Origin of the sequence: Clostridium sp. SHJSY1 (assembly GCF_031626875.1) — a bacterium.
Lineage (GTDB): Bacteria > Bacillota > Clostridia > Clostridiales > Clostridiaceae > Clostridium.
The window spans coordinates 1-57,671 of record NZ_JANDMF010000002.1; the positions used below are offsets into that span (position 1 = coordinate 1).

Annotated in this window: 58 protein-coding genes (1 of these 58 running past the window's edge); 6 read left to right on the forward strand and 52 right to left on the reverse strand. The window is 29.4% G+C overall.

Annotated features, from left to right (window positions below):
- Window positions 1-100 precede the first annotated feature (100 nt).
- The 7 genes from NNC19_RS01170 to lexA all read right to left on the reverse strand — a co-directional run bounded on the left by NNC19_RS01170 (window position 101) and on the right by lexA (window position 7,286).
- Window positions 101-778, reverse strand: coding sequence for a Crp/Fnr family transcriptional regulator (locus NNC19_RS01170; protein ID WP_310936760.1), 678 nt, complete (start codon window positions 776-778; stop codon window positions 101-103).
- A gap of 39 nt (window positions 779-817) precedes the next feature.
- Window positions 818-1,945 (reverse strand): ABC transporter permease, encoded by a 1,128-nt coding sequence (locus NNC19_RS01175; protein WP_310936761.1) that lies wholly within the window; start codon window positions 1,943-1,945, stop codon window positions 818-820.
- Window positions 1,938-3,074: an ABC transporter permease gene (locus NNC19_RS01180; RefSeq protein ID WP_310936762.1), complete on the reverse strand. Its 1,137-nt coding sequence runs from the start codon at window positions 3,072-3,074 to the stop codon at window positions 1,938-1,940. Before NNC19_RS01180 ends, NNC19_RS01175 begins: the two co-directional genes overlap by 8 nt.
- A 22-nt stretch (window positions 3,075-3,096) precedes the next feature.
- A complete protein-coding gene (locus NNC19_RS01185) occupies window positions 3,097-4,026 on the reverse strand; it encodes an ABC transporter ATP-binding protein (RefSeq protein ID WP_310936763.1) in 930 nt (309 codons plus the stop codon).
- Between the two features lie 100 nt (window positions 4,027-4,126).
- On the reverse strand, window positions 4,127-4,747 hold the full coding sequence (locus tag NNC19_RS01190) for a response regulator transcription factor (protein ID WP_310936764.1): 621 nt from the start codon (window positions 4,745-4,747) through the stop codon (window positions 4,127-4,129).
- A 1-nt stretch (window position 4,748) separates the two neighbouring features.
- Entirely contained in the window at window positions 4,749-5,852 is a 1,104-nt protein-coding gene (locus NNC19_RS01195; RefSeq protein ID WP_310936765.1) for a histidine kinase, read from the reverse strand.
- 12 nt (window positions 5,853-5,864) lie between these two features.
- Window positions 5,865-7,286, reverse strand: coding sequence for a transcriptional repressor LexA (lexA, locus tag NNC19_RS01200; RefSeq protein ID WP_310936766.1), 1,422 nt, complete (start codon window positions 7,284-7,286; stop codon window positions 5,865-5,867).
- A 195-nt stretch (window positions 7,287-7,481) separates the two neighbouring features.
- Between lexA and cax the strand changes: the two genes are divergently transcribed.
- On the forward strand, window positions 7,482-8,534 hold the full coding sequence (gene cax, locus NNC19_RS01205) for a calcium/proton exchanger (protein WP_310936767.1): 1,053 nt from the start codon (window positions 7,482-7,484) through the stop codon (window positions 8,532-8,534).
- Between the two features lie 214 nt (window positions 8,535-8,748).
- On the opposite strand, the gene NNC19_RS01210 is transcribed toward cax, so the two are convergent.
- Both NNC19_RS01210 and NNC19_RS01215 read right to left on the reverse strand, forming a co-directional pair.
- The gene (locus tag NNC19_RS01210; protein ID WP_310936768.1) at window positions 8,749-9,960 is read right to left on the reverse strand and encodes a macrolide family glycosyltransferase; all 1,212 of its coding nucleotides are present in this window, start codon (window positions 9,958-9,960) and stop codon (window positions 8,749-8,751) included.
- An 82-nt stretch (window positions 9,961-10,042) separates the two neighbouring features.
- Window positions 10,043-11,317, reverse strand: coding sequence for an alkyl/aryl-sulfatase (locus NNC19_RS01215; protein ID WP_310936769.1), 1,275 nt, complete (start codon window positions 11,315-11,317; stop codon window positions 10,043-10,045).
- Window positions 11,318-11,778: 461 nt separating this feature from the next.
- Between NNC19_RS01215 and NNC19_RS01220 the strand changes: the two genes are divergently transcribed.
- Window positions 11,779-12,066, forward strand: a complete 288-nt coding sequence (locus NNC19_RS01220; protein WP_310936770.1) for a putative quinol monooxygenase — start codon at window positions 11,779-11,781, stop codon at window positions 12,064-12,066.
- Between the two features lie 120 nt (window positions 12,067-12,186).
- Here NNC19_RS01220 and NNC19_RS01225 read toward each other — a convergent pair whose 3' ends face one another.
- The 6 genes from NNC19_RS01225 to NNC19_RS01250 form a co-directional block, all read right to left on the reverse strand.
- Window positions 12,187-12,519, reverse strand: a complete 333-nt coding sequence (locus tag NNC19_RS01225; RefSeq protein ID WP_310936771.1) for a helix-turn-helix domain-containing protein — start codon at window positions 12,517-12,519, stop codon at window positions 12,187-12,189.
- Window positions 12,520-12,656: 137 nt separating this feature from the next.
- Window positions 12,657-13,535 carry a radical SAM protein gene (locus NNC19_RS01230; RefSeq protein WP_310936772.1) on the reverse strand — a complete coding sequence of 293 codons (879 nt, stop codon included), beginning with the start codon at window positions 13,533-13,535 and terminating at the stop codon, window positions 12,657-12,659.
- Window positions 13,536-13,769: 234 nt separating this feature from the next.
- Window positions 13,770-13,991, reverse strand: coding sequence for a NifU family protein (locus NNC19_RS01235; protein ID WP_310936773.1), 222 nt, complete (start codon window positions 13,989-13,991; stop codon window positions 13,770-13,772).
- 124 nt (window positions 13,992-14,115) lie between these two features.
- Entirely contained in the window at window positions 14,116-14,550 is a 435-nt protein-coding gene (locus NNC19_RS01240; protein WP_310936774.1) for a MarR family winged helix-turn-helix transcriptional regulator, read from the reverse strand.
- A gap of 132 nt (window positions 14,551-14,682) precedes the next feature.
- Window positions 14,683-14,835 (reverse strand): hypothetical protein, encoded by a 153-nt coding sequence (locus tag NNC19_RS01245; protein WP_310936775.1) that lies wholly within the window; start codon window positions 14,833-14,835, stop codon window positions 14,683-14,685.
- A gap of 156 nt (window positions 14,836-14,991) precedes the next feature.
- Window positions 14,992-16,908 (reverse strand): FAD-dependent oxidoreductase, encoded by a 1,917-nt coding sequence (locus tag NNC19_RS01250; protein ID WP_310936776.1) that lies wholly within the window; start codon window positions 16,906-16,908, stop codon window positions 14,992-14,994.
- Between the two features lie 246 nt (window positions 16,909-17,154).
- Here NNC19_RS01250 and NNC19_RS01255 point away from each other — a divergent pair, with 246 nt between their 5' ends.
- Window positions 17,155-17,739 carry a TetR/AcrR family transcriptional regulator gene (locus NNC19_RS01255; protein WP_310936777.1) on the forward strand — a complete coding sequence of 195 codons (585 nt, stop codon included), beginning with the start codon at window positions 17,155-17,157 and terminating at the stop codon, window positions 17,737-17,739.
- Window positions 17,740-17,895: 156 nt separating this feature from the next.
- On the opposite strand, the gene NNC19_RS01260 is transcribed toward NNC19_RS01255, so the two are convergent.
- Window positions 17,896-18,660, reverse strand: a complete 765-nt coding sequence (locus tag NNC19_RS01260; protein ID WP_310936778.1) for a ChbG/HpnK family deacetylase — start codon at window positions 18,658-18,660, stop codon at window positions 17,896-17,898.
- A 142-nt stretch (window positions 18,661-18,802) separates the two neighbouring features.
- Window positions 18,803-20,704 carry a beta-glucoside-specific PTS transporter subunit IIABC gene (locus NNC19_RS01265; protein WP_310936779.1) on the reverse strand — a complete coding sequence of 634 codons (1,902 nt, stop codon included), beginning with the start codon at window positions 20,702-20,704 and terminating at the stop codon, window positions 18,803-18,805.
- Between the two features lie 460 nt (window positions 20,705-21,164).
- Between NNC19_RS01265 and NNC19_RS01270 the strand changes: the two genes are divergently transcribed.
- A complete protein-coding gene (locus NNC19_RS01270; RefSeq protein WP_310936780.1) occupies window positions 21,165-22,169 on the forward strand; it encodes an AraC family transcriptional regulator in 1,005 nt (334 codons plus the stop codon).
- 235 nt (window positions 22,170-22,404) lie between these two features.
- On the opposite strand, the gene NNC19_RS01275 is transcribed toward NNC19_RS01270, so the two are convergent.
- Window positions 22,405-23,934: a carboxylesterase family protein gene (locus NNC19_RS01275; RefSeq protein ID WP_310936781.1), complete on the reverse strand. Its 1,530-nt coding sequence runs from the start codon at window positions 23,932-23,934 to the stop codon at window positions 22,405-22,407.
- A 384-nt stretch (window positions 23,935-24,318) separates the two neighbouring features.
- Here NNC19_RS01275 and NNC19_RS01280 point away from each other — a divergent pair, with 384 nt between their 5' ends.
- Window positions 24,319-25,485, forward strand: a complete 1,167-nt coding sequence (locus NNC19_RS01280; protein WP_310936782.1) for an iron-containing alcohol dehydrogenase — start codon at window positions 24,319-24,321, stop codon at window positions 25,483-25,485.
- A 63-nt stretch (window positions 25,486-25,548) separates the two neighbouring features.
- Here the strand turns inward: NNC19_RS01280 and NNC19_RS01285 are convergent, their stop codons facing one another.
- The 28 genes from NNC19_RS01285 to acgA all read right to left on the reverse strand — a co-directional run bounded on the left by NNC19_RS01285 (window position 25,549) and on the right by acgA (window position 50,670).
- Window positions 25,549-25,914, reverse strand: a complete 366-nt coding sequence (locus NNC19_RS01285) for a helix-turn-helix domain-containing protein (RefSeq protein WP_310936783.1) — start codon at window positions 25,912-25,914, stop codon at window positions 25,549-25,551.
- A 259-nt stretch (window positions 25,915-26,173) separates the two neighbouring features.
- The gene (locus tag NNC19_RS01290; protein ID WP_310936784.1) at window positions 26,174-28,408 is read right to left on the reverse strand and encodes a glycoside hydrolase family 3 N-terminal domain-containing protein; all 2,235 of its coding nucleotides are present in this window, start codon (window positions 28,406-28,408) and stop codon (window positions 26,174-26,176) included.
- Window positions 28,409-28,414: 6 nt separating this feature from the next.
- Complete coding sequence (locus NNC19_RS01295; protein ID WP_310936785.1) at window positions 28,415-29,308, reverse strand: alpha/beta hydrolase; 894 nt, start codon at window positions 29,306-29,308, stop codon at window positions 28,415-28,417.
- A gap of 251 nt (window positions 29,309-29,559) precedes the next feature.
- Window positions 29,560-30,279 carry a hypothetical protein gene (locus NNC19_RS01300; protein ID WP_310936786.1) on the reverse strand — a complete coding sequence of 240 codons (720 nt, stop codon included), beginning with the start codon at window positions 30,277-30,279 and terminating at the stop codon, window positions 29,560-29,562.
- A gap of 218 nt (window positions 30,280-30,497) precedes the next feature.
- Window positions 30,498-31,379, reverse strand: a complete 882-nt coding sequence (locus tag NNC19_RS01305) for an AraC family transcriptional regulator (protein WP_310936787.1) — start codon at window positions 31,377-31,379, stop codon at window positions 30,498-30,500.
- Window positions 31,380-31,838: 459 nt separating this feature from the next.
- Window positions 31,839-32,003: a hypothetical protein gene (locus tag NNC19_RS01310; RefSeq protein WP_310936788.1), complete on the reverse strand. Its 165-nt coding sequence runs from the start codon at window positions 32,001-32,003 to the stop codon at window positions 31,839-31,841.
- A 17-nt stretch (window positions 32,004-32,020) separates the two neighbouring features.
- Window positions 32,021-32,455: a DNA-binding protein gene (locus tag NNC19_RS01315; RefSeq protein ID WP_310936789.1), complete on the reverse strand. Its 435-nt coding sequence runs from the start codon at window positions 32,453-32,455 to the stop codon at window positions 32,021-32,023.
- Window positions 32,456-32,907: 452 nt separating this feature from the next.
- Entirely contained in the window at window positions 32,908-34,284 is a 1,377-nt protein-coding gene (locus NNC19_RS01320) for a hypothetical protein (RefSeq protein WP_310936790.1), read from the reverse strand.
- A 148-nt stretch (window positions 34,285-34,432) separates the two neighbouring features.
- On the reverse strand, window positions 34,433-34,849 hold the full coding sequence (locus NNC19_RS01325; RefSeq protein WP_310936791.1) for a DNA-binding protein: 417 nt from the start codon (window positions 34,847-34,849) through the stop codon (window positions 34,433-34,435).
- A 260-nt stretch (window positions 34,850-35,109) separates the two neighbouring features.
- On the reverse strand, window positions 35,110-35,421 hold the full coding sequence (locus NNC19_RS01330) for a metalloregulator ArsR/SmtB family transcription factor (RefSeq protein ID WP_310936792.1): 312 nt from the start codon (window positions 35,419-35,421) through the stop codon (window positions 35,110-35,112).
- Between the two features lie 204 nt (window positions 35,422-35,625).
- Complete coding sequence (locus tag NNC19_RS01335; protein WP_310936793.1) at window positions 35,626-36,507, reverse strand: radical SAM protein; 882 nt, start codon at window positions 36,505-36,507, stop codon at window positions 35,626-35,628.
- A 187-nt stretch (window positions 36,508-36,694) separates the two neighbouring features.
- A complete protein-coding gene (locus NNC19_RS01340; protein WP_310936794.1) occupies window positions 36,695-37,618 on the reverse strand; it encodes an AEC family transporter in 924 nt (307 codons plus the stop codon).
- A gap of 164 nt (window positions 37,619-37,782) precedes the next feature.
- Window positions 37,783-38,412 (reverse strand): flavodoxin family protein, encoded by a 630-nt coding sequence (locus NNC19_RS01345; RefSeq protein WP_310936795.1) that lies wholly within the window; start codon window positions 38,410-38,412, stop codon window positions 37,783-37,785.
- Between the two features lie 95 nt (window positions 38,413-38,507).
- A complete protein-coding gene (locus tag NNC19_RS01350) occupies window positions 38,508-39,134 on the reverse strand; it encodes a flavodoxin family protein (protein WP_310936796.1) in 627 nt (208 codons plus the stop codon).
- Window positions 39,135-39,200: 66 nt separating this feature from the next.
- A complete protein-coding gene (gene folP, locus NNC19_RS01355) occupies window positions 39,201-40,007 on the reverse strand; it encodes a dihydropteroate synthase (protein WP_310936797.1) in 807 nt (268 codons plus the stop codon).
- A 64-nt stretch (window positions 40,008-40,071) separates the two neighbouring features.
- Entirely contained in the window at window positions 40,072-40,545 is a 474-nt protein-coding gene (locus NNC19_RS01360; protein ID WP_310936798.1) for a hypothetical protein, read from the reverse strand.
- A 385-nt stretch (window positions 40,546-40,930) separates the two neighbouring features.
- On the reverse strand, window positions 40,931-41,740 hold the full coding sequence (locus tag NNC19_RS01365; protein ID WP_310936799.1) for a protein-ADP-ribose hydrolase: 810 nt from the start codon (window positions 41,738-41,740) through the stop codon (window positions 40,931-40,933).
- Window positions 41,741-41,772: 32 nt separating this feature from the next.
- On the reverse strand, window positions 41,773-42,699 hold the full coding sequence (locus NNC19_RS01370) for a DUF1848 domain-containing protein (RefSeq protein ID WP_310936800.1): 927 nt from the start codon (window positions 42,697-42,699) through the stop codon (window positions 41,773-41,775).
- Between the two features lie 76 nt (window positions 42,700-42,775).
- Window positions 42,776-43,741 carry a zinc-binding alcohol dehydrogenase family protein gene (locus NNC19_RS01375; RefSeq protein WP_310936801.1) on the reverse strand — a complete coding sequence of 322 codons (966 nt, stop codon included), beginning with the start codon at window positions 43,739-43,741 and terminating at the stop codon, window positions 42,776-42,778.
- Window positions 43,738-44,370: an ABC transporter permease gene (locus NNC19_RS01380; protein ID WP_310936802.1), complete on the reverse strand. Its 633-nt coding sequence runs from the start codon at window positions 44,368-44,370 to the stop codon at window positions 43,738-43,740. Before NNC19_RS01380 ends, NNC19_RS01375 begins: the two co-directional genes overlap by 4 nt.
- Window positions 44,367-45,137 carry an ABC transporter ATP-binding protein gene (locus tag NNC19_RS01385; protein WP_310936803.1) on the reverse strand — a complete coding sequence of 257 codons (771 nt, stop codon included), beginning with the start codon at window positions 45,135-45,137 and terminating at the stop codon, window positions 44,367-44,369. The genes NNC19_RS01380 and NNC19_RS01385 overlap by 4 nt, the downstream gene beginning before the upstream one ends.
- A gap of 21 nt (window positions 45,138-45,158) precedes the next feature.
- On the reverse strand, window positions 45,159-46,064 hold the full coding sequence (locus NNC19_RS01390; protein ID WP_310936804.1) for a glycine betaine ABC transporter substrate-binding protein: 906 nt from the start codon (window positions 46,062-46,064) through the stop codon (window positions 45,159-45,161).
- Between the two features lie 8 nt (window positions 46,065-46,072).
- Complete coding sequence (locus tag NNC19_RS01395; RefSeq protein WP_310936805.1) at window positions 46,073-46,729, reverse strand: ABC transporter permease; 657 nt, start codon at window positions 46,727-46,729, stop codon at window positions 46,073-46,075.
- Window positions 46,730-46,814: 85 nt separating this feature from the next.
- Window positions 46,815-47,657: a Sir2 silent information regulator family NAD-dependent deacetylase gene (locus tag NNC19_RS01400; protein WP_310936806.1), complete on the reverse strand. Its 843-nt coding sequence runs from the start codon at window positions 47,655-47,657 to the stop codon at window positions 46,815-46,817.
- A 9-nt stretch (window positions 47,658-47,666) separates the two neighbouring features.
- Window positions 47,667-48,269, reverse strand: a complete 603-nt coding sequence (locus NNC19_RS01405) for a nitroreductase family protein (RefSeq protein WP_310936807.1) — start codon at window positions 48,267-48,269, stop codon at window positions 47,667-47,669.
- A gap of 14 nt (window positions 48,270-48,283) precedes the next feature.
- Window positions 48,284-49,252, reverse strand: coding sequence for a zinc-binding dehydrogenase (locus NNC19_RS01410; RefSeq protein ID WP_310936808.1), 969 nt, complete (start codon window positions 49,250-49,252; stop codon window positions 48,284-48,286).
- 31 nt (window positions 49,253-49,283) lie between these two features.
- Window positions 49,284-50,309, reverse strand: a complete 1,026-nt coding sequence (gene acgM / locus NNC19_RS01415; RefSeq protein WP_310936809.1) for a radical SAM/SPASM domain protein, ACGX system — start codon at window positions 50,307-50,309, stop codon at window positions 49,284-49,286.
- A 157-nt stretch (window positions 50,310-50,466) separates the two neighbouring features.
- A complete protein-coding gene (gene acgA, locus NNC19_RS01420) occupies window positions 50,467-50,670 on the reverse strand; it encodes an ACGX-repeat peptide (RefSeq protein ID WP_310936810.1) in 204 nt (67 codons plus the stop codon).
- A gap of 173 nt (window positions 50,671-50,843) precedes the next feature.
- Between acgA and NNC19_RS01425 the strand changes: the two genes are divergently transcribed.
- Entirely contained in the window at window positions 50,844-51,188 is a 345-nt protein-coding gene (locus NNC19_RS01425) for a helix-turn-helix domain-containing protein (protein WP_310936811.1), read from the forward strand.
- 78 nt (window positions 51,189-51,266) lie between these two features.
- Here NNC19_RS01425 and NNC19_RS01430 read toward each other — a convergent pair whose 3' ends face one another.
- The 6 genes from NNC19_RS01430 to NNC19_RS01455 all read right to left on the reverse strand — a co-directional run.
- Window positions 51,267-51,560, reverse strand: a complete 294-nt coding sequence (locus NNC19_RS01430) for a hypothetical protein (RefSeq protein ID WP_310936812.1) — start codon at window positions 51,558-51,560, stop codon at window positions 51,267-51,269.
- A 61-nt stretch (window positions 51,561-51,621) separates the two neighbouring features.
- Window positions 51,622-53,880 (reverse strand): phosphatase PAP2 family protein, encoded by a 2,259-nt coding sequence (locus NNC19_RS01435; protein WP_310936813.1) that lies wholly within the window; start codon window positions 53,878-53,880, stop codon window positions 51,622-51,624.
- Window positions 53,881-54,388: 508 nt separating this feature from the next.
- Window positions 54,389-55,189, reverse strand: a complete 801-nt coding sequence (locus tag NNC19_RS01440; protein ID WP_310936814.1) for an alpha/beta hydrolase — start codon at window positions 55,187-55,189, stop codon at window positions 54,389-54,391.
- A 15-nt stretch (window positions 55,190-55,204) separates the two neighbouring features.
- Entirely contained in the window at window positions 55,205-55,570 is a 366-nt protein-coding gene (locus NNC19_RS01445) for a DUF2809 domain-containing protein (RefSeq protein WP_310936815.1), read from the reverse strand.
- A 188-nt stretch (window positions 55,571-55,758) separates the two neighbouring features.
- Window positions 55,759-56,163: a hypothetical protein gene (locus NNC19_RS01450; RefSeq protein WP_310936816.1), complete on the reverse strand. Its 405-nt coding sequence runs from the start codon at window positions 56,161-56,163 to the stop codon at window positions 55,759-55,761.
- Between the two features lie 148 nt (window positions 56,164-56,311).
- On the reverse strand, window positions 56,312-57,671 hold the 3' portion of the coding sequence (locus NNC19_RS01455) for a penicillin-binding transpeptidase domain-containing protein (protein ID WP_310936817.1). 656 nt of this gene lie beyond the right edge of the window; the window shows 1,360 of its 2,016 coding nt (coding positions 657-2,016); its start codon lies beyond the right edge, outside the window — the gene reads right to left on this strand; the stop codon is at window positions 56,312-56,314.

The window sequence follows — 57,671 nt, forward strand, 5'->3', positions numbered from 1 at the left end:
TTGGATTTAATCAAATTTATATGTTTTTATAAAGTAAAGACAAAAGAGATATTTTCAGGAATGAAAATATCTCTTTTGTCAACGGTCTGAGAGGAATTATTTATTCAAATAATTCCTCTTCTAAATCTTCTATATTAAATATGGTTATAGTATTTCTATCAAAATTTATAAGATTCTCATCTCTGAGCTTTATCAGTTCTCTTGATAAAGAAGGTCTTGGCATCGCTAAGTAGGATGCAATTGACTCTTTACTATCTTTTAATTTAATTGTTAATGACTTTTGTAGTCTACTTTGTTTAATTAAATAATTTACAACTCTTTGTTTTAGACTTTTAAATGAAATACTTTTTATTTTACCATTTAGCATAAATACTTTATCACTTAAAAGAGTCATAAAATTTTCTAAAATAATTTCTTCTTCTAGACATAACTTTAAAACTTCTTCTTTATTGATAAAGATTATATTAGTCTTTTCAACTGCTTCTATCGTAGCTGGGTAATTACTGTGAGATGAAAACACCAGTGCTTCTCCAAACACATCGCCTACTCCGAGTTTTTGTATTGTTATACTTTTACCACTTGAATATAACCTGATTATTTCAATATGTCCTTCTAATATAAGCCCCAATGATCTGCACTCTTGATCTTCATGAGCAATAACTTCACCTCTATGATATTCTCTTTCATGGTAGGGTATATTAGAAATTATTTCTTTAAGTTTTTTATTATCAATATTTTTAAAAAGTTCATTTCCTTTTAAAGCCTCTACAATTTCCATCTGTCCTCCTTAGGTTAAATAAAGTTTCTTAATCTAATATTAATTGTTATCTTTAACTAACACAACCTTATTTTTTGTAAAGAAGATACTTAATATAAATAGTAAAATTGATAACAGTAATACTCCCCCTACCATTGGCAAAATACTTGATATACCATTTCCTTTTTGTAAATTCTCTATAGCTAAGAAAATCCATCTTGGAGGTAAAATACTTCCTATCTTTTGTAAAGTAATACTCATTAAGTCATATGGCCAAAAGGAACCACTAAGCATAAACATAGGTATTGATAATGCACTAAGAGTCATTGTAAACACAGGCTTATTTTTTATTATAGAAGAAAGCATAATACTTAATGATACTGCTAATAAAGACATTAATAAAATAATTGGCAGTAATAATATTTTATGCTCAAATCCAAAATCTAAGTCAAGAAGGTTAGATATAATATAATACTCAAATGATGGTACAGCTGCAAATAGGAAGAATAGTATTCCAAGTCCTGCAAAATATTGCTTTTCTCCAATATTACCCATAAGAGCTCTTTCTTTTGTTCCTTGCCTTTCATCTTCCAATAAAAATCCACATCCAATACTTGCTGAAACAAATATTATATAGAATATTATCCCCATAGAATCTTGACTTATTTTAACTTTTGCATCTTCGTCATTCTCAATTTTGTAATCTGGTTTATCTTCATTAAAAGCTTTAATTACATTAGTAATACCGTCATTGTTTACATTTATATTATTGCAGATATTAGCTAGTGATGAGGTTTCACTTTCTAACATGTTTTTTATCACTTGAGATGTATCATTTTCTGTTAAACTTTGATACTTAATTTCTGATAAATCTCCATTTAATAATTTCTCTGTAAAATCTTCATCTATTGTAATAATCATTTCATACTTATGAAAAATCAAACTTTGTGTATAATCTCCTTGACTTAAATCTGTAATATTACTCAAATCCATATTTGATAACTTATCTTCAATAACATGGCCAAGTTCACCTTTATCATTATTAATAACTCCAATGTTTAGATTCTCAGCACTATTGTATAAAGAAGTAATTGCAAATATCAATATTATTGGTAATATAAAAGTAGTTAATACAAAGCTTTTCCTCCTCAAAAGAATTTTAGCAGTATTTTTCATTATTTTAATCATTTGCAAGACCTCCTTTAATATTTATGAAAATAAAGTAAATAAATAAGCATATAACAGATATTACAAGAGGAAGAAGCAATGCAATAGTATATGCATTTGATTGCATATTACATAGCAAACTACTAATTGCAGTATTAATCCAATATATAGGACTTAAATAAACTAACTTTTGCATAAGAGGTGATGCTATTATACTAGTTAAAGGTACATAACACCCACCAAGAAAACACACAAATATTATAAAGCCTTGTAAAATTCCAGATGTTGTTGAATCATTTTTTGAAACAAGCCCAACTAGTGCTCCAATTATTGAAGCAAAAAGTCCAAATACTAAATAAAGAGAAAAGAATTTAAATAAGTTTCCACTCCAATCTACTCCTAAAACATAAGTTGAATATACATATATCAATGTAGTTTGTAGTATAGAAATTATTACTCCCATAGTGACCTTAGACATTATTAATAAATTATCATAAGCCTTTGATAGTCTAATTCTATTTATTGTAGTAAGTTTATTTTCATTATAAACAGATTCTCCAACAATAGTTGATACATATAATATTATTAATGCTAATTCTGCAAATGTATAGTATTCTGATGAATTAATTTCCCTAGCACCATTTAGATTTTCTTTTACTACATATTCATCATATTTATTCCTCACTAAATTTTGAAATGCATTTGGATTAAATTTTTCTATTGTTTCATAAGCAGCATATTCACTTAAAGATGATTCAAAAACACTTCTTAGTATCTTCACTTTACTCTTTTCACCTTTGTTTGATGAATATAGATTAAATCCATCTTTGCTAACTTTTATATGGAAAAACGCATTATAATTATCAATATCTTCTTTAACATTCTCTAGAGAAGAGACCTCTTCAAATTTAACATTAATATTTTTTTCTACACCTTCTTTAAATTGTAAAAATCCTTCTTTGTAAGGAGAAGAATCTTCTATTGTATAATATACCTTGGATGTTTCATCCCCTTCTTTAAATATTGAACTATTTGTCATCATATCTTTTAACCCAACACTTAAAGTAGTTATTAATATTATTGGAAATATAAAAAGCATTAATAAATTTCCTTTAGATCGTAAAAACTGTATGGCTTCTTTTTTTAACATATACCAAAACATTAATATTCACCTACTCCCTTAATTTTTTTCCTGTTAGAGCTAAAAATACAGATTCAAGACTTGTTTCTTCACTTTCTATATTTTTTATATCTCCACCACTTTGAGCTACTGTTGTTACAATATTAGAAATAAGATTATTACTCTTTAATGTAGAAATTTTATATTCATTATTTAGAAAAGTAACCTTTTCTACTCCTGTTATTTCTTTTAACTTATCTTCTAATCCATTAACTTTTTTAGTAACACTTAAATTAAAGATATGTTTATCTCTTACTAAATTTTTTAGTTCATCACTTGTTCCTTCTGCAATAACATGACCTTTATCTATAATTGAAATCCTATCACAAATATCATCCACTTCTTGCATATAATGTGATGTGTAAATTACTGTTGCACCTTCATCACGAAGTTTAAGAACTGATTCTAATATATGATTTCTTGATTGAGGGTCTATTCCAACTGTAGGTTCATCCATAATTATAAGTTTTGGAGAATGTGCTATAGCACAACCTATATTAAGTCTTCTTTTCATACCACCAGAAAACTCTGAGGTTTTCTTATTTCTTACATCTAAAAGACCTACAAACTCTAATGTTTTTTTAGTTCTTTCTTTTAATTCCTTTCCCTTAAAACCATAAAGTGAGCAGAAAAAACTTATATTTTCCTCAGCTGTTAAATCCCAATAAAGAGCAAAGTCTTGAGGGACTATACCTATATTTTCTTTCCATTTTCTTATCTTGTTTGTACTTTCTTCATATATAACTTCACCAGAAGTCTTATTGATAAGCCCGCAAATCATTTTTATAAGTGTACTTTTACCAGCTCCATTAGGTCCTAGTATCCCATAAATTTGTCCTTTATTTATGCTTAAATCTATCCCATCAACAGCTACATGATTTCCATAGTCTTTATAAATCTTTTTTATTTCTATCATCTTCATTTTTTAATTCCTCCTTGTATCTTCTATAATATTAGTATATAAAAAAAGATGATATCCTAATAGTTAGGAATATCATCTTTTTTATATTACATTTGTCATATTATAAATTTCCTTTTAAATAGTTAACCGCTATAGCAGTTCTATGATTCAGCCCTGTTTTATCTAATATCCCAGTAATATAATTTCTTATAGTTCCTTCAGATATATATAACTTATTGCTTATTTCTTTATTACTTAATCCTTCACTTATAGCTTTAATAATATCTACTTCCCTATCTGTAAAATCATATTTTGATATTTTGGGTTCTGAAATTTTACCCTGTATCTTACCTAGTATATTTTCATTCATCACTATGGTATTGTTATATACAGAAATTATAGAATTAGCTATTTGTTCTGGAGAATTATTTTTTAATATATATCCTTTCGCACCATAACTAATAGCTTCATTAATATAATCCTCTTCATCAAAAGTTGTAAGAACCAAGCATTTAGTATTTGTTCTCCTCACTATTTCCTTTACAGCTTCTACACCATTTAATATAGGCATCCTTATATCAATTAAAGCTACATCTACTTCTTTAGCTTCACATATATCAATAGCTTCTTGTCCGTTAGATGCTTCCCCTACTATCTCTATATCACCTTTTAATGGTATAAGGATTTTTAAACTTTCCCTAATTAAACTATCATCATCGCATATTACAACCTTTATACTCATATTATTCCCCCAGGTTTATAATCATATTTATAATAAAACCATTATTAATATCAAATTGAATTCTTCCACCAATACTTTCAATTCTTTGTTCCATGCCCATTAATCCTAGACTTTTTTTTATTGAAGTGCAACCTTTTCCATCATCTTTAACCTCTATCCTAGCAAATTTATTAAATACTAGAATAGATACTTGCACATTTGAAGCACTAGAATATTTGGCTGCATTAGTTAAAGCTTCTTTAATATTTTGTTCAATGACAGTCCAAGCACTATATCTGATTCTATCTACATCGCCAGTAACACTTAATGAAGTTTTTATCCCTGAACTATACTGAAACTTCAAGAGTTTTTCTTTTATATCCTCTATACCCATGACTTTTTCCTTTGGCTTAATGTTTTTTAAAACCTTACGTATTTCATCCATACCTTCTCTTAGGTTTTCCATAGAACTAATTAAATACTTTCTACTAAGTTCATTATCTTTTCCAAGTGTTTCTTTTGTTACTTCAAGTTGCATAAGAGAACTGGTTATTCTATGTCCTAAATGATCATGTACTTTTTGTGTCATGTAATTTCTTTCTTTTAAGCTTGCCATTATATTGTTCTGTTCAATATATTTTTCTAGGTTTAATAACTTTTGCTCCATTAAATGACTTTCATACCTTTGACCTCTACTAAATTCCTTTAATTCTTTTTCATCTTCAGTCTTTTGGCTTAATTCATAAAGATAAAGATTAATTATAACTATATAAACTGTATAATTAAACAAATCATCTCCTATAAAAATACTTTTTAAAGCAACGGCAACTAAACAAATAACACTTATATGAAATTTGTTATGAAAAATCTCAAATATTATTAATGGAATAAAAAATTCCACTCCTATTATCTTATATAGTAGAGAGATCAATATTATAACAACAATAGAATAGTTTATAATTTTCTCATTAACTTTAAATACTGAATACAATAACTGAATAATACAAATAAAGATAATGATACATATATTTATTATAGATTGTATATATGTATTAGTTTTTAAAACATTTAAAACTACGGCAAAAATACCTACTATAATAAATAATATTGATACTTTATTCTTCATTTATACCCCTCTTTAAATCTTTTTAATAACACCTATTGCCTTTCCTAAAACGTAGAATTCTTGTTCTTTTGTAACCTTTATTGGTTCATATTTTTTGTTTTCAGGCATTAAAAGAACCTCATCTGTATCCATCTTTATTCTCTTTAAAGTAGCACTACCATCAATGTTTACTGCAACTATATCCCCATTAACAGGTGATGGATTTTGTTCTATTACAACTAAATCTTCATCATCTATATTTGCATCTATCATGGAATCACCTTTAATTTTTAAAATAAATTTTTGGTTTAGACCCTTAACCCAATATTTTGGAAGAGCAAATATATCTTCTTGTGTAGGGTTTATAAGTATAGGCTCACCAGCAGCAATATTATTAAACACTGGTACATCTTCTAATTCATTCTTATTAATTTTCTCTTTTGTTTCTCCAACAAAGCTAACTTCGTGACCATTATCCTCTAATGTGAATTCAAAGTTTCGTCTGTGTTTAAAATCTACAAATAAAAATTTATCTTCTATCTTCTCTTCTTTAAGTATTGTCAAATTTTCAAAATTCTTAGCTTGTACATCTGTTTTGAAGTTAAATATTTTCTTTTTAGCTCCAAAAACTGTCTTAGCATATACTCTGCCTTTTTTTACTAAGGATGAATATACATTTTCTCCTTTATCTATATCAACAGCTAATGTTATAGTTCCATATGTTTTTTTCTTATTAAGAGCTAATAATAAATCCAGTTCTAATTTTGAAAAACTTTCTGCATTATCTGCAAATATATGAACATATTTATTATGTCTTTTTTCTTCAATCTCTCTTATAGCATATATTACTCTATCTTCATGATCTTGAAGATTTTTCTCTTCTAAAGATTTATTATATAATTCATAGAATCTAAACATCTCTTTTCTAGCTAAAGAATTTTTTCTAAGCCTTAACGGACCTCCCATAAGTGTCATAAATTCTTCATAAGAAGAAACTCTATGATTTTTTATAAACTTAATTTCATTTATAATAGTATACATATTTTCTGCTTTAAGTTTTTTACAATGCTTAAAATTCTCCACTGATAATATTGATTTAATTATTTCTTCCTTTTGTTTTAATGTAGCAAGGCTACTTCCCTTTGAATATATATCTACTATATTATTAAATGAAAGAAAATCAGGTTCCTTATCTGTTGATAAAAGAGATATATATGAATATTCATTTTCATTCTTAAAAAAATTATATCTATTTAAATATTTATCTTTTAACTTTTCTTCCTTTTGAACAACTAAAATCTTATCATCCTCTTCATATGCAAAATTATTAATTAGATTCAGTATTCTATGAAGTATAGCCTCAGTTTTTCCTGTATTTGATTTTCCTTTTAAAATACTTATTTCTACTGGTTTACTTTTAATGAATTTTTTCTGTATGTTAAGTAATCTCATCATCTTCTTATACTTCCTTTATAAAATTCCTTCTTACATAATATAATACCTGAAAATCTTTATGTTATCAAACTTTTAGCAATTTAGCTATAAAAGAAATAGTAGCCAAGAAAACCATAATATTTTATAATCTTATTTAGAATGCTTTTTTAACTATATTAAATAAGCAAAAATATAATCTTAAGAGGAGGTAATTTCATGAAAGTACTTAGGTATATGCTTATATTTATACCAATAAGCTTTGTTTGTGAATTTTTGCACGTATCACCATCTATAATGTTTGTTTTAGCAGCATTATCTATAGTACCCCTTGCTGGACTTATGGGAGAAGCAACTGAAGAAATTTCGTTTTATTCTGGTCCTAAAATAGGAGGTTTTCTAAACGGAACCTTTGGGAATGCTACAGAACTTATAATATCATTTTTTGCTTTAAAAGAAGGTCTTTTTGAAGTGGTTAAATCATCAATAGCTGGTTCAGTTATTGGAAATATTCTATTAGTACTTGGTGCAAGTATGTTAGCTGGAGGATTGAAACATAAAACTCAAAGTTTTAATAAAAAAGTTGTTGAAGTTTCTTCTAGCATGCTACTTTTTGCGGTAGTTGGTTTATGTATACCTGCATTATTTACACATACAGTTGATAAAGAACTTTTAAACACAAGATATGAAGGATTGAGTATAATTGTTGCCATAATTATGTTTGCTATATATATATTAAGCTTAGTCTTTTCATTCTACACACATAAAGATATTTACAATGGCACTCATGAAGATGAAGAGGAACCAGGTACTGCTAAGTGGTCTTTAAAGAAATCAATAGGAGTATTAGTTGTGGCTACAGTACTTATAGCTATTGAAAGTGAATTTTTAGTTGGTGGCATTGAATCTCTAACTGAAAGTTTAGGACTTAGTGAATTCTTTGTAGGTATAATATTAATTCCTATAATAGGTAATGCAGCTGAACATAGTACTGCTGTTGTAATGGCTATGAAAAACAAGATGGATGTTGCTATAGAAATCGCCATTGGATCAAGTTTACAAATTATATTATTTGTTGCTCCAGTATTAATATTTTTAAGTTTATTATTTACTCCTATGAGTATAGTATTTAATGAATTTGAACTTATTGCTTTAATAGTGGCTGTCTTAATTGCTAATAGGGTTTCTAATGATGGTGAATCTAATTGGCTTGAAGGAGTTCAGCTTCTTGCTGTATATTTAATAGTTGCAGCTTCATTCTTTATCTTATAATAAATAAGTTATTATAAATATTCAACTAGGTATATGAACTACCAATTGCAAAGTATGCAGAATGTAATTCATATACCTAGTTCTTTTTTTATAATAATATGTAAAATTTATATTCAATTTAATAAGTTACTGCTCTAATGATTCTTTAGCATTTTGAGGATTAAAACTATAAAACTAAGTAATCTTTTAGTTGTTGAAATTTTATAGACTTCCTTTAATTTTTTCTAATATTAGTAATTAAATTAAGTATCTCATCAACACCTTTTTTATGCCCTCCTGCTTCCCTAAGTGATTTCCCAATCTTTTTACTATTTATTCTGAAAGTATTATCTGAAAAAATCCTAACTACTGACTGCCTTAATATCTCTGGAGTAACTTTAGCTTTTTCAATAACAATACCAGCACCTAATTCAGCAACTCTATTGGCTACGAATGGCTGGTCAACTGATTGAGGAATAAGAATCAATGGAATATAATAATATAGACCTTCATTTGTACTATTCATGCCACCATGTGTAATAAATACATCTGTTTGTTTTAAAACTTCAAGTTGAGGTACATAATTACGAACAATAAAATTTGATGGAATATCTCTAAATATAGTAATATCTATTTTTTTACCTACAGACAAAATGATATTTGCATCCATATCAGCAAAAGCCTTAAAACAACTTTCATAAAATTTGACAGAACCATCAAATACAGTGCCTAAAGATATATAAATAACCTTCTTCTTATCATTTTTTTCTAAAGAAAAATTCATTTTTTCATTTCTATCTGATATTGACGGACCAATAAATTTATATCGATTATCAAAACTTTCACCACAAATTTGAAAATACTTAGAAGTATATACAATAGTCATATCTGTTTCAGTAAATACAGTAGATATGCTGGTAGGAAAATTTATGCCATACTTTTTTTGTAAATCTTTAATAAAATCTATGCACTCTGAACTATTTAAAAGTTCCTGAAACTTAGGGCTAATCTTATTAAATATCGATAAAAATAAATTTATTCTTTCATTTGATGCAAAACCTGGCCCAGAACGTATTGCAGGTATTTTTAATACTCTTCCTAATTCATTTCCTAAAATAAATAGCGAATCATAAATAATATAATCAAATTTTTCTTCCGAATTAAGTACAGTATCAGTTATTTCTTCAAGTATTTCTTTTATTTCTTTTAACAAACCAATTACTTCAAATGGCATCTCGTTATTTTCTAGATTGAAGTTTCCCGTAATTACAGTTGATAAGTTTCTATGACCTCTAAATGTAGCCCCTGTCTTTTCTATTTTCTCTTGAAACTCTTCACTAGCAAAATAAGTAACCTTCTCTCCTCGATTTATTAATTCTTTAACTAGCCCTATAGTAGGGTTAATGTGTGCATGTCCAAACATATTTAAAAATAACACTTTTGACATTTTATTCTTCCTTTCTACACTTATATTTTTCTGTAAATGTAATAATACTTAGGTACTCTTTTTTAGAAGATTTACTAGCATATTAATTTACTAATAATTCTTTAGCATAAGCAATATAATAATGTCTCCCATTTGCACTAGTTTCAAGTTTTGATAATGCCATTAATCCTTCAGCTTTTAATTGCTTCCCAGTTCTAATTTTTCTATCTGCACCTATTAACAAGTCACAAAGTTCAATTGCCCACTGTGATTCTTGATTTTCTAAAGATTTCTTTATTTCTGTTATTACCTTTTCCTCACCACCAATTAGTTCTATCATTTTTAATGCATATTCTTTAGTTGGTAATTTATTTAAATTTGTTGGATTTCCATCAAACCATCCAATATAACCATTAAAAATACTACGAACAGACCATGCCACAGTACCATAGAACTCTCCTAGGTATGGCAGACTTGCTAAATTTTCAGGTAACTTTATGGTATTTGAAAGTTCATCTGCTGTTAATCCTTTATTCATACCCTTTAGTGTCTCTTCCAGTACATAATCAATTGCATTTCTAAAGTTTGTCAACACTTCTTGCACAGTATTTCGACCAATTAACGGCTTAGTATGACCTGGTAAAACATATTCTGTTGGATATGACAATATTAAATCAAGAGTTTCAACCCAATCATTTACATCTCTATATTGACTACCACGTAATGCATATAAATTTGGCCAACACCCGTAATAATTATCACCACAGCAAATGACTCTACTATCCGGTAACCAAATAAACATCTGGTCATCTGTTTCGCCAACTGCTGATATCATTTCTATGTCAATACCGTCTATATTACGAACTACTTTTTCTTCATTATAAATTGTTGTAGCTGGGACAAATGCATATTTTCCTTCTCCAACAGTGAATCCCTCACGAATCCCGATACCTTGAGAAATTACCTCTTCATCTGTCAAATTATATCCAAATTGATAAGAAGTACGTTTATTAAGTATATCATTTAATTTAGGTGTACGACCAATCACTGGCCTTTTTGGTGCAAATGCTATAATTTCAGGATTAGTATCGCTGAAAACATCAGAACCTCCTCGATGATCAGGATGACCATGAGAGAAAATAATAGTTTTCACTGGCTTGTCAGTGATCTCAGCAATTAACTTCTTTAGCTTTTTAGCTCTAACATCTGTATCAAGAGTATCAATTAAAATAACGGAATTCTTAGCTTCTATAATAATTGAATTGCTATGTGCGTATCCCATAACATGATAAATATCATCAACAACTTTTGTAACAGCTTTTGGATATGCAGTATCAGAAAAATTTTTAAGTAATTGTTCACCATTTTCTTTTAACATATTTAGCACCTCATCTTAAATTTATTAGATATTAATATTTATTTTCCCATGATTCATCTTTCCCTTATATTTATATTAAGTATATATATTCTCTTAGTAAATAAGGTACTTTAAAGTACCCTCGTTACTTTTTTGTAACCCCTAATACAAATATGAAAAATGAAACTAAGAATTTTTTAATAAATCTGATATTATATTTGTTAAGCCTTTTTTCTATTTTTTAAACATATACAGCTATAATAACACTTTATAAATAACTTATTAATATAACTGGAATACCCAAAAAGCTATTAAAAACTAATGATGTATAAAATGTAACAAATTAGTAACCTAGTTACATAAAAGTGCCTTATTGCTATAAACATAAAATATAATTTATACTAATAGAATAATAAAACAATTAAGTTCATAATAAGCAAACTCATTGTTATAGACTTGTTAAAAAAGATAGGAGTGTTGGAATGTTAAAAATAGTAGCAAAATTTATTGTAAATGAAGATAAAGTAGAAGAATTTAAAAAACATGCAGAAATTTTAGCAGCAGAAACTAGAAAAGAAGAAGGGTGTATTTCATATCAATTATTACAAAATGTTGATAACAGTGAAATGCTATTCTTTGTTGAAGAGTGGGAAAATCAAGAAGCTATTGATAATCACAATAAATCAAAGCATTTTACAGAACTTCTTCCAAAGTTGACTGAAAATTTAAAAGAAGATCCAGCTATAAATATTAACAAGATAGTTATATAAAACCAGTGTAAAAAGAGCTACTTATAACAATTAAAATTGCTATAAGTAGCTCTTTAATGTAAATATAAATAGAACTACAAAATTAGTTTGTATAAATTATCAGATTTAATATTCCAAAATTTATTCTTTCAGTGTAGTAAAGTAATCACATCCCCAAGTATAAACAGCATTAAGTATTGGAATAAAAGACATTCCTATTTCAGAAAGACTATATTCAACTTTAGGGGGAATTTGCTTATAATCTGTTCTAATAATCAATTTATCTTGCTCTAATTCCTTTAATCTATTACTTAACATTTTGTGAGTAACATTTCCAAGTGATCTCTTTAATTCTCCATATCGAATTCGTTCTCTTTTTGAAAGCAAAAATAGTATATTCATTTTCCATTTACCATTAATTAATTCTATTGTGTACAAGAACGATTTTTCATGTGCATCTAACTCTTTATCCATATTTATATATTTCCTTCTGCATAATATTTTATTTTTTGTTAACATTGTCAAATTTATTATTAAGTATCTCCAAATAAAAAACTGATTCCTATATTATAAAATATTAATCAGTTTTTAATCTATCTTTACAATTATATCTATAGATGAGTTCCCCTAAAAGGTCTATCAAAAGTAGCTTCATCAAAATTCTCAATATTATATTTTAATGTTTTTAACATACTTTCTTTTTCTTTTCCTACAATTCCAGCTATTCCAGTTGAATTAGAAACATGATTTCCCCAAAAGAAAACTTCATCAAGTTCTAAATTTTCAAGGAATGTTTTTTCTTCTATTAAATTTTCAAGCTCGTTAGCTTCTACAAAAATTCCATTTTGTACTTCTTCATATAACTTTGTTTCTTCAAATACAGCAAGAGTTGCATTTATAATTATTTTAGGTTTTACCCTATTTAATAATTTAGCTGTTGCTTTTGCATTTTCTATTCCCTTGCCTTTACCTGCTATTCCAAACATTATTAAAGATGCATGATTTATGTTAGCCACATTTAATTTATCTAATTGTTCTATAGCTTCTTTCACTGTATGCCCTTTATTAACTTTTAATAATACCTCATCAGAACCAGACTCAATACCTATATACAAATCATTTATTCCTATTTCTCTTAATTCTTTTAATTCCTCAATTGTCTTACTTTTTATATTTTGTATTGAACCATACATTGTTATTGTTTTACATTCTGGAAAATACTTTCTTATTAAAACCGCTATTGATTTTAAAATTTCAGCTTTCAATACAAAAGCATCTCCATCAACTAAAAATACTCTTTCAATCCTACTATAGTATTGTTTTGCAAGTTTTAAACTTTCTTCAATTTTATCTAAAGGTAAGACTCTAAAACATTTGTCCTTAAACATATTGCAATAAGTACATTTATTATGTGCACATCCTATTGCTACTTGTAATAAAAATGTATTTGCTTCAATTGGTGGTCTATATACAATTCCTTCATAATTCATTTTATATCATATCCTTTCTATTAATAGCCTACTTAGAATTTAATGCCAATTATAACTTGTTATTTTTATAATAGGTAATAAATTAAAATAATTTTTCTTGAAGTACAATTTTATCTTTCATACATCTGCTCAATTACTGATTTTGGTTATCTAAAATAGAGACTTTATATGCAAAAAACATACGATATAAAGCTCTATTAAACTACTTTATCTAAGTTAATTTTAGGTTGAGTTTTATACTCCTATAACTTCCTTAACTCCAGGTACTTCTTGTTTTAATGTTTGTTCAATAAGCATTTTTAGAGTCATAGTAGCTCCTGGACAATTACCGCAGGCTCCTTGAAGTCTTACGCTTACTACTCCATTTTCATTAATATCTACAAATTCCACATCTCCACCATCTCTTTGAAGGATTGGCTTTATCCTATCTAATGATTTAATAACTAATTCTTTCATATATATTACCTCAACTTTCTACACTTTGTGTTATTATATTTTTTATAAATATCCAATTAAAATTATCAATTTAGGCTCTAACTTATTTCGTACGTGAACGAAATAAGTTTCTAAAAAATACTTTTTATAGTATTTCTTTAATATTCTTTAATGATTTATTAATACTATCCTCAAAGTTTTCTCTTTCAGTTCTATTAAAATCACTTAAAAGAAAATCTAAAAATTCATTCTCCATTTTCTCAAGTTTTTGTCTTATGTTCAGACCTTTTGGAGTTAAACTTATATGTATACTTCTTTTATCTTCAAAACAAGTGCATTTTTTTATTAAACCTAAACTTTCATATTTATGTATAATATCAGATAATGACGACTTAGATATTTCCCATATATTTGATATTTCATTAAAAAGCAATGCACTTCCATCCTCAGGAAGTATGTAAAACAGCGGGATATGATTCTGCAGTATTGGCAGCCCTTCATTATTGAGTTTTTTTACAATAAACTTACTATAACTAGAGCTTAGTTCATTTATTTTACCAATTAAACATTCTCGTATCATTTTACCACCCCATTCGTTATCGTAAATTTACTAAAATAAATATTTGTTATATTATTATATAGATACCCAATTCATAAACTTGACTTATTGAGTATCTATAAAAAATATATAAAATTATTAGTTTAGAACTTATTAGTTCATTGCTGCTCCACCATCAACATTTATAGCTTGTCCAGTAATATGATCAGCATATTGTGAACATAAGAACATTACTTTATATACAATGTCTTCTAGCTTTTGGTCACCCGTGAAAGTGGTATGAAAGTTTTTAGACTTTCTTTCCAAGATGCTTCTCTATATTGTCCAGCATTTTCATAGCTATCAAGAATCTTTTCCCACATAGCTGAGCTAATAATTCCTGGGTATATAGAATTGATTAAATCGTAAAAAGGACATATGAAATTTTCAACATATATTATAATAAATATAAAAATTTCATTATTAAATAGCTCTTCCTACATTGAATCCTTCAGTTGTTGCATCCATAACTAAACCTACTTTATTTGCATCACCAATGACTTTAACCTCAAAACCTGCATTACTAAACTTGTCTTTTAATGCATTTACTGGTCTAGATCCAGTAGCAATAACAACAGTGTCCGCTGGGAATTCCATTTGTGTTTTTCCTTCAGCCTTAACAGAATTTTCAGTAATCTCTGTTACCTTAACACTTGTACATAAGCTTACTTTACGATTCTCTAAACCTTTTAGTAATTGCCATCTTGGACCTATTGCTTCTTCTGGAGCAATTTTATCACCCATTTCAAGAACAGTAATATTTCTAAGTTGTTGTCCTAAGTAATTTGCTGTTTCAGCTCCAACTTGACCTCCACCAATTACTACACAATTAGCTCCAGGGAATACTTTACCAGCAAGAACATCATTAGCAAGTACAACATTATTATTTTCAATTCCTTTGATAGGTGGTTTAAAAGGTGCTGCACCAGTAGCTAAAATAATTGCATCTACTTTTTCCTTTTTCATTAATTCTACTGTAGCTTCAGTATTATATTTAATTGGAATATTTAACTTCTTACATTGATTAGTCTGCCATACAATAAAATCAGTAATTTCACCTTTGCATGGTGGTATCGCAGCTAAATAGAATTGTCCACCTGCATGGCTGTCTTTTTCATATACAGTTACATAATGACCAGCTTTTTTAGCACTCATAGCCGCTTCTAAACCTGCAGGTCCTGCTCCAATAACCGCTACTTTTTTCACAACCTTAGCTGGTTCTATTTCACTACTTAGTTCGTTACCTAATGTAGGATTTAAAACACATTTAACATCTTGGTCTTTAAACAAGCTTCCTAAACATCCGTGATTACATCCAATACAACGACGTATTTCTTCAAATTTACCTTCTTTAGCTTTGTTTGGCATGTCTTGGTCAGCTAAAGACGCACGGCCCATAGCTGTAAAATCAGCTTTACCTGATTTTATAATGCTATTTGCTAAAATTGGGTTATTTATTCTAGATACCGCAATAACAGGAATATTACAAATTTCTTTTATTTCTTTTGCCATATCAGCAAACCAGCCATGACTAACATAAGATGGTGCTACATTTAAATCTATCGACAAATAGTTACCTACAGACACATTTATTAAATCCACACCAGCTTCCTCAAAATAAGGAACAAGTGCTTTATTATCTTCTATTGTAAGTCCGCCTTCAACCATTTCATCTGCTGAAATACGCATACCAACAATAAAATCCTCACCACATTTTGTTCTGATATCACGAATTATCTCAAGTGCAAAACGCGCACGATTTAAGAAACTGCCACCATATTCATCTACACGTTTATTTGAGAATGGAGAAAGAAATTGTGTAATAAGATAGCCATGGCCTCCATGGATTTCTACACCATCAAAACCACATTTCTTAGCACGTAGTGCAGTATCTCCATATTTGCTAACCATTTCTTTTACTTGTTCTGTTGTTAACTCCTTAGGAACTTCAGTGCCAAAAGGAGATGGAATAGGACTAGATGAAACGGGTTCACCCTTTATCGCTTCACTCTCAGTTTGTCTACCAGCATGATATATTTGTGCTAAAATTGTAGCTCCATACTTATGTACTCTTTTTGGTAATTCACTATGACTTTCAATCTGGTCATCATTCCAAAGCCCAGCTACATGTTGAAATCCACGTCCTAAAGGATCAATAGCATAGTCTTCAGTTATAATCAGTCCAAAACCTCCCTTTGCCTTTGCCTCATGATAAGCAATAAAACGGTCAGTTGCCTTACCTTCGGATGTGCAATAATTTGTTACCATAGCAGGAACAACAATACGGTTCTTGATGACCTTACCTCTAATTGTAAAAGGGCTAAACAGGTGTTCTAACATATTTTTTACCTCCATAAATAATTTATAATATTGTATAGTAATTAATTAGTGTTAAAAATATCACAATCAAATTATAGCATTGATTGACCAACGAGTCAATGACTATTAAGTCATTGTTGACTCGCTAGTTATTGATTTCTTTACGATAATGCTACTACTCCTATTATATATCAAATTGTGCAAGCCACTTTTACTTTAATCATAAATGCTGTAGAATAGTAATATATAATACTAGGAGGATAAAAGATGTCAATATCAGAAGCAAAAAGAAAAGAAATTGAGAGTAAGAGAAGAGAACAAATACTGTCTGTTTCTCTATCATTATTTTATAAAAATGGTTATACAAATACAAAAATATCAGATATTGCTGAAGCTGCTGGTATCAGCAAAGGGTTAGTATATCGTTATTTTGAAAGCAAGGCAGAAATTCTTTTTTCCTATCTTGATTTCCTAAACGAATGCTTGGAAGAAATCAAGACAATCCCAAGTGCTAAAACTGCAATTAAAGAATTTGGATTGCGCTTTCTTTCTCCCCCGACTGAAACTTGTTATAACCATCCACTACAGGTATATGCTATTGTGTTCGTAAAAGGCGAACTTAATGATACTAGCTATAAAAATCCTATTTCCAACAACTTTGGAAAAGTTTTCTTTGGTCCAATATTTGAAAAGGGCATACAGTCTGGAGATTTTAAAGAAGGCAATCCAGATGAGTTTGGAAATATTTACTGGCATTATTTATTAGGGCATATCATGGATCTCATTCAAAATCCCGACTGTCTAAGCACAATGCCAAATTTAGACACTGTCATAGCTTTATTTGAACCCTAATTGTAAATTGTGGAATATTGTAAGTAAAAATATATCAATAAATTTGATTAGTTTGATATGAAATTTAAAAATACTAACTGAAATGCACTATACAGTTGTTTAAGAGAGCTAAAGTCATAATCATGCTAACTTTAGCTCTCTCAGTATCAATATATATTATAAATATTTAAAACTATGGAAGTTTACCAATTGAATATTATTAGCTTTTATCCAGTTTTTAATTTCTATAGAAGTTAATGCTTTTACTTCAAGAGGACGAATCATAGTAAATGATGAGATCTCTAATAAATCTTCATCCACATATCCTGGATGAGTTACAATTAAAGCTAAATCACTATCTAAAACTTCTCCTTCATCATCCAAAAAATAATTTAATGGATTATATAAATTGTCACTGGACATCTTAGGAAATTTACCCATTTTACAATTGATTTTAGGAATTATATCAACACCAAATGGCACATATAACAGATTATTTTTATCTGCAACATATTTTAAGGCTTTTTCAAAGTTTTTAGATTGTATTGCATGTCCTTCAAAATACTCAGGATCTTTTCCAGTTATTTCTCTAAATTTATCTAACTGAGCTTGAACTTCAGTAACTACATCTTCAAATTCTATAATTTCTCTTTCTTCTTTATAAGCAATCCTAAATTCTTTTGATGAATGAAAATTTCCATATTGATCTACCATAGATGGAATCTTATTAGGATCACTACAAGGTTTACCTACACAAATATTTGTATGTTGTCCAATACTTATTTGGTCATACTTTTTAACTAAATTAAATCCATTTTCAGCATCAGGCATATTAGGCATTAATCCTGTACTTGTCACAATACCATCTATAATAGCTTTGTGAATTCCATGATTGACAGCATCAGTAAATCCTAAATCATCTGCACGAACAATTAATTTCATTATATTGACCTCCAACTTTCTATTTAATTTTTTATTAGTTTTAATGATAATCCCTTTCTTAATTGTAAGTATGCCTCTTCAATTTGATTAGAATCAGTAGCATCACCCCATAATAATCATTATGGGGTGATGTTCATATTAATTATTTATAAATCATTACTGTTAATAAATTTTCTTTGTAAAAAATAGATTTTTTATCTGTTTCAATAATATCTAAGTATTTATCAGCATTAGTAATTACTATTGGAGTAGTTAATGAATAACCTGCATCTTTTATAGCATTTATATCGAATTCCAATAATAATTGACCTGCTTTTACAGTATCTCCTTGAGTTACTTTAGGATAGAAATACTTTCCTTCTAATTGAACTGTATCCATGCCGACATGAATTAATATTTCAGCTCCATTGGAACTTGTGATCCCTATAGCATGACCTGTTGGAAATAATGTTGTTATAACACCATCTACTGGAGCTACTACGCTCCCTTCTGTTGGCTCAATTGCAACACCTTTCCCTAATGCTCCTTTCGCAAATGCCTCATCTTTAACTTCTGATAATGCTTTAACTTCACCTATTAATGGACTTATTAATACTTCTTGTTTTACTAATTCATCGTTGTCATTTTTTCTTTCAACAGTTTCAACTTCATCATCTTTAAATCCCATTAAGAACATTAATAAGAAACCTACAACAAAGCTTACTACCATAGCAATTATTGATCCATAAAATCCTTTATCCATTCCATTTGATCCTATATAACTAGGTACTGAAAAAATACCTAAACCAGTTATAGCATAAATTTTAACTCCCATAAATCCAGTTATACCACCACCTACAGCAGAAGCTACACAACTTAAAATAAATGGTTTTTTACGTGGCAAAGTCACACCGTAAATTGCTGGTTCTGTAACTCCGAATACTCCTGAAATAAATGCTGGGAAAGCTATTCCTTTTAATTTTAGATTCTTCGTTTTTAATAAAATAGCTAAAACAACACCTGATTGAGCGAAAGTAGTACCCACTGCACATGCTAAAATTGTATCATAACCTATAGTCATCATATTATTTATTGCTATAGGTATTAACCCCCAATGTAATCCAAAGATTACAGTTATTTGCCACAAACCTCCAATAATCACTCCCGCTAAAATTGGACTTAAATTTATCATAGATATTGTAGCTGTTCCAAGTAGTTTTGCTGCCCAAGTAGCAATTGGTCCAATTACTATAAATGATAATGGCACAGTAATTAATAATGTAAAAAGTGGAACTAAAAATGTTTTAACTACATCAGGAATTATATTTTTAAATATCTTTTCTATTTTAGATCCTACAAATGTTGATATAATAATTGGAATAACACTTGATGAATAACTCATTAAAATAACAGGAATACCCAAAAATGTTACATATACAGGAGATTCAATTAATGTTCCTGCAAATAATGTATACAATGGTTGATTTGGAGCTGCTGTTAATCCTGAGAGTGTTGGATAAACAAGACTTGCACCAATTGCCATACCAACAAATTCATTAAGTTTAAACTTTTTAGCTGAAGTATAACCTAAGAAAATTGGGAAGAAATAAAATAAACAATCACCAATTACATTTAATATTTGATAAGTCCCATCAGTAGCTGTTAGAATATGAACTGCTATTAATAATGCATTAAGACCTTTTATCATACCTGTAGCACATAAAACACCTAAAGTTGGGGTAAACACACCTGAAACAATATCGATAAATTTATCTATTGGATTTGACTTTTCTTGTGTTTCCTCTGAAGATGAAGTTGCAAAACCTCCTATTTCATTAACATCAGCAAAAACATCTGGTACATGATTTCCAATAACTACTTGATACTGTCCCCCACTTTTTATAACAGTTACAATACCATCCATTTTCTTAAGAACTTCCGTATTTGCTTTACCTTCATCTTTTAACTTAAATCGTAAACGTGTAACACAGTGAGTTAAACTATTTACATTTTCTTTACCGCCAACATTTTTTATAATGTCTTTTGCTAATTTTTCATACTTCATTTTTACATCTCCTTCTTACTTTTAGATTTCATATAAAAAAGGCGAAACCTAACACTTGTAGTACATATAAATCTAATCTAATAAGATTCGTACTATAAACGTTGGTCTCGCCTGCTTTACCAGTAACAATCCAAAACTTATTAAGTTTTTCGAGTAATATACAGATTACGTTTACATCTGTAGTAAAAATTATCATCCTTACAAACAATATAATATCATCTTTAAATATTATAATACATGTAATTTTCGAGTATAAATAAGTTACTTTTTTAGATTTGTTAATACCTGCATTGCCGCATAACTTTCATATTGTTATACTATTTATAAAGAAGAAGGAGGTTTTATTCTGAAAAATCAATATATTTTTTATGGTGATTTTCAAAATTATATAAGGAACTATTATATAAAAAATAACAAGAAAATTAACATAGTTAAGGCTCTACAATCTCTTAAAGATGTCTTGTTAGACCAAAATAATTCTTGTATTCAAAATGCTTTAAATTCACATAAGTCATGGAGTTGTTTATCTGATGAAAGCTTTGTTTCTGAAATATATAAAATACCACTATCTACTAAATATCTTGTACGCGACATGATACCAAAAGAAATGCCTGAGGTGATTTTTTTTGAAAATTCCTATGATATTCTTGTATTCAGACAGTTTCATAATTTATATGATCCAATGCATTCACATAACTTTTTTGAAATATTTTATGTATATAAAGGTAACTGTCAACTAAAATTTGAGAATGAATTACATACTTTATCTGAAGGTGATTTGTGCATAATAGCTCCTGATTCCCAACATTCTGCTATTAATGATGATGAATTTTCGACAATAATTACAATTTGCATAAGAAAAAGCACTTTTGACAGTTCGTTTTTTCAACTGCTTACTCAAAAAAATTTACTGTCTAGTTTTTTTCAAAATATACTTTACATTAAAGCTGAATCAAACTATATTCTATTTTCTACTGATAATTCAAAAGATTTAAAACTTATTATGAGAAATCTAATGTTTGAGTATAATAAAGGGGGTGCTTATTCAAATTATTGTTGTATTAGTTGGATAAATATCCTTTTCTCATTAATTTTAAGGAATTATAGTGATTCAGTACAATTTTACAACTATAAGTTTTCAAATGATTTTTACTCAATACTTAATTATATTCAAAATAACTATCAAAATTTAACCTTAAAAGAATTGGCTGATTTTTTTAATTATAGTGAAGCTCATTTAAGTTTATTAATAAAAAAGAATACTGGTCTAGGATTTATGAAGCTAATAACAAAATTAAAAATGTCAGCCGCTTGCAAGTATTTAAAAAACACTAATCTGTCAATTGAAAAAATTTCAGAACTTATAGGTTATAATTCCTGTGATTATTTTTCAAAAGCATTTAAAAAGTACTATTCCTATTCACCTCAACAGTATAGAAATAAATTTAGTTTAAATAATAAATGATTAGTAACAAGATAACCAATGAAAAGAAAAGTTAATTCAACTAATTAATTTTATAGTTCAAAGATTTAATTGAAACACTTTTACCCCAAATAACAAACCTATATTTAATAGCTACTAAAATAAAAGCTGATTCCTACATTTGACAGAAATCAGCTTTTTAGCTTTAAAATTAAAGTGTATTTGATACAAGAAGATTAATTAGACAAAATGCTAAACGCTTTAAGTATAAATAACGTTATATACAAAAAATACTCCTATAATACTCTTCCCAAAATTTAGCCTTTTCTTTGTTAAAGGCTATAGTAGTAATTGAATTACCCAAATTTATGAAAGACATATTTCCATTATACTCATCCCATTTATTAAGGTTATCACCATTTGGAGTTCCTGTTTTGGCAAAGTTAATTAAGTATGATGACATTTTATTACCTAAGTCATAATCTACTTGACTCCAATACGATTTTCTTTCAGTTGAGAAGTTATTCAAGAAATATGGTACCTCTGCAGTATGGAATGCCCCCCATTTTTCTGACATTTCTCCTGGCATTACATGAGTAAATTTATAAACATATGTTGGTTTTGTTGAATTTATTACTCTTGCTTTAGCTAAACAAAGTTGCAAAGCCATCATTCCATCTTCATTAATTTCATTATATGTATTAATAGCTTCATCACTATCTATAGAATATGTAGCTAAACACTCATCAGAATAAGAGCCAAATGTAGTTTCAATAGCTACAATTAAATCAGCTTTTTTTATAGTAGTTGGTTTTGTAAATGGTTCTCTAGGAAAAATAGAGAATATTACTGTATCTTCTGAAACATTACCTGTCATTAAATTGACATCATTAACGTTTCCTTCTTTAATCATATTCAATTGTTTTTTTGGAATAATATTTCCATCTATGCAAGGAGTACCATTATAATTAAGAGCAAGTAATTCATCAGTTGACATCTCACGCATATCTTTTAATGTTTTCCCCTTAAATAACTCTGAAGAAGCAGCTTCTTTCTCTTTCATTATATCAAATTCCCAATTTATGCAATTAAACCCCATAGCTACAGCATTTTTGAAAAGTCCCTTTGCTTTGGGTGATATTGTAAGAATATTTACTGAAGCTGCACCTGCTGATTGCCCTACTATAGTTACATTATCAGGATCTCCACCAAATTTTGTAATATTATTCTTAATCCATTTTAAAGCTTTAATTTGGTCTAATACACCATAATTCCCTGATATTCCATCTTTTGATTCATCAGATAATCCATGATGTGCTAAATAGCCAAATATCCCCAATCTATAGTTAATACTTACATATACAACATCCTTATTCGCCATAGCTTCTCCATCATATACATCACAGGAAGAACCTCCACTTACAAATCCGCCTCCATGTATATATACAATAACAGGTCGTTTACTTGCTGTTGATTCAGTCTTTGTCCATACATTAAGAGTCAAACAATCTTCTGAATAACCTTTTGATGTATCAATAATAAATTCTTTAGACCACATCATAAATGGAATTTGCTTTTGTTGAATCCCACTTGGTCCAAAATCAATACATTCCTTAACACCTTTCCATGAACCTACTGGTTGTGGTTCCTTCCATCTTAGCTCTCCAACTGGAGGAGCGGCATAAGGAATACCTTTGTATATTGCTATTTTTGAGTCAGATAATAAAGTTCCTGTTATTTTACCACCCTCCACTTCAATCTCATTTGTTGCATTTAACTTTATACTCAAATTTTTCTTTGTAAACATATTTACCTTCCTTTCGTTTTAATAGAAGTATAATATAGCGACTACATTACCAATCATCTACACATTTATTACCATTCTACATTATCTAAATTAGCATTTTATGATTATTAAATCCATGTTATATTCGAAGATAAATACGATAATTTCTAATCTTGTTACATGTTTATCTTCATAGCTCACTAGTTAATTATATATTTTTTTAGTTTAACTTAGAGTTATATTAAAAAATTATTATATTGAAATAACTATATTTCCTACCTTTTTGAAACTATCCTACGAAAAAGTGGCTTCTTTTATTTTCAAATTAATAGACTTATACTAATATTCGTAGCAAGACAACAAATAAAATTAATTAACTTTTTTAAATATAAGGAGGAAATATAAATGCAAAGATTTACCATACCAAGAGACATCTATTTTGGAACTAATGCTCTAGATCATTTAAAAGATATAAAAGGAACTAAAGCTATACTAGTTATTGGTTCTGAAAGATTAATAAAAGATGGAACAGTACCTAAAATTCAAAATTTATTAAAAGAAACCAAAATTCAAACAACAGTATTTTCTGGTGTTGAAAATGACCCATCTGTTGCAACAGTTAGAAAAGGTGTTGAAATGATGAATTCCTTCAACCCTGATTTAGTAATTGGTATTGGTGGAGGATCTCCAATAGATGCCGCTAAAGCAATGTGGATATTTTATGAGTATCCAAGCTTTACTTTTCAAGAAGCTGCTAAGCCATTTAACTTACCAGAATTAAGACAAAAAGCTAAATTCATAGCTATCCCAACTACAAGTGGTACTGGTTCTGAAGTCACTTCATTCTCAGTAATAACTGACAATGAAACTGGAATTAAGTATCCAATAGCTGACTACAATATAACTCCAGATATTGCTATAGTTGATACTGCTTTAGTTCAGAGTATGACTCCAAAATTAGTTGCTAATACTGGAATGGATGCTTTAACTCATGCTCTTGAAGCTTTTGTTTCAACTGCTAGGAATCCAATAACTGATGCGCTAGCTATGAAATCTATAGAAATGACTGTTGAAAATTTAGTTAAGTCATTTAATGGAGAAAAGGAAGCTAGAGAAAACATGCATATATCTCAATGCTTAGCTGGAATGTCATTCTCAAATGCAATACTCGGAATAGTTCATTCAATGGCACATAAATCTGGTAAAATATTCAATATACCTCATGGATGTGCAAATGCAATATACTTATCTTATGTTATAGAATTTAATGCTAAAACAGCTGGAGATGCTTATGCTGACATAGCTAAGAGATTGGGGTTAAGCGGAAATACAACAGATGAGTTAGTTAAATCATTAATAAACCTTGTTAAAAATTTTAGAATCGCTATGAACATGCCTACTACTTTAAAAGAATTTGGATTATCAGAAGAAGACTTTAAGTCTAATTTAGATAAAATTTCTGAAGGTGCAGTTGCTGATCCTTGTACAGGTACAAACCCACGAGAAATATCTGTAGTAGAGATGAAAAAATTATTTGAAGCTACTTATTATGGGACTGAAGTAATCTTCTAGATTTATATAGAGAGTTATAGCTGGTTATAGAACCAGCTATAACTCTCTATATAAATAGCAAAATTAGGATTCATAATTTAATTGTTTAAAATTATTTACGAAGTCTTTTCCCCATTTATCCATTGCATCCAAGATTGGAATTAAATCTTCAGCCATTTTAGTAAGTGAATACTCCACCATAGGCGGTACTTCATGATAAACAGTTCTCTTAACAAGTCCATTTCGCTCTAAATCTTTTAATTGTTGACTTAACATTTTTTGAGTTATTCCTGGAATTAATCTTTTAAATTCATTATATCTTATAACTTTATGAATATTTAAATTCCAAATAATAAGTGCTTTCCATTTACCGCTTAAAACTTCTAAAGTAACTTCAATTTCACATCTATAAGAACTACAACTAACTTTATTTAATCTATTTTTGGGCATAACATCACCTCCTAGTATAAGATGATTTACTTGTATAACAATTCATAATTTATATTATATACAAATTAATCAAAACTTGCCATATTACATTTTACTTACTAATCCATTTTCAAACTATAAAATATAAATGAAAACTCTCTTAAAAATTCAATTTTAAAATTTGCAGAGGTTCTATGATAGAGTCTAGTCATAGACATTTCATCTACACCTAATCTTTGTATTTTTATTTTGTATGAATTACACATACTATGCTAATTAATTATTTTACATAACGCTTAGTTCGTTCATCTTGAATTTTTCCATTCCAATTTAATCCAAACCCAAAATCGTAACTGTTTCCCATTGCATCTTTGTATACATCCATATCAAAAGGTACATCTTCATTATGTTTCTCTACTGTTTTCATTGATGCTGGCATTTGTACAGGTAATAATCCATAAGGTTCTTCTTTTCCCCTAATAATATCTAAAATAGCAGTTTTTTGAATACCAAAATCAACTAAAATTGCATCTGAATATGGTTCTAATTCAGATAAAACAGTAGGATTATGCATATGGATACATACAATAACAGGTTTATTTCCTATTTTCTTTTTAGTGTTAATTACAATATCTAAATCTTCTTCATTAGCTACTGTGTTAGTCTTGCCATAATAACCTCTATCTACTGTTTTTTCTCTAAAGTCTCCTCCTGCAACACTAGTATTTCTAGCATATTGAGCTGTATATGGGCGATATTGGAGTGAAACTGGAAGATATCCATTTCCTCCACTTTTTACATCCTCTTCGCTATATCCATTGGAAAGAGGACTTTCAATAAATACTAGGGCAAAATCAGCTTCTTCTATATCTTCAACTCGATCATAATATTTTCCTAGTACTTCTTCAGAAACTGGATCTATATTCAATTCATCTGCTGATGTTCTGAAAAATGTCTTTCTTGCTTTTATATGACGTTTAGGTATATAAACTTTTTTTCTATTTCTAATTGGAAGTATTTCTTTATTCTTTAACATAACAATTGATTTTAGTTGTGCATCGTACCCTGCTTTGCAATTCTCTTCAGACCCCACAACTTTTTTTGTAGTCTCAACATTTAAATATGGATTTTCAAAAAGACCACATCTAAAAATATTTCTTAAAAGCCTTACTGCAGAACGCTCTATTCTTGCACGCATTGTTTCTTCTCCATACTTCACACATCCAAGCTTATATGCTGAAAGTATTGGCTTCATGTCAGAATTACCACCAAACTGATCTACTCCATTTTCAATAGCCAGTAGATGTCTTTCAACTTCAGATAAATCTTCTACCCCATAACACCTGCTTCCAAAAGAATCAATTTTCTTATCTGGGTCTTCTGTAATTCCCCAATCAGTACATACAATACCATCATATCCATATTTCTCGCGAAGTAAATCTTTAATTAAATATTCACTATATGAATTTCCTACATTCTTCCCATTTTTCTTATCTACATTCCATGAAACTGTATAATATGGCATCACTGCTGATGTTGTTTTTGTTGGTCCATCTAAGCTGAAAGCGCCTTGTAAAAATGGTTGTAAATGCATTTCAAAATTTTCACCTGGATAAACAGCATATTTGCCAAATGGATAGTGGGCATCTCTTCCCCCCTCACATGTTCCTCCACCTGGCCAATGTTTTGACATAGTGCAAACACTTTCTTCTCCCCAACCATTATCTTTTCCTTCTGTAGTCTGCATTCCATCGCAATAAGCTCTTGCATAATCAGATACTAATGTTGAGTGACTTCCCCACGTATCTTCAAATCTCATCCATCTTGGTTCTGTTGCTAAATCTACTTGTGGTGATAAAGAAGTTATTAACCCAAGAGCACGATATTCTTTTGAAATAATTTCAGCATATTTTTTACACATCTCTGGGGAAAATATAGCAGCCATCCCTAATCCTTCAGGCCATCTTGAAGCATCTTCTGCACTACTTTTAAATTCCACTGTAGACTCCTCTGAGCCATGTCTTGGATCTGAGGAAAAATTAATTGGAATTCCAAATGGAAGATTTTCAACATACTTTTGCATCTCATTATTCCATCTTGCTGCAACTTCAGCATTTTCCAATTTTACAACTAATACATGTCTAACATTATCATCTTTTAGAAATCTTTTTTGTCCATCTGTCATTTCCCATTTCTGTTTTCCACTTTCTAAGAAACTCATTCCTTCATAGGTTGATTCAAAAGGCTCTCCTGGTAACGAAGGAATCATCTGATGTGGTGAATACATCATAAGTCCAGCAATTTGTTCTACTGATAAACGAGATGCTAAATCTTTTGCACGAACATCAACATCAAGACGCCAATCTTCATAAGGAAGAAGTTCTCCTGTTTTTGCTAGATCTTTAAAAATCAAACCATCTATAACTAAAACTGAATCAGAAGAAGTTCCAACTGCTGGTCCATTTTCATTCTCATATAATATAAATCCATCTTGTTCTTTTCTAATATAACTCATATTAATTTATTTCTCACTTTCTATAATTTTTTTAAAAAATTCGCATTCCTCATCATTACACTCTTTTGCTTCTGGCATGCGTATATCTAAATGAAACACATGAGCAATTTTCGCATTATCTTTATTTCCATAAATTTTATATTTACAAGGGACCCCTAATTTTTTCAATTTATCATACATTGGCCTTGCATGTTCCTTTAAAAAATCATTATGCGCAGTAGAAACAAAGACAGGAGGAAATTCTTTTGTTATATATTTCATAGTATCTAAATACTTTAACTTGCCTTTAGCATCTTCCTCAAGATAAGCTAAAATAAAACTATCATTAGATGTTTCCACATATTTTTTTAAATCATAAATTCCACAATTAAGTGCTCCAGCCTTAACCTTAATTTTATCAGAAGGCACTTTAAAGTTATAAAATTTTTGAAACTCATAGTTAGTTAGCATAGCCATATACTGACTTGCCAATTGTGCTCCTGCAGAATCTCCAACTATAAATAAATTATTTAAATCAATATTATACTCTTTAGCATGTTCTGCTATCCAGATAAATACTCTATTAACATCTTCTAATGCTGCTGGAAATGGAGCTTCTGGTGCTAATCTATAAGAAAAGTTAACAACTGTAAATCCTCTCTGCGCTAAATCCATACAGTAAAATTGGTATACATCCTTATTTCCATATACCCATCCACCTCCATGGATGCTTATTATAGTTTGCTGACAATCTGCCACATTTTTTTTGTGATAAATGTCAAGAAGATTTAATTCTCCATGAATACCATAACTTATATTGTCATATCTTTTTATATCATCTGGAGTTGTAAGTCCTTCATCACGTTTTGCATCACCTTTACTGCAAAATTTACGAAATATTTTGGGATCATTTAAATCCATAATTCTTCACCTCTGCTTTTCTACATATAATTACTATAAGTAATTAACTATTATTCTATCAGTTAAAAATATATAATTATATACACTTTATATCTGAAAAATTACTCTTTTGTGACTTTTTTTAGTTTTATATTGTTATAAATTTATACTACAATTTTCCTAACGTTATGAATTTATACAAAAAAAATAGGTGTATAAAAAATAAATTATTCATTCTTCATACACCTATTTTTAACACACCATATATAATTTTAATTATTAACTAAGAATATTGATCTCATCTTCTTTGTTTTTTTATTTATTATTATTTTTACAAATGTTTCTGCATATGGAAGGAGAAATTGTATAAATGGTCCAATTACTACCATAGATATTACTGTTCCAATACCAACCTTTCCACCTAATAAAAATCCTATAATTAAATATCCAGCATCTATTGCAATTCTAACCCAACGATATTCCATTTTTATTTTATCTCGTATTATAAATGGAATAATATCATTAGGTGCAACACCTACATTTGTTGCTGATAAAATTGAAAATCCTACTGCAAGTATAAAACTAGCAAGTACAACAAATAATGTTCTTGTAAAATAATTATAGGAATCAATGTGAAAGTATGAAACTATCTTAACTGCAAAATCAATAATTGGACCTACCCCAATTACGCTAATAAATGTTCCTATATTTATTTGTTTTCTTTCCACTATAAATATAATTATAAATAATACTACTGAAATAATCATATTAGCAACTCCTGGAGTTACTTGATTTGAACCTACTATCCATTTAACTAGGAAAATATCCTTCAAACTTGTTCTATTTAATATGGAAGCTAATCCTTGAGTGAATACGGTAAATGAATCAGATCCTATATTAATTTTTAGAAATAATGCAACTCCAAACTGAATTATACTTATTCCTACAAAAAATAAAATTAATCTTTTAGTTAAATTAATTGCTTTATTCATTTTCATCTTCCTTTACTACATATTTTTCTTTCATTTTTTGTACATTCAATTTTTGTTAAAATAAGTAAATCATTAAATATTCATAAATATAAGTGTTTTATTTATAATGCATAATTACCATATTTTTTTAACACTAGAACTTATACAATCTTAATAATTAACTATAATTAGTCTATCAGTTAAAAACATGGAATTATATACACTTTATATCTAAAAAATTACTCTTTTGTGACTTGCTTAATTTTATACTGATAAGGAGTTGCTTTATAATATTTCTTAAAACACTTAATAAACTGCCTTGTATCTGAAAAACCCGTATCTTGGGCAATATTAGCCATTGAAGAATCACATTCCATCATTTTTTGCACTGCTTTTTGCAGACGATATACCGTAAGATATTCTTTGAATGTAATTCCAGTATATTTTTTAAAAAATCTTGAGAAATATTCTCTGGAGAAATAAAAATATTTTGCTATATCCTCCTGTTTCAAAGGTTCTTTATAATTATTTGTTATATACTCTAAAATTTCTTTAACTTTTTGTATATTTATTTTATTTTTCAATAAAATACTAGATTTATTTCTTTTTGCACCACTTATACATAATTCATAAATTAATTTATGTAGCAATCCAGAAATAGCAATATTTTCATACTGATTTTTATAATATTTATAATATTTAAAAATTTCTTCTATACATATCTTTATACTATTCAAATCTTTTATTTTTTCTATAATAAATATACTTTCATCCAAATCTGGTATTAAATTTTTTATAAATTCATATTTGATTAATAAAGTAAATACTATTCTATTTTCTATTACTTCGTCTATATTAGGAACTACACTATGAATGCTTTCACAATTAATAATTATGATATCTCCCTTTTTGGCTTCATAGTGCTTTCCATCAATATAGTAATCAACTTGCCCATCTAAAATATAATTTATTTCTAATTCTTTGTGCCAATGATCTATCATTTTTTCTTGCATTATTTTATCATGATATTTTTGAAATTCATCCATGGTAAGAATATACATAAAAACTGGCAAATTATATTCCATTGTTACTATTTCAAGTTTTTGATTTTTCTTTTTCATTATTTTATATCACCTTAATGCTCTACTTTAAAAGTTTAATTACAATTAATTTTCATACATCCTATTATAATATACATTTTTAAATTCAATTCACTAGTTCACTTTCCTTTAGAATAAATAATAGTACCATCAACCCCATAAATTCAAATGATATATCATTAACTTTTTTTCTTTGATATATATACATAGTTGAATAATATTGACTAATAGTTCCTTTAGCCCATCTCCTATCATAAGGATTCTTTGTTCTTTCAAAAGAATGGACATCATCATTCCTGGATTATGCCCTGTTACATTATAAGATACTAAAGCTCCATTCTTCAAATGCTTATAATCTAAGGCTGGTTTCTTGAATCTTTTATTAAGTGCTTAAGATGAGATTTCTATATTATATTGAACTGCAAATCTTCTACATAATGAATATAAAGCTTGTTACACATATCATCACTTAAGAATGTATTAAATGCTAAAAATATTTCGTCTGTAAGCAAATTGTTTTCTACAAATAGTATGAACTAAGCCATCAATGCATTTTTTTAGTACTTCAAAATCTGTTTTAAATTTTTCTTGCTTCTCTTTATCTTTTATACAGTTTGTAATTTCTATAGAATATGCTTTTTCCATAAGAATTATGGTTTAAGTTAAAATTTCCATATACTGATACCTGTTTTTGGGTCTATCATTCTTCCTATCGCTTCCTCAGCAGTCTGTATAAAAATTTCCCCAGTATAGTTTACGATTGCTTCTGTTAAATGTCCAGCTACTATAGTTGGCTTTCCAGCTTCATCAAGATAAGAAAAGACTCCGTGACTATGCAAAACCGGCTCCCCATTCTCATCTATAGTAATATTTCCCATCAATGATACCATTTCAAGCATTCCTAAAATAGGATGGTCTGTAAACTTATCCTTATCTGGTAGATATGTTGAAACAATTGCTTTATCGCAAGCTCCAATTCCTTGAAAATGTCCTGCTAGTATACTTTCTCTTTTACATATTTTTTCTATATTACTGATTATCTCTTCATCTTTATCAATTCTAACATAAAAGTTATTACCTATTTTTCTATAATCCATTTGTTTATTCCTCCAAATCATACTTTTTATTTTAATCTATTAATATATATCTATTTCAAAAGTTTCAAGTACAAATTAGCCACATAATCAGTTTTTAATTGTATTGCAACTCACCATTCATCCAAACTAAAATCTCTATGAGTGATTTTTCATTAACTGGAAAACATCTATGTATTTTGAAGAATATTCAGCAGTGTTTTATTTCCTAACGTTTTGAATTTTTTTGTATTTATCCTTAAAAGAATCCTCCCCATATCATGACACAAAACTAGGAACTTAAGAATTGAAATTAAGATCTAATGTTGAAAGTAATCTAATATGCAATAGACTCATCCCTGCTAATAATAAATTTGCATTCAATCTCCTTTACCATAAAAGGATATCCTTCTAAAATTATTAAAAAATCAATATATTCTCAGGGAAATCTTAACTTTTTATAACTAATCAGATTTTTAATAGAAAGACTCTGCAGGCAATGTTGCACTTTCACTAGAGACTCGTCCACTGATTTTCCAGTTCCTTCTGAAATGTCTCTCCCCAGATTTTGCATGGAGATACTTACCTTTAAATGCAATATAATCAACAGGAAGGTCTTCTGGTAAAGGAATAATTGCATCAACAATTCCAAATGATGTCATACTTTGAATTCCTAGTTCTGTTGCTGCATAAACTCGGTCCCCCACATCTACACACAAATCTGAAGCACCAATACTGTGACAGTCAGTAGCTAAATGTAGTGAACCAAGAATATATCTATCCTTTAATGAGCCATCTGGACAAATTGACATGGCAAAAATATAACGTCTTTCCTTATCTGCAATATATAAACGCCACAAATCTGAAGAAATCCCAAGTGCTGTAACTTTTCCAAAATCATCAGCTACTATAGTACGTTCTCCAGTCTTCTTCTCAAACCATATTTTTCCTAAATCTGCCACATAAACTCCATTAATACTAGCTGCTATACATGAATTTGGAAATTCAGCGCTAGGTTGAAGTTCTTCCCATGTTGAATCAATATCTATCAATTTGCTAATTTGATCTTGTAATTTTAATATTTTAACAGGTGTTTTATTCCAATCGTGCCATAAATATTCCAATCCTTCTAATTGCACATCATAATCATTTATTCTGCATATATGTCCTTCACCCGGGAAATATTTACTTTTAATTTCATAACCAGCGTATGACAAAGCCTTTATAGTATTAATTCCTGAGGTATAAGAATTTCCGAAATATCCATCAGGTTCATTTTCACCATAAGTCACATAAGCCCTAATAGGACGAGGTTCGAATTTTCGTATTAGAAATGGGAAATCTTCTGCCGCCCCCATTGCATGAAAACTTGGACTTGCAAGATACACTCTTCTAAAATAATCATTCCGATACCATGCAGCATTCCATGAAGAAAGTGCTCCAGATGATCCACCACACATCATATGCATATCAGGATTTTCAGAAATGCAGAGATTTTCATTATGGCATACTTCAGGAATTAGTTCCTTTATTAAAAAATTTGGGAACTCATCTCCTACAAGGTCATATTCATCTCTTCTCATTTTTCTTTCCATACCACCTTTTAGGGTTGGAGGTAATATTCCAGGTTCAATTCCAATTGTTACAAATGCTGGTGCTTTGCCTTTGCTTACAAGTTCCTCCATAGCTATACTTTGCTCTTTATAAAACTCATCAAGATTTATAATAAGTGCTGCTGGATTTTTTGCATCATAATACTTTGAAACATAAACAGTATAGGAAAAAACAGTGCCTGGCTTATACTTCTTACCTGTGTAGCTATGTATTGATATTTTACCTTTTAATTCTTTCATAATAATATACCCCATTCTTTATTTAAGAAACTTATTTTCTTAATATTTATGTTGTAACTTACAATTAATTTTTATAATTGATATTATTACAAGATTCTAATTTATTATAGATAATTATTTTTGTAATGCAAAGAACTAAAACTCAGTATCAAATATCCATAAAATTCCAATTTCTTACTGGTATTCTATCAATTCTTCCATTCCCAGGATAAATATATAGTTCAGCAAGATTTTGAACAATTCCATCAACTAGGTGACCACCAAAAACATTAAAAGTATTATCTGAAGCTGCTACATGTATATGTGTATTAACTTCTCCGTTCAACATAGAAATATTTCCTGTTAAACTCAATAATTCCATACTGCGGTCATTAACAATCTTATAATCATAACCATTTGTCTCATTGTTCCAAATGCCCACCTTAATGTAGTTTATTCCACCAAATCCAGTAATTGTACCCATTGTAACATTCTCGTTTTTACATATTTCTCTAATGGAAGCATGAATATCCTCTCCGGTTTCAAGTCTAACAACTATAGTTTCATCGAATTTTTTATATCTCATTTTATACATCTCCTTTATAATGAACTTATTTTATTTTCCATTACATTCATGATAATTACATGTGTTATTTTTGTAAATATGGCACTTTAAAGTGCCCTTGTTACCTTTTGGTAACCACTGATAAAAAAGAGACCAATTACAATATCTAAATTAATCTTATTTTATAAATAGAAAGTGCATAAAACTCAACATTTAAATGTTGGAATTTATGCACTTTCATATATCAGCATATTATTACATACACATAGCTGTCAATTCGGTTACAAAATACTATTCATCCAACCAGTAATTTCTTTCAGAATTTTTTCATTACGACGAAAATATGTATATTGATCAATTTTACGCGATTCTACCAGGCCAGCGTCCTCTAAGATTGACATAAAATTAGAAATTGTTGATTGTGAAAGCCCTGTACGCTTCTTAATACTACGCACGCAAACACCACCTAGAAAGTCTGTCATTACCCAAGCATGCAGTTGGGGCTCAAAATTTGCCACTGGATTCTTGAGCCATAGCAGAATATTCAGCCGTGTTTCATTACCTAGTGCCCTAAAAATCTTTACTTGGTCCATTTGGTTTACCTCACTATTCTATCTTTTATTATCCCTTACATTTTAACATATAACCACTATGATAAATATAATTTTAGATTTCATCACGCAAACTCAGGGCAAATTCTTTGACTTCATATCTGCAGCAAGTTTAATATATAGACTCACCCAGTCAAGCACAGCACCAATGCAGCATGGACGTGATTGAATTAATTTTGCAACTTATTATAAACTTTTTATGCTTTCACGAAAGTTTCTGAGATTATTTTCTGGTGTGTTATCAATAACATGTTGCAAAGTTGCAATCATTTTGTCTTTATCATTTGGAATTGTCCCTACAAGTGGCACTGCTATAGAAACATGTACAGCTTCAAAGATAGTTTGTATAGTAAGGCTTTTGATAAATTCCATCATTTCCTGAAGTTTTTCCACTTCCGTAGCTTCCTGAAACTCACCTGTTTGTGCCTGCTTATATAATGGTGTTCCTGGCATTAATGTCAATGATGATGCATAAATCATAGTTGGCTTTAAGCCGTTCAAGATTCTGGCTGAATCGTGAGCGTGTTTCATACCATAGTTATGACCGCCTAAACCATTGAGAAAATTAGCGATATAGCGAAAGCCTGCAGCATCCATCTTAGAACATTGCTCCGTAATTAATTCTGATGTATATCCCTTATTCATCTTATCTAAAATCACATCATCACCTGACTCTATTCCAAAATATGGATTGCTATATCCTGCCTCACTTAAAGCACGCAGTTCAGATACACTTTTATTTGTCATATTATTGATTCTTGCATATCCACCGATAGATTCAACAGTTGGCAAATACTCATGTATAAGTTCTGCAATAATCATTAGCTTGTCATAGCTTAATACAAATGGATCAGCTCCTTGCAAGAAAATTCTTTTAGCCTTTACATTCATACTTCTGAGCTCAGCCAGATCTTCTTTAATCTCCTCGATTGGTGATGCCTTAAAGTTACTATCTTTGTAAAATGCACAAAATGCACATTGATTATGTGTACTACATCCTGACGTAACCTGTAAATAAGCGGATTCCGCTTCATATGGTGGTCTATTAATTCCACTTGAAAAATGCATAAAATGTCAACCTCCTAAAACCCTATTATTGTCAGCTCCTTCTTTTAATCCTTAAACGATTGAGCCTCAAAATGTTTATTAAAATTTTTCTTTTTTTACATAATCGTTATCTATGAATTGTATTAATCTATAAACATCGATTAATACAATAGTAACAGCACTTATACGTCTTGTCAACAATTATATCTTATAATTGGTATAACCAAACCATAATTGGCATTGTTATAATACAAACTATTGTTGTAACTGCATTTATAACACTTGCATATTCTCCATTCTTTCCAGAGATTTGAGCCATTTGTGTAACTGATGATGCAGAAGGCGCTATTGTTGCAAGGAAACTGATAAGCAAAATCATCTTCCCATCTGATAATAAGTTTGTCATTCCACAATATTTAAGTAGAAACAATATTATAATAGGACATAGTATCATTTTTAAAAAAGTAACTACGTAAATTCGCTTATAAGCAACTATCTGTTTGAAACTCATATTCCCAATCAGCATACCAGCAACAACCATGCAAATAGGACCAATCATAACACTTACTGAATCTAAGGTCTGTGTAATAATATCCGGCATTTGGAACCTTGTAATAAAAAGTAAAATTCCAAGGAAAATAGCAATTATATTAATATTTGAAATAATTTTTTTCAAATCTATTTTTTCTTCATCAGAAAGTACTATCCTACCATGTGTCCAAAAAAGAATTAACTGGACAACTATGAAAGCACTTGAATAAATAACCCATTCCTTGCCCAAGATGGAAATTACAATAGGAATAATTAAATTTGCAGCATTTGAATATACTATTGATGCTTTTTCAATTGCATCTAAGTGAAATATCTTTTCAAGTACCTTTACCAAAATCAATAGTACAATATGAATTAATACTGCTGCTGCGAAAGCAAGAATCAATCCATTCCTTATATTTTCTGTATATTTAACTTGAAAGGCATTTATGATTACACAAGGAGTTACTAAATAAAGAGCAATAATTGAAAGACTTTTACTATCTTCTGCTTTTAATAAATGTGTTTTCACAAGTAAAAATCCCATAACCATAATTAAAAAAAGTTCACCAATCTGTTTCATTAATAATAAACTAATCACAACTCTACCTCCTATATCTAACATCATCTTTTTCATTTTCATTAACCAACTTTATAGGCTAAATCTTATATATGTATTAAGAAATATTATTAATTAAAAAACATCCTATTGGAAATTATAACATTTAATTATTTTCCAATAGGATTGTAATTATATAATGTATTTTATTTAATGAAATTAGTACGAATTATTTTCTCATTTACAGGATAGTTTATTCCATTTTTTTTACCAGATTCAATTAATTTCAATAGCCATGCCATGTTTGTGCCAAGTGTTCTCATTATTTGCATACCTTCTTCATCTTGTCTTACTTGCTCAGGAGTAAAGCCATGAACCATATTCCAGTATGTAGATGGTACCATAATCATCTTTGAATGACCTATATATTTATTTAATTGGTCATACGCTGCAGTTGTGCCTGCTCTTCTCGCAGATACAATACTTGCTGCAGGTTTATAGGCAAAGTTAGAACTAGCTGCAAAATTTACTCTATCTAAAAGAGATGTCATAGAACCATTTGCTGATGCAAAATAAACAGGAGATCCAAAAATGAAACCATCTGCATCCTTTGCCTTTTCTATAACTTCATTTACAGAGTCATCATTGAAAATACATAAATGCTTATCAGATGATTGACATTTACCACATCCGATACATCCTCTAATCGGTTTATTCCCAATGTGATATATTTCACATTCCACATTCTCTTTTTCTAATTGTTTAGCCACCTCATCCAATGCAGTAAAAGTACACCCATTTCTATGAGGGCTACCATTAATTAATAATACTTTCATAATTATAACTCCTTTTATTGTTTAATTTGCAGTTCATAATACAATGAACTTGTTAATCTATTTTCAAATAGAACCATAAATTTAAATAATTTATTTTATCTAATGAAACCAGTATAGATTCTCTTTTCTTCTATAGGATAATTAATTCCATTCTTTGTGGAAAATTCAATTGTTTTTAATAACCATGCCATATTTCTACCTAGTGTTCTCATTAATTGCATACCCATTTTATCTTGAATTACATCCTCTGGGGTACTTCCATGAACCATGTTCCAGTATGTAGATGGTACCATAATCATACTGGAGTAACCTATATATTTATTTAGCTGATCATAAGCTGCTGTTGTACCAGCTCTCCATGCAGATACTACACTTGCTGCTGGTTTATAAGCAAAAGCTGAACTTCCTGCATAATTTACTCTATCTAAAACAGAAGTAAGTGCACTATTGGCTGAAGCAAAATAAACAGGTGATCCAAAAATAAAACCATCTGAATTTTTTGCTTTTTCAATGATTTCATTTACAGGATCATCATTGAAAATACATAAATTGTTATTAGTCCTACACTTATTGCATCCAATACACCCTCTAATTGGTTTATTACCAATATGATATATTTCTGTATCTATTTTTTCCTTTTCTAATTGTTTCACCACTTCACTTAATGCAGTATAAGTACACCCTTTTTTATTTGGGCTTCCATTAATTAATAATACTTTCATAATTATTCTCCTATCTCATATAGTAAGTTTATAGTCAAATAAATAACTTCTATAAACTTATTTATTTTATATTCTTACAATAGCATCAGTCATAAGAGCTGCTCGCTTATTTTCTTTTACATTATGAACTCTTACAAAATCACAGTTTTTCATAATTCCAATAACAGTAGTAGCTACAGTACCTTCAATTCTTTCATCCTTATCAAGATTTAAGGCAGTTCCTATCATTCGTTTTTTAGATGTTGCTAACAAAACAGGATAACCAAGTGTAGCAAGCTCTTCTAAATTATTCATAACTTCTAAATTCTGTTCATAAGTTTTAGCAAATCCTACTCCTGGATCTATAATAATATTTTCAGGTTTAACACCTGCTCTTAGCGCTATATTAATACTTTCCATTAAGTCATTTAATACTTCTTTCATGAAATTTTCATAGTTCATGTTATCTCTATTATGCATGAGCAAACAGGTCGCATTGTATTTTGCTGCAATTTTAGCCATATTGAAATCTTTTTTAAAGCCCCAAATATCATTTATAATATCTGCACCAGCCTTTAATGATGCTTCTATTACTTTGCTTTTATATGAATCCACAGATATTGGAATATCTGTTTCTTTTCTTAATGCTTCTATTACTGGTATTACTCTACTAATTTCCTCTTCATCACTTATACAAGTATAACCTGGTCTTGTAGATTCTCCCCCAATGTCAATTATATCTGCACCTTGCTCTATCATTTTTCTTGTATGAAGAATAGCTTTTTCTACATTATTGTACTTTCCTCCATCAGAAAATGAATCAGGGGTAACATTAAGTATTCCCATAATATAAGTTCTTTTTCCAATTTCAAAGTTTTTTTTCCCAATTCTCATTATTTTTATCACCTATTCCTTACAACACTTTTAAGTTTAAACCTTACTATTTTTCTGAATAATTCTATGTATGTTTAATATGTGGTTTTTTATGAAAAATCAACCAAGTGAAAAGACTTATTATCCCTATAATAAAATACATTGACCCCATTAGAACTATTTTGTTTATAGCATCAGTTGAAATTAGTAACATTCCAATACTTCCTAATAAAGTGAATATACATCCTATAAGTGAAGATGCTGATCCAATATCTCCCTCAACCTGTTCTATCATAAGGTTTGTTCTTGGAGGTCCTAAGATATTTCCGCATAAAGATGCAGGTATTAATGATAAACAAAATACCATTGGACTATATGTGCCTATAGTCATAAGTAAAATCCCACTTATAATTGTTACAATATAAACTCCAGTTATTATGATTTTATAATGAATAAACTTAGAAATCTGAATATAAGCCATTGGTCCTATAAGTAGAAAAATCGCATTTGCAGCAAAATAATAGCTATATACTTTCTCACTTACTCCAAAACCATTCATATATATATATATGAACCTTATATAAAGGACATAAATGCAATATTCAATAATGAAAACATCAATAGAAGATACATAAAACTTTTATTTTTAGCAACTATTCCAAGCCTGCCTATGGCTTTAAACACACTTCTTGAAGATAAACATCAGTAGATAATGGTATAAACGCACCTAAAAAGCAATAAATACTACAAATCCCTTTTCTTCTAAATATTTATGTTTCTTTTTAGAAGTATACTTAGTTAAATTATTGGTCATACGAACCTCCATTTAATAATTTTATTTTTATGACGCTACTAAAAATAAATTTTAGACTTTCAAATGTTATATTTATTAAATTTTTCTGTAGTTTTACTTAATTTAGATTATCAACTGAAGATTTTACTTATTAACTTACAAGATTCTTATAAATATTCTTATCAAAATCTTTAAATACATTAAATATAACCCTATCTATCTTTGATCCATTTTCTTTTAAAAATTCTATTACCGTTTCCATTGCAATTTTAGCAGCTCTCTCATTTGGAAAATGAAATTCACCTGTAGATATACAACAAAATGCTATAGTTCTAATTTCATTTTGCACAGCACATTCCAAACATGATCTATAGCAAGAACGTAAATTGTCTTCAAGTTCCTTTGTTAATTCAATTCTTACAATAGGTCCAACAGTATGTATAACATGTTTGCATGGAAGATTATATGCCTTTGTTATTTTGGCTGTTCCTGTCTCTTCCTCATGACCTTGCTGCTTCATTATTTCATAACATTCATCTCTAAGCTGTATTCCTGAAGCTGAATGTATGGCATTATCAATACATCCGTGACATGGTGCAAAACAACCAAGCATTTGAGAATTAGCAGCATTTACAATAGCATCTACCTTTAGTCTTGTTATATCCCCTTGACATATTGATATCTTGTTTTTAAACTGCAGGGAAGAGGTTGGAAACTCTTCATCTATTGTTGGCACATCTTCAAGGCTTACAATACCTTTAACTTTGATTACATTGGATAAGAACTCATCTTGAACTCGAATAAAATTTCCACTAATTTTTTTAGGCATTCTCATGTTCATAAGTGAACGAAATAATCTAGCCTGTTCTGAATAAGAATCAGGAATTTCTAAATCCTTATATCTATTATCTTCCTTTACTAATTCATTTATTAAATAAAGTAATCTTTCTGATTGATTCATAACCTTAGCACCCACTTTTTTAAAATTCAATGCTAAAACAGCATTAATTGATTATCTATATAGCTTTCTTGTTTAGCTTCTTTTACTATATCACCATTCATATTTCTACCAATCAAAAATGGTGATTTGGGATTATGAAGTTTCATGTTATCTATTACTGTTTTTTGATTGTAATTTGCATAACAATATAAACAGCCATGACCACATGTATTGTATACCCCAATATCATTTCCTAGAAGACAATTACATCCTCCTCTAGTTGATTTCTTTTGGTGAAGTTTTAAGCTAACACCTAGTGCTTTTTCAATTACTGATTTTGTCATACAGCCACTGCAATCAACACCATACTTTGACAGTTCTTGCCCTTCAACACATGTTTTAATTTGAATATCATATTTTTTTCCTATATGAACAAATTCCTTTGCTATTGTAAAACGTTCTTCCCTGGTAACTGCTTTAACACCTGGAAAATTAAGCTTTGTCTTTTCATACAAATCTATAAAACTAATAACACAATCATGAGTATACCCTGCAAGGTTAGATGATATTTTTTCAAAATGCTCTATATGACTTTTCAATGTATATTTATCTGTAATAAAAATTGGATCATATCGCCATCCAATTTTTTGTGATCCAATGCTTTTTGAAAGTTTTTTAAAATCTTCTATTACTTTTTCTTTATCTGGTACATTAGGCTCAATTTCTTTTCCATAAGGAGTAATTGTTACAAACCAAAACTGCCTAAACCCATCAAGTTCATGAATTCTAGGCAGTATTGGTCCTGGATTTTTTGTACAAAAAGACAGACAATCAACTACATCAGGTGTAAGCTTATATTTCATTACCTGATTCTTATAATAAGGATTTCTTGTGTAAACATATCCTTCTTTAATTCTGTTAAAAAACCATTCACTAAAATAAGCAGGAATATCTGTTCTGCATCCTGTATTTATTATCATAAAACACTTATTACCTCCTAATAATATCTTTATCTATTTTTTAATCTTCAAAGTATAGTTCACAACTCCAATTATGTTAACTATTTACAACAATAATTTTACCATTAGCCATATTACTTTCCATTAGTAGATGTGCTTTATGGATTTCATCCAATGTAAAAACTTTTGCTATAGGTACTTTAATTTTATGTTGTTCAATATGATTAAAAAGCTTATTCAATATTTCTTCTTTGATATTCTGACTATCAAACTGGCTAAAATACGTTCCAGAAGTAATATCCACCATTGGTTCAAAATTATTTAATATCCATTCACCACCTAAAATACCTATCATGCATAGAGTGCCATGTTCTGAAAGTAATTTTAAGGAATTTTTCAATGTCACTGTACCAACTAGTTCTAAAATTTTATTCACACCATTTGGAAAAGAGGAAAAGAGTTGGTCTAATAAATTACTATCATCCATCAATACAAAGTCTGCACCGTTTTCCTTTAAAAATTCTAACTTATTTGGGGTTCTAGTAGTTGAAATGACAGTAGCACCAATACTCTTAGCCAGTTTAAGAGCAGCTAATCCAACAGAACTGGTTCCACCTCGTATTAATAAAGTTTCTCCAATAGTAAGCCTTAAGACCTCAAAAAGTGAAGCATAGGCAGTATAATACATTTCAGGAATGGTAGCCATTTGTGTCCATTCCATATCAATATTAATGGGATATACTTGATTAGATGGAATAAGAGCATATTCAGCATAACTTCCATCAAATTCACGGCCAAGTCCTCCCATCAAGGATATAACCCTTTGTCCTTTTTTATAAGAACTATCAGATGAATCTTCAATTTCACCTACACATTCTATTCCAATAATTCGTGGTAGTTTTACAGATGGAGAATCTCCTTGTCTTGTAAATATCTCAGAACGGTTTATACCAAATGCTTTAATCTTTACTAATACCCAGCCTGGCTTCACTTTAGGTTTTGGTACGTCACATACTACTAATTCTTCAGCTTTACAAGCTTTTTCTAATACAACAGCCTTCATTTTCTAAGTCCTCCTTTAAAAAAAATAATTCTTTCAATTTTACTCAATATGCCATTAACAATTATAGAAAGCCCTGCTGCTAGTATGCTTCCCCATATAATCTTATTAACATCCATTGTGCGAAGACCATCAAATAAAATACTACCAAGCCCACCTGCATTAATAGATGCAGCTATAGTTGCAATTCCAATGGTAGAAACAACTGCTAGACGTACTCCAGTAAAAAGAGCATTCTTAGATAATGGTAGTCTTACTTTAAATAATATTTGTATATTGTTCATACCAATTCCAGTTGCAGCTTCTATAATTGCTGGCTCTACTTCATTTAGTCCAGCAATAAAATTGTTAAGCAACAAATATTCATTATAAACAACTAGAACAGTTATTGCAGTTAATTTCCCTAGTCCAGTCACTGGAATCAATATAGCAAAAAGTGCTAAACTAGGAATAGAGTAAATAATTGAAAATAAATGTATAAGTATTTTAGAGAGTATTTTTGAATACATTGCAAATATGGTAAGTATAGCTGCTATTAAAATAGAAATTCCTAGTGTAATCACAACCAATTCTAAATGTTCTAATAATGCTTTACCTAATTTGTCATAATGCTTTATTACATAATCTATCAAACTATTCCCTCCCAAAACTGCTCCTGTTCTCGTGATGATGTAATAAGGGATGATACAAAATCATCAGCAGGATTTTGTACAATATTTCTTGGTGTATCAAATTGACATACTCTACCATTATTCATAATAATAACTCTTGTTCCCAATTTAAATGCTTCATTTATATCATGGGTAACAAATAAAAATGTTTTCTTCAATCCACCATGGATACGCAATAGCTCATCTTGCAAATTCATTCTGGTTATTGCATCAATTGCTCCAAAGGGTTCATCTAAAAGCATTATTTTAGGATCAATTGCCAATGCTCTAGCCAGTCCAATCCTTTGTTGTTGTCCTCCAGATAACTGTGATGGAAATCTCTTTTTAAATTCCTTAGGATTTAGTCCTACAAGAAATAACAAATCTTCTACTCTTGCATCAATTTTTTCTTTACTCCATTTTAATAGTTTTGGTACAGTGGCGATATTTTCAGCTATTGTCATATGTGGAAAAAGTCCAACTTGTTGAATTACATAGCCTATACTTCTTCTAAGATTAACCACATCTACAGATTTGATTTCTTCCCCAAATAGCATTATTTTTCCTTCATTAGGCTCATATAAACGATTAATCATCTTTAATAATGTAGTTTTGCCTGAACCTGAAGAACCTAATACAGTTATAAATTCTCCTTCTTCAATTGTAAGACTTACATTATCCACCACATTACATTCTGATTTATTAAATTTTTTACATACATTACTAAATTCTATTGCTATATGAGACATTTTGACCTCCTTAAAAATTAACTATTTAATGGAATTATAAAAATCTTTTGCTACCTTTTCATAATCCTCTTTATCCACATCAACTTTTGCATTTAATTCTGTAACTGTTTTTGTATCTAACTTTTCACTTATTTTATTTAAAATGTCTGCAATATCAGGGTGATTTTCTAGTATACTATCTTGTATAACTGGAGCTAAATTGTATGGTGGCCATACATGTTTGTCATCTTCTAATAATGTAAATTCATCTGTATTAACTAATTGTCCTTCAGTTGTATATGCTGGAGCAACATCTGCCTCATCTTTTCTTAGGACTTCATATTTCAATCCATTATCATATACTTTAGATGATTTCCAATTAAATTTTCCATATACTTTTTCTAATGCTGGAATTCCATCTTCTCTTTGATCAACCTCACCTTGTGATGCAAATCTAAGTTCACTAGCATGTTTTTGTAAATCTGAAACTGTTGTAATACCAAGTTTTTTTGATATATCTGTACGAATAACTAGCCCAGCACCATCATTTGCCTTTGAATATTGTAGCCATGTAATTTTGAATTCATTTTCATAACCTTCTTTAACTGTCTTGTAAACTTCCTCAGGATCTGTAATTAAGTCCTTTTTAAGAACTGTTAATAATCCTGTTCCTGTGTATTCAGGGTATAAATCAATTTCATCATTTACAATAGATGAATGAATTACAGAGCCAGCAATATTGGGTACTCTATCCACCTTATACCCTGCATCTTCTAATGCTAATGAATACAATTCCCCAACGATTAAATTTTCAGTGAAATCTTTTGTTCCAACTCGAATAGTTGTATCATTACTCTCACCATTCTTTTGGTTTCCGCATGCTGTCACAAATAGTGCTGACATCATAACAGTGACTACTGACACAAACTTTTTTATTCTTTTATTCATGTTTTTTCCTACTTTCTTAAATATTTATGTTTAATTAAAGATCTATCTATAAGATCAAGTAATAGTCTAGCTGCAATGGAAAGTAGTGCAACAGAAATACCACCAACTAAAAGTAAATCAATTCGATTTAAGCCTAATCCAGTAAAGATAATTTCTCCAAGTCCCCCGCCTCCTATTTTAGCTGCTAAAGTGGCACTTGCAATAATCTCAATAGCGGCTATCTTTATTCCTGTTAGAATCATAGGCATAGCTAAAGGAAATTTGACCTTAAATAATACTTGCCTCTCTGTCATACCTACTGCAGAGGCAGTTTCCAACATAAAATATGGTACTTGTTCTAATCCTGACGCTGTATTCATAATAATTGGTGGAACTGCTAATAGTACTAATGCTGTCATAGCTGGCTTAATACCTATACCCATTATAGGTATTAATAATATTAATACAGCCAAACTTGGAACAATGCGCAGTACTTGAAAAATTGACATAATCCATCTCTCATATTTTTTATATTTAATACAGGCATATCCACATGGAATCCCAATAATAATAGCAGTAATCAATGCTAAAATACTGATCAATATATGCTCTTTTATAGAAACAAGATATGTATCCATATTATTAGTGAAGTAATCAATAATCTTTATTCCAATATTACCGCTCAAAGTAGCCTCCTCTATATTTGCCTTTGTATTATGTTAATGCATGCTTAACATAAATGTATTTTTTTATCGTTTTCTAAAATTATATTTAAATTAATAAATCGATTATTATTTTCATCATATCTTCATCAAATGCAATAGTTTTATCTTTATTTTCATCTGGTCCATCTGGATAGTCTCTGTTTAATCTTATAAGAGTTGCATTTGAATTTGCATATGTTATCTGTTCAAAAGGATAACGAATTATACCAGGGGTGTTGAATCCTACTCCAAGCTCCATAAATACTACCTTTTTACCTTCAATCTCTTTTAGAAAAGAACCATAATTATTACAAGCTCTATCCCAAGCTTCATCTTGAATAAAATACTTATCTTTTCTTACATTTACATCCATATCACCACCACATACTGGACACTTAGGGACAAGCTCTGATGGTATTTTACAATCTCTTGTCTGCATTAGCATATCTTGAACAAGCATTTCATTATCATATAGCTTTTTATGACATCCTATTGCACATTGAATATATCCATAATCCCCCTGTGTTGCAAATATCTTTTCATCTGAAAATCCAGCTTTCCAAAACTGATGTTCAACATTTGTTGTCAAGACAAAATATTTCTTCTTATTTATTAACTGGTACAATTTCTTATAAAGCTTTGTAGCAGGTGTTTCAAACCTATTAAGAGATATGTGCCTAGCCCAATAAGCCCATTTTTCTTCCATAGTTTCAAATAGATAAAAACTCGAAGTGTATAAATCCTCCATATCATATTTTTCAATGAAATCAGTAAACTTATCAGTAAATCTTTTTCCTGAATACTTTAGTCCTGCAGCATCTGATAATCCAGCACCAGCCCCAATGAAAATGTATTCTGCATTTTTTAAAGCTTCACTTGCTTTTTTAATACGGTTATTATAATCTTTCATATATACCACCTATTCCTCATGATACTGGTTATAAAATACTGTCTTTTCAATTGGCAGTCTTTTTCCTGACATTTTATTGTTTGGTTTGCTTTCCTCTGTTGGGTATCCTAATAACAAAAGAATAATAGGTTCTATATTTTCAGGTAAGTCCAAAAGTTTCTTAGCTTTATCTTTATCAAAATAGCTTATCCATGAACTTCCCACACCAATAGCAGCTGCTTCTAACATCATATGTGTTGTTACAATAGTTGCATCAACTTCACCACTTGATGCTCCGTTTTCAGGATGTTTCCAACAAACTTCCTTATCATAGCATACTAAAAGAGCTGTTCTCGCATTATAATGATACGAATTTTTACTCTTTTTATCATCACTACATTCTTTCGCAATCTTTGCATAATATTCGTTATAATTAAAAGTAGTAAATTTTTTCACTTTTTGAAGGGTATCATCATTATTAAGCACTAAAATTCTTTGCGGCTGGTAATTAACTGCTGTAGGTGCCCACCTTCCTGCTTCTAATATTTTATCTAGTTTTTCCTGTTCTAATTTTTTATCACTATAACTACGTACTGTATATCTCATTTTTTCTATATCTAAAATATCATTCATACTATTTTCTCCTATTAATTTACTAAAACAACTATCTTTCCATTTGCCTTATTTTGTTCCATCAATAAATGTGCTTTTGCAATCTCATCTAAAGTAAACACTTTTGAAATATGTGGCTTCAAATTGTATTTCTTTATATGATTAAATATTTCATCTATAATTTCTTGTGTTGGATAATTACTAAAGAAGGAAGATAAATATACTCCATTTGGTATTGATTTAATCACATCAAATCTTTGTAAAGCACTTCCTCCAAGCTGTCCTGTTGAACATATAATTCCATGTTTCTTTAATAACTTAGACGTATCTTCTATGGCAGTAGGCCCTACTAATTCTAAAACCTTTGTAAGTCCTTCAGGAAATACATTTCTTATTTGTTTTGATAGAGTCCCATCATCTAACATTGAGAAATCTGCTCCTATCTCTTTCAAGAATTCAAGCCTTTCTTCTTTTCTTGTTGTTCCAATTACTGTACATCCCACTGATTTTGCTAATTGTATAGCTGCAATTCCCAATGCACTGGTGGCAGCATGAATTAGAATAATATCCTCTGACTGAATCTGAAGACAGTCAAATAATGATCCATAGGCTGTAAAGAATGTTTCTGGTACTGCTGCCATTTCAGTCCAACTTAAGTTTGTATTTACTTGAAATACATGACTAACTGGTAATAAAGCATATTCTGCATAACTTCCATCAAAACTTCTTCCCATTCCACCCATTAGAGCTACAATATGTTGTCCAGTTTTAAAATTACTATCTGATGGATTCACTATTTCCCCAACACATTCTATCCCTGGTATTCTTGGTAGTGTAATATATGATGCATTTGCTTCATAACTTCTAAAAATCACTTCAGAACGATTAATTCCAAATGCCTTTATTTTTACAAGAACCCATCCAGGTTTAATTTCTGGAATAGGTATATCTTTTATAATCATTTCCTCTGCCTTGCAAGTTTTTTCAAGCTTAACCGCCTTCATATTAATTTCCACTCCTTTTTAACTAACAAACTTAAATTTCTTTCCAACACTGTGGATCAGCTGCATAAGAATTATGTGTATACCCATAGGCTACTGCTGGACACCCTCTACAGAATCTTAATAATTTGCATTTTGAGCATTTCTCAAACTTATCATATTCTCTATATTTATCCATCTTTTCACCTAGAAAAATATCTTTCATATCTTCTGAGAAAGCATTTCCAATTAAACTTTCCATTCTTCTGCAAGCATAAACATTGCCATTAGGTAAAATAGTCATGTGACAATTTGCACAATTACAGCCATCATAGATTGTATTTTCATCTAAACCTTCTGGTATAGTAAATAGTCCTTTTTCATAGAGAAATAATGTCCACAAATGATCTTTTAAATTAAAGTTTGTATCTGAATCCTTATACTCTTCAAACTTTTTCCATACTATTTCAAGGAATTCCTTGTACTCATTTGGTTCAAGGTGTGTACTTTTTTCAAGACTTGTAGGACAGTATCTAGCAAAAGCAAATATATCAACATTATTTTCAACTACAAGATCAATTATTTCTGGTATTTCTGAAACATTTGTCTTTGATACAGTTGTCATGATTGCACACTTAATTCCAGCATTACGAATACATTTTATCTTCTCTATAGTTGTTTCAAAGGACCCAGGCTTTCTTATAGAATCATGTGTGTTCTTAAGTCCATCAATAGAAAGCTGATATTTATCACATCCATAGTATTTTAATTTATTACAAACTTCATCACTTAGATGAAATGGATTACCAAGTATTCCAAAATCAATATTATTAGACTTGAACATCTCAAGCATTTTCCAAAAATCTTTATGTAAAATCGGATCACCACCTGTAATATAGAAATAAGGGATTCGATTTAATTTTTTGCACATATTCATGCAGTTCTTAAATACAGATTCTATTTTTTTATAAGACATCTCAATAATAGGGATGTTATTATTTTCTGAAAAAATGTAACAATGCTCACAACGCTGATCACAAGTATCTGTGATATGCCATTGAAATGCAAAATACTGTTCCATAGTCTTCACTTACCTTTCTTAGCAATAATAAATTTATATAAACTGTCAACTCTAGACTGACAGATACATCATCATACTCTTTTAAACTTGGTATCCTCAATTCAAAACTCATATTTGCTCAAATTAAGGATACCAAATTTCCTTTTTTTACTGGTTATTATTTATCACCAGCACCACATGCAGAACCACAAGAACTTGGTTTTTCATCTGGAGTTTTATCATCACCTGCCCCGCAAGCTGAACCACAAGCACCACTTACTGAAAATGAAGTTCTTCCAGAATTAAAATAACTTTGAGCACTTCTTCTTCCAAAGAATCCACTGTTTCCTGTCCATGCATTTAACATACTAATTTTAGCCATTATATTCACCTCCATATGTTAGTTAATTTCTGAGGTTTTTAAAAAAACTTAACTTTAAGTTGATTTATCTTGCCTCTGTTTATATAATAATTGCATAAGTTATAAAGGTAAATACGGCACTTTAATGTGCCCTTGTTACCTTTTTGTAACATACATATGAAAGGAGATTTACTATGGTTGTTGATAAAGAATTGCCTCAATGCCCTGTAGCAACTACAGTTGGCATAATAGGTAACAAGTGGAAGTTGTTGATTTTAAGAAATTTATTGACAGGCCCACAAAGATTCACTGATTTGCTTAATGGAATTGAAAATATCAGTAAAAAAGTATTAACTGAAAATCTTCGCGCTTTAGAAGACGATGAAATTATAAATCGCACAGTATATCCTGATGAAGTTCCTATAAAAGTGGAATATAGCCTAAGTGATATGGGTGAAACCCTTAGACCTATTTTTGATGTTTTAACAGATTGGGGTAATAATTATAAAGAATTTGTAAGAAATAGTTCTGATGAATAGAAAAGAACGGACTTAAATTATCCGTTCTTTTAAAAATACTCTTAATACCTAATATAGTTCCAGAATTCATAATAAAGCTCACCAATTCCAACATCTAATCAAAATATCATTTGAATGAAAATCATATAAGAAATTGTTCCTCCTACAATTGAAATCATCACTGAATACTTTCCCAACACTTCCACTATTGGGCATCCTTTTAGATTCTATAGAAGACAAAGACAGCCAACAACTTGAAACAACATTATTGCAAAATGGTATTCGTGTATTCCATTCAGATCGCTTTCTTAGTGGAGCAAGTATGCCTGAATAATTTTTACGTATTTCACTTTCCTCAACAAATTCATTTAAAGCATTATATGAGTAAAACATCAGGTAAATTTAAAGAACTAGTTTTTAGAATTCACCTATTTCTTTAAAATTTTCCTACTTACTATTCACTTCTTTCTAGTCTTCTCTTTCTTTTAGAAATAATTATTAATGTTGCACTGATAAATAATAATCCAACTGTAGAAAATAAACTCACACCTATATCATTACCTGTTCTAGGTATATCCTTTGTACTATTCTCATTTTCAGAAGTTTTTTTACTTTTATCTGTTTCTTGATCAGGAGTAATAGATTTTTCTATTTGCCCAGATATTACAATAGTAACTTGGCCAGTTATACCTGAACCATCCTTTGCAGCAGCCACTACATTTACACTACCATTCTTTTCTGCTGTTAAAATCCCTGAATCATCTATTTTTGCTATATCTGTAGGCTTTCCATCTATACCAGAAACACTCCAAGTAACTGACTTATTATCAGCATTCTCTGGGTTTACATTAACTCTCATTTGTAATCTCCCAGCATTTGTAGTTATTGAATCAATACCATTTTCTCCACTAACAGTGATTGAATTAACCTTTCTAACTTGTACATTATTTACTTTTAAACTGACATTATCATCATTATACACTAGAGATATAGTATACCCCTTAGGTAATCCTGTTGCTGCAATTGAAGAAAACTCACCACTTTTTAATCCTTTGTTATATGATATAATAGTAGCCCCATCAGTAGGAACATATCCATTTGAAAAATTAAGTTTTAATATTCCTCCAAATTTGGCTTTATCCTCAATCTTTAATATATCTACATTGCTACTAACATTTAATTCTAATGTACTATTTTCAGATTGAGCATATTCATTCCCTATAATAACTTGACCAGATACATTTTCTGTTACTCTCCCTCCATTATTAATAAGTTTTCCAGTTCCAAAAGCTGTAATAGAATCTGCTTCAATTGTACCATTGTTAATTTCTGTTCCTCCTGTGTAAGTATTATTACCTACAAGTTTTAGTGTTCCAGTTCCTTTTTTAGTTAAACTCCCTGTTCCGTATATATCATTGCGCCAGCTATCCATAGCATTAAATCCGCCCTTTGAAGCATCCATATTTACTTCTACATTATTAAGTAATGCTCCATACCCATCTGCTGCTGCAAAAAGATTAAGTCTTCCATATCCTTCTGCATCATCAATCACTGGATAACCTGATTTAATTCCTGTTGTATAGAGAACTTCACGACGCTGAGTACCATCAAGATATGGAAGTCTTGTTTCTAATAAAACTTCTGCTCCCTTTGGAACTTTCATAGGAGTATTAGAACTTCCTATTTGGGGGAAATTATATGTTAATCTATAGTTATAATTTTTCCTATTTTCACTATAATTACTAAATCTATCAATAGATGTTCCATTTTGAGTAAGAAGTTTTGTATGAGCATCATTATAAGCTGCTTCTTTTAAACTTTGGTTATTAGGATTATTTAAAGCTGCAGTTGCAATTGCAGTAGCCATTACACGTCCTCCAATTACATCAAGTGATGAATGCATCCCTGCTACTATTCTGTTATTTCCAAGTTCAGAGGCACGTGTAAGCATTTCTTGAAAACGTTCAGGTGTTGCATAAGCTAAACCTATAGCTGCTATAGTTGCTGCATTTGTATGTCCACTAGGAAACCCTCCATCTTTTTCTGGAGTAGTACTTTTTGCAGGAACAAGTGTTGGAAGTACTTGTACTTCATTACTCCAGCGCCAAGGACGTTGATATTGGAAGTAATTTTTAGCTGATGTAGTTGATGCAGAAGTATTTCTCATAGTATTTATTAAGTTAACCATACTACCAAGATTAGATTCAGTGTCTGCCCAATTTCCATTATTATTTCCTTTATCATCATATTTTTTTTCAGTTGCATCTTTAGGTATTTCATCTGGTATTGTTGTTCCTGCATTTGTTCCATCACGAAAAGCATTAGTGTATTTACCCAGACCATCTGTAATGCTATAATTTTGATCTCTACGATCATCAAGATAGGTTTGATGTGATTCAGCATCAGTACGATTTTTTGTTATATCTATTGATTTTTGTATATTAGCATTATGAACTAAAGAATTAAGTACAGTACCATTATTCCATGTGCTTCCTGGAGTCCAAAGTTTAAGATATTCTGAAAGTACTCCTATTGCTGGATTAGTAGCTGGCATCATATTTGATGTTGTGTTATCTTTCCATGTATCTACATAATATCCGTATACCCCTGGATGAGGATCTGTAAGTGTGTTTGCTAAAGTACTTTGTGTCATATAAGTTTGTATTATAGTAGTAGCTAAAATTAATGGAATAATCTTCTTTTTATAATTCATTCTATTTTTATCCTTTCTAAAAACACAATTTTAGGGACATGAAAATAAATAACAAGTCCAAATTTGCCATGAATATTTTTCATCAGTCAAGGAAGTAGATTGGTCTCATAGCGGGCTATTAGGGCAATCTGCTGACACAGGATGATGGAAAATAGTCTGGTGGATTGACTTGTTATTTTTTTGATTGTCCCTTAATAATTAATTTCTTTGCCTATTATATAGTAAAGGATTTAAATACACATTAGTATTAGGAAATAGTTAAAATACAGTTAAATGTATATATATTGAATTCAGTCTATTTTTTAACATAGAAATCTACTTTACAAAATAAAGATGACACTAGAAATTCCTAGTGTCATCTTTATTTTGATTAGCTATAAATTTGTCTATCTCTTTGGCTATTTTAGTGTATTCAATATCATGTACATAATGTGTACAATCTAATTCAATCAATTTACCATTTTTTAAATTTTTTATATAATCATTTTGAAAACTTCTCCATTTATTTTTATCCCAACCTGTACCTACACCATTTGAAGAAAATATAAGAATAGGTATATTTGGAATTCCATTTTCCTCTACCTCTTTTGCATTTGATTTCTTTAACTTCATTTATCATATTTTTAGTAGCTGTTCTGCGATAAAAAATTATTTTATACAATTTCTTTTCATCTTCACTTAAAGTTCCATATTTTATTGCATCACTTTCAGAAAGACTTGGAATTAATCTTGTTAATCCTATATTGTTAGCAAATGAACCTAATTCAATAATAGGTATATTTACTTCATATTCATTATATGAAGCTGGAACAGACATATCTAATCCTATTATAGCTTTTATCTCTTTAGGATATTTCTGCGCCCAATACAATGCTTCAATTCCTGACATAGAGTGAGGACATAAAATATATGGACCTTTTATTCCAACCTTTGATATAGATTCTCTAGTTTCTGATAAAATAGTATCAATATCTCTTTTTGAGCTTGTGATATCACTAAATCCATAACCAGCTTTTTCAACTACAATAATTCTATATTTATCACTTAATAATGAATATAGTGATTTAAAATCCAATACAGGAGAGCTTGTACCACCGCCAGACATGAAAACAAGGGTTTCTTCTCCACTTCCTTCCACATACACGTTCATTTTATGACCATTAACTTCAACCATTTGTCCCAATGGTTGAAATAATTTTTTCTCCTTTGATAAATGTATTTTATTATTAATAAAGGATATCAAGATTCCTAATATTAATATTCCTATCATTACAGTAATCACTTTTAAAATATATTTTAATCTCTTCATAATTCTCTCTCACTATTATTTACATATAAATTTTTCCCATACAATCAAAAGTATGCTACCTATTAAATAACATAAAATATCTTTTATATCAAATGAACTTCCAATAATAACTGCCATTACTCTATTATTTTGTAGATGCAGTAAATTTACAATATGAAAATATTGAGCTAATTCTACAGCTGCTGCAAAAATGAATATATATATTGGCAAAAATTTCATTCGTTTAACAACAAACATTTTAATAAACGTATATAGTAATATAACAACTAGAATATCTCCAATATAAGGTCTGATTATAGTGTCGTGCACAAAAAGAGCGATGAGTGTTTCAATGATAAATAGAATAATAAATGAAATTAAATATTTGAATTGTATTTTCATAGGTTTCTCCATTCGTTTATATTATTGTGAAATATTGTCCCTTACAATTATAGCATTAATAATATATTAATAAATCTAGTCATCTCTTTAAATTTACATAATAAATTAATCTTACATACAAAAATAAAAAACAAAAGGATTTAAAATTAGAAATTCCTTTTGTTTTTTTACTATATTAATTATATGTATTAAATTATTATTTCAGGTTTATTATAAGCTATTACTTCTATAACCTCATTAACTGTAAAAATGACATATTGTTCACAGCCTTCTGATTTACAATCAAATAAACCTACACTTTCCTCTTTTAGACAATTCATAAAACGTGAATTTTCAACTTTGAAAATCTTACATTTACTTAAAAAATCACTGCCATATGTACCATTTAAATAATTGAAAGTTCTTAAATATTCCCCTTCATTAAAGCATCTATATGCTACTGCTCCATATTTAAAGAAAATATCTAATGTCCTATTTTCATCATAATAATCAGATAAGCTTAATGTAAGCCCTTTCTTATTATTAACCAAACTTTCTAAGATCAACTCTTTTGGCATTTGAAAATCCTCATAGCCCATTTCCCATACTTCCATAAATCCCCCTAGGTACTCTCTTTACTTAATAATTTAATTTTAAACGCTTTTTTAATTTATTAATAGTACCGAAAGTCACGAAATGAAATGCAATTTGCACAAAAAAATCTCCAACACCTAAAATGATGTTGGAGAATAAATATAATAATTATTTTGCTGTAAGTAATGCATTTTTAACCTTTGGAACTACATATCCACTTGAGCCTCTATCTTTAACATCTTCAACCATTTCTATAACTAGAACATTGTTAGTTTTATTAGTTGTAATTGCTCCAAACCAACCTATTTCAGTACCAGTCTTATCATCTTGAGAAGCTTTTATTTCAGCGGTTCCTGTTTTACCTGCTATAGTTACTCCTGGTATTTGTGCTGCATGCCCAGTACCATTAGGATTTTCAACAACTTGAACCATGTCATTTAAAATTGTACTTGCAGCTTCTTTTGAAACTACATTTGACTTCCACATCTCACCTGTTGGCTTATCTTGATATAGTAGTGTTGGTTTTACCATACTTCCGTTATTAACAAACATACTATACATTGATGCTAGATGTACAGGATTTACAAGCATTTCTGCTTGCCCATAACCACTATCTGCAAGTTGTACATCTTTATCTATCTTACCATCTGAAGAATATTGAGACTTAGTTAAACCGAAGTCAAATGGAACATCTTCATCAAAGCCAAAACTCTTTATTTTATCAATAAATTTATCCTTTCCTATATCTAATGCAGCTTGTGCAAAGTATATATTATCTGAATAAACTAAAGCATTTTGAAGATTTGATCCTCCTGAATATTCATGAACTCTTGTAACTGAGTAACTACCCCAGCTGCTATCTTTTTGCCAAGATAATCCACTAATATTTTTATCTTGATTTGGATCTAAAGTTTTAGTATCAAGGCCAATTACACCTGTTATTGGCTTAAATGTTGAACCTGGAGCTGCAGTACTTTTGAATCTATTATACATTGGTTTCTTTGGATCATTATTTAAACTATTCCATTTATCTTGAGAAATACCTAATACAAAATCATTAGGATCATAACTTGGTGTACTTATTAAAGCTAAAACCTCTCCAGTATTTGGATTCATAGCTACAGCTGCACCTTTATCATTAGCTATATCCGCATACATAGTACTTTGAAGATTGCTATCTATAGTAACTTTTATATCTTTACCATCTTCAGCTTTTTTTGATGCAACTGTAGATACTTTATTTCCTTTATTATCAAGTATATTAATTTCTGCCCCATCATTGCTTCTTAGTTTATCTTCATAAATCTTTTCTAAACCTGATGCTCCTATGATAGAATTATCATTGTAATTTTTGCCCTTGTTCTCTTCAAGTTCATCAGCATTTATATTGTGTACATATCCTGTTAGATGTGAAGCTTGCGCACCAAATGGATATATTCTTGAATCTTTATCATTTATTTTTACACCTGGTATTTGTAAAAGTGATTGCTTTCTTGAATCATCTTTAGAAATCACTTTAAGTTCTACA

Coding starts and splice junctions, on each gene's coding strand:
- NNC19_RS01385 (WP_310936803.1), bottom strand. CDS start 45,137: ATGTCTCATATAGCAATAGAATTTAGTAATGTATGTAAAAAATTTAAT.
- NNC19_RS01450 (WP_310936816.1), bottom strand. CDS start 56,163: ATGGAAGTATGGGAAATGGGCTATGAGGATTTTCAAATGCCAAAAGAG.
- NNC19_RS01195 (WP_310936765.1), bottom strand. CDS start 5,852: ATGAAGAATAAAGTATCAATATTATTTATTATAGTAGGTATTTTTGCC.
- NNC19_RS01220 (WP_310936770.1), top strand. CDS start 11,779: ATGTTAAAAATAGTAGCAAAATTTATTGTAAATGAAGATAAAGTAGAA.
- NNC19_RS01425 (WP_310936811.1), top strand. CDS start 50,844: ATGGTTGTTGATAAAGAATTGCCTCAATGCCCTGTAGCAACTACAGTT.
- NNC19_RS01275 (WP_310936781.1), bottom strand. CDS start 23,934: ATGTTTACAAAGAAAAATTTGAGTATAAAGTTAAATGCAACAAATGAG.
- NNC19_RS01315 (WP_310936789.1), bottom strand. CDS start 32,455: ATGGATTATAGAAAAATAGGTAATAACTTTTATGTTAGAATTGATAAA.
- NNC19_RS01440 (WP_310936814.1), bottom strand. CDS start 55,189: ATGAAGAGATTAAAATATATTTTAAAAGTGATTACTGTAATGATAGGA.
- NNC19_RS01405 (WP_310936807.1), bottom strand. CDS start 48,269: ATGAATGATATTTTAGATATAGAAAAAATGAGATATACAGTACGTAGT.
- NNC19_RS01235 (WP_310936773.1), bottom strand. CDS start 13,991: ATGAAAGAATTAGTTATTAAATCATTAGATAGGATAAAGCCAATCCTT.
- NNC19_RS01300 (WP_310936786.1), bottom strand. CDS start 30,279: ATGAATAAAGCAATTAATTTAACTAAAAGATTAATTTTATTTTTTGTA.
- NNC19_RS01285 (WP_310936783.1), bottom strand. CDS start 25,914: ATGCCCAAAAATAGATTAAATAAAGTTAGTTGTAGTTCTTATAGATGT.
- NNC19_RS01435 (WP_310936813.1), bottom strand. CDS start 53,880: ATGAATTATAAAAAGAAGATTATTCCATTAATTTTAGCTACTACTATA.
- NNC19_RS01290 (WP_310936784.1), bottom strand. CDS start 28,408: ATGAGTTATATTAGAAAAGAACAAGATGGATTTATATTATATGAGAAT.
- NNC19_RS01410 (WP_310936808.1), bottom strand. CDS start 49,252: ATGAAGGCGGTTAAGCTTGAAAAAACTTGCAAGGCAGAGGAAATGATT.
- NNC19_RS01255 (WP_310936777.1), top strand. CDS start 17,155: ATGTCAATATCAGAAGCAAAAAGAAAAGAAATTGAGAGTAAGAGAAGA.
- acgA (WP_310936810.1), bottom strand. CDS start 50,670: ATGGCTAAAATTAGTATGTTAAATGCATGGACAGGAAACAGTGGATTC.
- NNC19_RS01370 (WP_310936800.1), bottom strand. CDS start 42,699: ATGATAATAAATACAGGATGCAGAACAGATATTCCTGCTTATTTTAGT.
- NNC19_RS01310 (WP_310936788.1), bottom strand. CDS start 32,003: ATGGAAAAAGCATATTCTATAGAAATTACAAACTGTATAAAAGATAAA.
- NNC19_RS01180 (WP_310936762.1), bottom strand. CDS start 3,074: ATGTTAAAAAAAGAAGCCATACAGTTTTTACGATCTAAAGGAAATTTA.
- NNC19_RS01225 (WP_310936771.1), bottom strand. CDS start 12,519: ATGGATAAAGAGTTAGATGCACATGAAAAATCGTTCTTGTACACAATA.
- NNC19_RS01375 (WP_310936801.1), bottom strand. CDS start 43,741: ATGAAGGCTGTTGTATTAGAAAAAGCTTGTAAAGCTGAAGAATTAGTA.
- NNC19_RS01260 (WP_310936778.1), bottom strand. CDS start 18,660: ATGAAATTAATTGTTCGTGCAGATGATTTAGGATTTACTGATGCTGTC.
- NNC19_RS01345 (WP_310936795.1), bottom strand. CDS start 38,412: ATGAAAGTATTATTAATTAATGGTAGCCCTCATAGAAATGGGTGTACT.
- NNC19_RS01230 (WP_310936772.1), bottom strand. CDS start 13,535: ATGAATTATGAAGGAATTGTATATAGACCACCAATTGAAGCAAATACA.
- NNC19_RS01305 (WP_310936787.1), bottom strand. CDS start 31,379: ATGAAAAAGAAAAATCAAAAACTTGAAATAGTAACAATGGAATATAAT.
- NNC19_RS01390 (WP_310936804.1), bottom strand. CDS start 46,064: ATGAATAAAAGAATAAAAAAGTTTGTGTCAGTAGTCACTGTTATGATG.
- NNC19_RS01185 (WP_310936763.1), bottom strand. CDS start 4,026: ATGAAGATGATAGAAATAAAAAAGATTTATAAAGACTATGGAAATCAT.
- NNC19_RS01210 (WP_310936768.1), bottom strand. CDS start 9,960: ATGTCAAAAGTGTTATTTTTAAATATGTTTGGACATGCACACATTAAC.
- NNC19_RS01250 (WP_310936776.1), bottom strand. CDS start 16,908: ATGTTAGAACACCTGTTTAGCCCTTTTACAATTAGAGGTAAGGTCATC.
- NNC19_RS01320 (WP_310936790.1), bottom strand. CDS start 34,284: ATGAAAGAATTAAAAGGTAAAATATCAATACATAGCTACACAGGTAAG.
- NNC19_RS01445 (WP_310936815.1), bottom strand. CDS start 55,570: ATGAAAATACAATTCAAATATTTAATTTCATTTATTATTCTATTTATC.
- NNC19_RS01365 (WP_310936799.1), bottom strand. CDS start 41,740: ATGAATCAATCAGAAAGATTACTTTATTTAATAAATGAATTAGTAAAG.
- NNC19_RS01280 (WP_310936782.1), top strand. CDS start 24,319: ATGCAAAGATTTACCATACCAAGAGACATCTATTTTGGAACTAATGCT.
- lexA (WP_310936766.1), bottom strand. CDS start 7,286: ATGATGAGATTACTTAACATACAGAAAAAATTCATTAAAAGTAAACCA.
- NNC19_RS01265 (WP_310936779.1), bottom strand. CDS start 20,704: ATGAAGTATGAAAAATTAGCAAAAGACATTATAAAAAATGTTGGCGGT.
- NNC19_RS01295 (WP_310936785.1), bottom strand. CDS start 29,308: ATGGATTTAAATGATCCCAAAATATTTCGTAAATTTTGCAGTAAAGGT.
- NNC19_RS01170 (WP_310936760.1), bottom strand. CDS start 778: ATGGAAATTGTAGAGGCTTTAAAAGGAAATGAACTTTTTAAAAATATT.
- NNC19_RS01190 (WP_310936764.1), bottom strand. CDS start 4,747: ATGAGTATAAAGGTTGTAATATGCGATGATGATAGTTTAATTAGGGAA.
- cax (WP_310936767.1), top strand. CDS start 7,482: ATGAAAGTACTTAGGTATATGCTTATATTTATACCAATAAGCTTTGTT.
- NNC19_RS01175 (WP_310936761.1), bottom strand. CDS start 1,945: ATGATTAAAATAATGAAAAATACTGCTAAAATTCTTTTGAGGAGGAAA.
- NNC19_RS01215 (WP_310936769.1), bottom strand. CDS start 11,317: ATGTTAAAAGAAAATGGTGAACAATTACTTAAAAATTTTTCTGATACT.
- NNC19_RS01335 (WP_310936793.1), bottom strand. CDS start 36,507: ATGCATTTTTCAAGTGGAATTAATAGACCACCATATGAAGCGGAATCC.
- NNC19_RS01350 (WP_310936796.1), bottom strand. CDS start 39,134: ATGAAAGTATTATTAATTAATGGAAGCCCAAATAAAAAAGGGTGTACT.
- NNC19_RS01430 (WP_310936812.1), bottom strand. CDS start 51,560: ATGTTTTACTCATATAATGCTTTAAATGAATTTGTTGAGGAAAGTGAA.
- NNC19_RS01330 (WP_310936792.1), bottom strand. CDS start 35,421: ATGGACCAAGTAAAGATTTTTAGGGCACTAGGTAATGAAACACGGCTG.
- NNC19_RS01400 (WP_310936806.1), bottom strand. CDS start 47,657: ATGAAAGATTATAATAACCGTATTAAAAAAGCAAGTGAAGCTTTAAAA.
- NNC19_RS01240 (WP_310936774.1), bottom strand. CDS start 14,550: ATGATACGAGAATGTTTAATTGGTAAAATAAATGAACTAAGCTCTAGT.
- NNC19_RS01325 (WP_310936791.1), bottom strand. CDS start 34,849: ATGAGATATAAAAAATTCGATGAAACTATAGTTGTTAGACTTGAAACC.
- NNC19_RS01360 (WP_310936798.1), bottom strand. CDS start 40,545: ATGAATGGTTTTGGAGTAAGTGAGAAAGTATATAGCTATTATTTTGCT.
- folP (WP_310936797.1), bottom strand. CDS start 40,007: ATGAGAATTGGGAAAAAAAACTTTGAAATTGGAAAAAGAACTTATATT.
- acgM (WP_310936809.1), bottom strand. CDS start 50,309: ATGGAACAGTATTTTGCATTTCAATGGCATATCACAGATACTTGTGAT.